The 56,375-nt window shown below is 65.6% G+C and carries 53 protein-coding genes, 2 tRNA genes, 2 rRNA genes and 1 riboswitch (2 of these 58 only partly in view); of the genes, 15 read left to right on the plus strand and 42 right to left on the minus strand.

Annotation, left to right across the window (positions count from 1 at the left end):
- The 16 genes from ACQR1B_RS13095 to ACQR1B_RS13170 all read right to left on the minus strand — a co-directional run.
- Positions 1-331, minus strand: a 23S ribosomal RNA gene (locus tag ACQR1B_RS13095); it reaches 2,528 nt to the left of the window's first position.
- A 442-nt stretch (positions 332-773) separates the two neighbouring features.
- Positions 774-849 (minus strand) — tRNA-Ala (locus ACQR1B_RS13100).
- 94 nt (positions 850-943) lie between these two features.
- Positions 944-1,020: transfer RNA gene (locus tag ACQR1B_RS13105), tRNA-Ile, on the minus strand.
- Between the two features lie 245 nt (positions 1,021-1,265).
- Positions 1,266-2,754 (minus strand): 16S ribosomal RNA (locus ACQR1B_RS13110).
- Together the 16S and 23S rRNA genes with 2 tRNA genes alongside form the textbook arrangement of a ribosomal RNA operon.
- Before the next feature lie 601 nt (positions 2,755-3,355).
- Complete coding sequence (locus ACQR1B_RS13115) at positions 3,356-5,095, minus strand: nitrilase-related carbon-nitrogen hydrolase (protein ID WP_434831699.1); 1,740 nt, start codon at positions 5,093-5,095, stop codon at positions 3,356-3,358.
- A 10-nt stretch (positions 5,096-5,105) separates the two neighbouring features.
- Positions 5,106-6,095: an acetamidase/formamidase family protein gene (locus ACQR1B_RS13120; protein WP_434831698.1), complete on the minus strand. Its 990-nt coding sequence runs from the start codon at positions 6,093-6,095 to the stop codon at positions 5,106-5,108.
- A 34-nt stretch (positions 6,096-6,129) separates the two neighbouring features.
- A complete protein-coding gene (locus ACQR1B_RS13125) occupies positions 6,130-6,846 on the minus strand; it encodes an ABC transporter ATP-binding protein (protein ID WP_434831697.1) in 717 nt (238 codons plus the stop codon).
- Positions 6,839-7,555: an ABC transporter ATP-binding protein gene (locus ACQR1B_RS13130; RefSeq protein ID WP_434831696.1), complete on the minus strand. Its 717-nt coding sequence runs from the start codon at positions 7,553-7,555 to the stop codon at positions 6,839-6,841. Before ACQR1B_RS13130 ends, ACQR1B_RS13125 begins: the two co-directional genes overlap by 8 nt.
- Positions 7,555-8,619 carry a branched-chain amino acid ABC transporter permease gene (locus tag ACQR1B_RS13135; protein ID WP_434831695.1) on the minus strand — a complete coding sequence of 355 codons (1,065 nt, stop codon included), beginning with the start codon at positions 8,617-8,619 and terminating at the stop codon, positions 7,555-7,557. The genes ACQR1B_RS13130 and ACQR1B_RS13135 overlap by 1 nt, the downstream gene beginning before the upstream one ends.
- 11 nt (positions 8,620-8,630) lie before the next feature.
- Entirely contained in the window at positions 8,631-9,503 is an 873-nt protein-coding gene (locus tag ACQR1B_RS13140; protein ID WP_434831694.1) for an ABC transporter permease subunit, read from the minus strand.
- A 94-nt stretch (positions 9,504-9,597) separates the two neighbouring features.
- Positions 9,598-10,836 carry an urea ABC transporter substrate-binding protein gene (locus tag ACQR1B_RS13145; protein WP_434831693.1) on the minus strand — a complete coding sequence of 413 codons (1,239 nt, stop codon included), beginning with the start codon at positions 10,834-10,836 and terminating at the stop codon, positions 9,598-9,600.
- A gap of 9 nt (positions 10,837-10,845) precedes the next feature.
- On the minus strand, positions 10,846-11,511 hold the full coding sequence (locus tag ACQR1B_RS13150) for an ANTAR domain-containing response regulator (RefSeq protein WP_434831692.1): 666 nt from the start codon (positions 11,509-11,511) through the stop codon (positions 10,846-10,848).
- On the minus strand, positions 11,508-12,668 hold the full coding sequence (locus ACQR1B_RS13155) for a transporter substrate-binding domain-containing protein (protein WP_434831691.1): 1,161 nt from the start codon (positions 12,666-12,668) through the stop codon (positions 11,508-11,510). Before ACQR1B_RS13155 ends, ACQR1B_RS13150 begins: the two co-directional genes overlap by 4 nt.
- A 292-nt stretch (positions 12,669-12,960) precedes the next feature.
- Complete coding sequence (locus ACQR1B_RS13160; RefSeq protein ID WP_434831690.1) at positions 12,961-13,119, minus strand: hypothetical protein; 159 nt, start codon at positions 13,117-13,119, stop codon at positions 12,961-12,963.
- A 336-nt stretch (positions 13,120-13,455) separates the two neighbouring features.
- On the minus strand, positions 13,456-13,665 hold the full coding sequence (locus tag ACQR1B_RS13165) for a PRC-barrel domain containing protein (RefSeq protein ID WP_434831689.1): 210 nt from the start codon (positions 13,663-13,665) through the stop codon (positions 13,456-13,458).
- Between the two features lie 149 nt (positions 13,666-13,814).
- Positions 13,815-15,482: a tannase/feruloyl esterase family alpha/beta hydrolase gene (locus ACQR1B_RS13170; protein WP_434831688.1), complete on the minus strand. Its 1,668-nt coding sequence runs from the start codon at positions 15,480-15,482 to the stop codon at positions 13,815-13,817.
- Positions 15,483-15,665: 183 nt separating this feature from the next.
- Here ACQR1B_RS13170 and ACQR1B_RS13175 point away from each other — a divergent pair, with 183 nt between their 5' ends.
- Complete coding sequence (locus ACQR1B_RS13175) at positions 15,666-17,024, plus strand: LLM class flavin-dependent oxidoreductase (protein ID WP_434831687.1); 1,359 nt, start codon at positions 15,666-15,668, stop codon at positions 17,022-17,024.
- Positions 17,025-17,031: 7 nt separating this feature from the next.
- Here ACQR1B_RS13175 and ACQR1B_RS13180 read toward each other — a convergent pair whose 3' ends face one another.
- Complete coding sequence (locus ACQR1B_RS13180) at positions 17,032-17,682, minus strand: aspartate/glutamate racemase family protein (protein WP_434831686.1); 651 nt, start codon at positions 17,680-17,682, stop codon at positions 17,032-17,034.
- Positions 17,683-17,825: 143 nt separating this feature from the next.
- Positions 17,826-18,488, minus strand: a complete 663-nt coding sequence (locus tag ACQR1B_RS13185; RefSeq protein WP_434831685.1) for an O-methyltransferase — start codon at positions 18,486-18,488, stop codon at positions 17,826-17,828.
- A 303-nt stretch (positions 18,489-18,791) separates the two neighbouring features.
- On the opposite strand from ACQR1B_RS13185, the gene ACQR1B_RS13190 reads away from it, so the two are divergent.
- The 7 genes from ACQR1B_RS13190 (at position 18,792) to ACQR1B_RS13220 (ending at position 25,968) form a co-directional block, all read left to right on the plus strand.
- Complete coding sequence (locus ACQR1B_RS13190) at positions 18,792-19,442, plus strand: TetR family transcriptional regulator (RefSeq protein ID WP_434831684.1); 651 nt, start codon at positions 18,792-18,794, stop codon at positions 19,440-19,442.
- Between the two features lie 1,153 nt (positions 19,443-20,595).
- Complete coding sequence (locus tag ACQR1B_RS13195; protein ID WP_434831683.1) at positions 20,596-21,597, plus strand: aliphatic sulfonate ABC transporter substrate-binding protein; 1,002 nt, start codon at positions 20,596-20,598, stop codon at positions 21,595-21,597.
- An 83-nt stretch (positions 21,598-21,680) separates the two neighbouring features.
- Complete coding sequence (locus ACQR1B_RS13200) at positions 21,681-22,298, plus strand: nitroreductase family protein (RefSeq protein WP_434831682.1); 618 nt, start codon at positions 21,681-21,683, stop codon at positions 22,296-22,298.
- Positions 22,299-22,695: 397 nt separating this feature from the next.
- A complete protein-coding gene (locus ACQR1B_RS13205) occupies positions 22,696-23,991 on the plus strand; it encodes an O-acetylhomoserine aminocarboxypropyltransferase (RefSeq protein ID WP_434831681.1) in 1,296 nt (431 codons plus the stop codon).
- A gap of 3 nt (positions 23,992-23,994) precedes the next feature.
- Positions 23,995-24,777, plus strand: coding sequence for an alpha/beta fold hydrolase (locus ACQR1B_RS13210; RefSeq protein ID WP_434831680.1), 783 nt, complete (start codon positions 23,995-23,997; stop codon positions 24,775-24,777).
- A 103-nt stretch (positions 24,778-24,880) separates the two neighbouring features.
- Positions 24,881-25,285 (plus strand): BA14K family protein, encoded by a 405-nt coding sequence (locus ACQR1B_RS13215; RefSeq protein ID WP_434831679.1) that lies wholly within the window; start codon positions 24,881-24,883, stop codon positions 25,283-25,285.
- 140 nt (positions 25,286-25,425) lie between these two features.
- A complete protein-coding gene (locus ACQR1B_RS13220) occupies positions 25,426-25,968 on the plus strand; it encodes a hypothetical protein (protein WP_434831678.1) in 543 nt (180 codons plus the stop codon).
- A 168-nt stretch (positions 25,969-26,136) separates the two neighbouring features.
- Here ACQR1B_RS13220 and ACQR1B_RS13225 read toward each other — a convergent pair whose 3' ends face one another.
- The 11 genes from ACQR1B_RS13225 to ACQR1B_RS13275 all read right to left on the minus strand — a co-directional run bounded on the left by ACQR1B_RS13225 (position 26,137) and on the right by ACQR1B_RS13275 (position 36,302).
- Positions 26,137-27,045: a flagellin gene (locus ACQR1B_RS13225; RefSeq protein WP_434831969.1), complete on the minus strand. Its 909-nt coding sequence runs from the start codon at positions 27,043-27,045 to the stop codon at positions 26,137-26,139.
- Between the two features lie 12 nt (positions 27,046-27,057).
- On the minus strand, positions 27,058-28,815 hold the full coding sequence (gene flgK, locus ACQR1B_RS13230) for a flagellar hook-associated protein FlgK (RefSeq protein WP_434831677.1): 1,758 nt from the start codon (positions 28,813-28,815) through the stop codon (positions 27,058-27,060).
- 27 nt (positions 28,816-28,842) lie between these two features.
- Positions 28,843-29,295 (minus strand): flagellar protein FlgN, encoded by a 453-nt coding sequence (locus tag ACQR1B_RS13235; RefSeq protein ID WP_434831676.1) that lies wholly within the window; start codon positions 29,293-29,295, stop codon positions 28,843-28,845.
- 16 nt (positions 29,296-29,311) lie between these two features.
- Positions 29,312-29,581 (minus strand): hypothetical protein, encoded by a 270-nt coding sequence (locus tag ACQR1B_RS13240; RefSeq protein WP_434831675.1) that lies wholly within the window; start codon positions 29,579-29,581, stop codon positions 29,312-29,314.
- A 2-nt stretch (positions 29,582-29,583) separates the two neighbouring features.
- Positions 29,584-30,822, minus strand: coding sequence for a flagellar hook protein FlgE (flgE, locus tag ACQR1B_RS13245; RefSeq protein WP_434831674.1), 1,239 nt, complete (start codon positions 30,820-30,822; stop codon positions 29,584-29,586).
- A 22-nt stretch (positions 30,823-30,844) separates the two neighbouring features.
- Complete coding sequence (locus ACQR1B_RS13250; RefSeq protein WP_434831673.1) at positions 30,845-31,507, minus strand: flagellar hook assembly protein FlgD; 663 nt, start codon at positions 31,505-31,507, stop codon at positions 30,845-30,847.
- A 439-nt stretch (positions 31,508-31,946) separates the two neighbouring features.
- Complete coding sequence (locus ACQR1B_RS13255) at positions 31,947-32,219, minus strand: hypothetical protein (RefSeq protein WP_434831672.1); 273 nt, start codon at positions 32,217-32,219, stop codon at positions 31,947-31,949.
- 232 nt (positions 32,220-32,451) lie between these two features.
- Positions 32,452-32,877 carry a flagellar export chaperone FliS gene (gene fliS / locus ACQR1B_RS13260; protein ID WP_434831671.1) on the minus strand — a complete coding sequence of 142 codons (426 nt, stop codon included), beginning with the start codon at positions 32,875-32,877 and terminating at the stop codon, positions 32,452-32,454.
- On the minus strand, positions 32,877-34,448 hold the full coding sequence (fliD, locus tag ACQR1B_RS13265) for a flagellar filament capping protein FliD (RefSeq protein WP_434831670.1): 1,572 nt from the start codon (positions 34,446-34,448) through the stop codon (positions 32,877-32,879). Before fliD ends, fliS begins: the two co-directional genes overlap by 1 nt.
- Positions 34,449-34,635: 187 nt before the next feature.
- Positions 34,636-35,460, minus strand: coding sequence for a flagellin (locus tag ACQR1B_RS13270; RefSeq protein ID WP_434831669.1), 825 nt, complete (start codon positions 35,458-35,460; stop codon positions 34,636-34,638).
- 137 nt (positions 35,461-35,597) lie between these two features.
- Positions 35,598-36,302 carry an RNA polymerase sigma factor gene (locus ACQR1B_RS13275; protein WP_434831668.1) on the minus strand — a complete coding sequence of 235 codons (705 nt, stop codon included), beginning with the start codon at positions 36,300-36,302 and terminating at the stop codon, positions 35,598-35,600.
- 903 nt (positions 36,303-37,205) lie between these two features.
- On the opposite strand from ACQR1B_RS13275, the gene ACQR1B_RS13280 reads away from it, so the two are divergent.
- Both ACQR1B_RS13280 and ACQR1B_RS13285 read left to right on the plus strand, forming a co-directional pair.
- Positions 37,206-38,534 carry a hypothetical protein gene (locus ACQR1B_RS13280; protein WP_434831667.1) on the plus strand — a complete coding sequence of 443 codons (1,329 nt, stop codon included), beginning with the start codon at positions 37,206-37,208 and terminating at the stop codon, positions 38,532-38,534.
- Between the two features lie 21 nt (positions 38,535-38,555).
- Complete coding sequence (locus ACQR1B_RS13285; RefSeq protein WP_434831666.1) at positions 38,556-39,281, plus strand: formyltransferase family protein; 726 nt, start codon at positions 38,556-38,558, stop codon at positions 39,279-39,281.
- On the opposite strand, the gene bluB is transcribed toward ACQR1B_RS13285, so the two are convergent.
- On the minus strand, positions 39,282-39,938 hold the full coding sequence (gene bluB, locus ACQR1B_RS13290; protein ID WP_434831665.1) for a 5,6-dimethylbenzimidazole synthase: 657 nt from the start codon (positions 39,936-39,938) through the stop codon (positions 39,282-39,284). It abuts the gene before it with no gap.
- Entirely contained in the window at positions 39,935-41,275 is a 1,341-nt protein-coding gene (locus ACQR1B_RS13295; RefSeq protein WP_434831664.1) for a cobyrinate a,c-diamide synthase, read from the minus strand. Before ACQR1B_RS13295 ends, bluB begins: the two co-directional genes overlap by 4 nt.
- Before the next feature lie 47 nt (positions 41,276-41,322).
- Here ACQR1B_RS13295 and ACQR1B_RS13300 point away from each other — a divergent pair, with 47 nt between their 5' ends.
- Positions 41,323-42,453: a cobalt-precorrin-5B (C(1))-methyltransferase gene (locus ACQR1B_RS13300; protein WP_434831663.1), complete on the plus strand. Its 1,131-nt coding sequence runs from the start codon at positions 41,323-41,325 to the stop codon at positions 42,451-42,453.
- Here the strand turns inward: ACQR1B_RS13300 and cobM are convergent.
- Genes cobM through cbiE form a run of 3 tightly spaced genes read right to left on the minus strand, consistent with a single transcriptional unit; the run spans position 42,423 to position 44,811 of the window.
- Positions 42,423-43,184, minus strand: coding sequence for a precorrin-4 C(11)-methyltransferase (cobM, locus tag ACQR1B_RS13305; protein ID WP_434831662.1), 762 nt, complete (start codon positions 43,182-43,184; stop codon positions 42,423-42,425). The two genes, ACQR1B_RS13300 and cobM, sit on opposite strands and share 31 nt — an antisense overlap.
- Positions 43,181-43,579 (minus strand): cobalamin biosynthesis protein, encoded by a 399-nt coding sequence (locus ACQR1B_RS13310; protein WP_434831661.1) that lies wholly within the window; start codon positions 43,577-43,579, stop codon positions 43,181-43,183. The genes cobM and ACQR1B_RS13310 overlap by 4 nt, the downstream gene beginning before the upstream one ends.
- Entirely contained in the window at positions 43,576-44,811 is a 1,236-nt protein-coding gene (gene cbiE, locus ACQR1B_RS13315; protein ID WP_434831660.1) for a precorrin-6y C5,15-methyltransferase (decarboxylating) subunit CbiE, read from the minus strand. The genes ACQR1B_RS13310 and cbiE overlap by 4 nt, the downstream gene beginning before the upstream one ends.
- A 14-nt stretch (positions 44,812-44,825) precedes the next feature.
- Here cbiE and ACQR1B_RS13320 point away from each other — a divergent pair, with 14 nt between their 5' ends.
- Entirely contained in the window at positions 44,826-45,599 is a 774-nt protein-coding gene (locus ACQR1B_RS13320; RefSeq protein ID WP_434831659.1) for a cobalt-precorrin-6A reductase, read from the plus strand.
- Here ACQR1B_RS13320 and cobJ read toward each other — a convergent pair.
- Genes cobJ through ACQR1B_RS13360 form a run of 8 tightly spaced genes read right to left on the minus strand, consistent with a single transcriptional unit; the run spans position 45,563 to position 54,504 of the window.
- Complete coding sequence (cobJ, locus tag ACQR1B_RS13325; RefSeq protein WP_434831658.1) at positions 45,563-46,330, minus strand: precorrin-3B C(17)-methyltransferase; 768 nt, start codon at positions 46,328-46,330, stop codon at positions 45,563-45,565. The two genes, ACQR1B_RS13320 and cobJ, sit on opposite strands and share 37 nt — an antisense overlap.
- Positions 46,327-47,085, minus strand: coding sequence for a precorrin-2 C(20)-methyltransferase (locus tag ACQR1B_RS13330; RefSeq protein ID WP_434831657.1), 759 nt, complete (start codon positions 47,083-47,085; stop codon positions 46,327-46,329). Before ACQR1B_RS13330 ends, cobJ begins: the two co-directional genes overlap by 4 nt.
- Positions 47,082-47,714, minus strand: a complete 633-nt coding sequence (locus tag ACQR1B_RS13335) for a precorrin-8X methylmutase (RefSeq protein WP_434831656.1) — start codon at positions 47,712-47,714, stop codon at positions 47,082-47,084. Before ACQR1B_RS13335 ends, ACQR1B_RS13330 begins: the two co-directional genes overlap by 4 nt.
- Positions 47,707-48,987, minus strand: a complete 1,281-nt coding sequence (cobG, locus tag ACQR1B_RS13340) for a precorrin-3B synthase (RefSeq protein ID WP_434831655.1) — start codon at positions 48,985-48,987, stop codon at positions 47,707-47,709. The genes ACQR1B_RS13335 and cobG overlap by 8 nt, the downstream gene beginning before the upstream one ends.
- Positions 48,984-52,406: a cobaltochelatase subunit CobN gene (cobN, locus tag ACQR1B_RS13345; RefSeq protein ID WP_434831654.1), complete on the minus strand. Its 3,423-nt coding sequence runs from the start codon at positions 52,404-52,406 to the stop codon at positions 48,984-48,986. The genes cobG and cobN overlap by 4 nt, the downstream gene beginning before the upstream one ends.
- A gap of 9 nt (positions 52,407-52,415) precedes the next feature.
- The gene (gene cobW / locus ACQR1B_RS13350) at positions 52,416-53,453 is read right to left on the minus strand and encodes a cobalamin biosynthesis protein CobW (protein WP_434831653.1); all 1,038 of its coding nucleotides are present in this window, start codon (positions 53,451-53,453) and stop codon (positions 52,416-52,418) included.
- 19 nt (positions 53,454-53,472) lie between these two features.
- Positions 53,473-53,868, minus strand: coding sequence for a DUF1636 domain-containing protein (locus ACQR1B_RS13355; protein ID WP_434831652.1), 396 nt, complete (start codon positions 53,866-53,868; stop codon positions 53,473-53,475).
- A 3-nt stretch (positions 53,869-53,871) separates the two neighbouring features.
- Complete coding sequence (locus ACQR1B_RS13360) at positions 53,872-54,504, minus strand: HupE/UreJ family protein (protein ID WP_434831651.1); 633 nt, start codon at positions 54,502-54,504, stop codon at positions 53,872-53,874.
- A 119-nt stretch (positions 54,505-54,623) separates the two neighbouring features.
- A riboswitch (cobalamin riboswitch) is annotated at positions 54,624-54,817 on the minus strand.
- A 35-nt stretch (positions 54,818-54,852) separates the two neighbouring features.
- Here ACQR1B_RS13360 and cobU point away from each other — a divergent pair.
- The 3 genes in view from cobU to ACQR1B_RS13375 are tightly spaced (at most 16 nt apart) and all read left to right on the plus strand, a layout consistent with a single transcriptional unit that may run on beyond the window.
- Positions 54,853-55,389, plus strand: coding sequence for a bifunctional adenosylcobinamide kinase/adenosylcobinamide-phosphate guanylyltransferase (gene cobU, locus ACQR1B_RS13365; RefSeq protein WP_434831650.1), 537 nt, complete (start codon positions 54,853-54,855; stop codon positions 55,387-55,389).
- Between the two features lie 16 nt (positions 55,390-55,405).
- Entirely contained in the window at positions 55,406-56,014 is a 609-nt protein-coding gene (cobO, locus tag ACQR1B_RS13370; protein ID WP_434831649.1) for a cob(I)yrinic acid a,c-diamide adenosyltransferase, read from the plus strand.
- A 16-nt stretch (positions 56,015-56,030) separates the two neighbouring features.
- Positions 56,031-56,375, plus strand: partial view of a cobyric acid synthase gene (locus tag ACQR1B_RS13375; protein WP_434831648.1) — the 5' end (the start) only. 1,182 nt of this gene lie beyond the right edge of the window; 345 of the gene's 1,527 nt are visible here — the first part of the coding sequence; it begins with the start codon at positions 56,031-56,033; its stop codon lies beyond the right edge, outside the window.

A 56,375-nucleotide genomic window follows, 5' to 3' on the forward strand; every position in this document is an offset into this window, starting at 1 on the left:
TGATGTCCTTTCCTCCAGGTACTTAGATGTTTCAGTTCCCTGGGTTCGCTTGAAACCTCCTATGGATTCAGAAGTCTCATACCTTCTCTTGATAACCGGAAATCCAAAACCTCGACGACTTTCGTCATCATGATCTTGAAGTCTCTCGGTCTCCCAATCGAACCCCAAGACCAAGGTCTTGGAGTTCCGGCTATCGAAGGTGGGTTTCCCCATTCGGAAATCCGCGGATCAAAGCTTCTTCGCAGCTCCCCACGGCTTATCGCAGCGTAGCACGTCCTTCATCGCCTCTCAGCGCCAAGGCATCCACCGAACACCCTTAAGGCACTTGATTGCTCTCATTATCAATGTCCACACACTCGGCAGAATGTTGTCAGCCACTCACCTGCCCCCGAAGGACCAGGCGTTAGTGAGCTGCAGGACACTGATTAGAAAGACCAGCTTGCTTCTTAAGATCGAACCGATGGCCGTGCGGTCAAGCGCAGCCAACAGAGTCATTTACAACAAGCAGCCCGCTTCACAGCGTTCAGCTTGCGCCGAAATGACCCGGAGATAGTGAAGGCGTCGGTGCAAAGTCGAGGTGCGGACCGCTTGCGCGGTGGCCCTCATTGCACGACCCTACTCGGATCGATCTCCTCTTCACGATGTCAGATAACACGCAGTTGCCTGAAGTCCCGGTGAGGACCAGACAATGCGAAATGTTGTCTCGCGGACGAATTTGAACACGCTAGCAGCAGCTTTCTGGCCGCGCCACGCGTAGCCCGAAGGGCGAAGCGTGGTGGAGCCTGTCGGGATCGAACCGACGACCTCATGCTTGCAAAGCACGCGCTCTCCCAGCTGAGCTAAGGCCCCATACTCGGAAAGACGAATGCAATGTAGCGCGATCGTCGAGACGATTGGCTTACCAAATGGCTTGCCAGGCAATAGCGCCGGCAGGCGCGAAGATTGGTGGGCCTGGGAAGACTTGAACTTCCGACCTCACGCTTATCAAGCGCGCGCTCTAACCAACTGAGCTACAAGCCCGTAACGCTCGAAAGGCCCGTTCGCACCGGCGCGACCGGCGCTCACGCGCCAGACCCTGCACAGCGCAAGCCCTCAGGCAGCGTGTTCGTCCGCGAAGAAAGAGAAACGAAGACGGCGAAATCCCGCCAATGGAACTCAACCCGATCTGGCGATCGTGTTGGTCCCTGATGTTTCTAAAACAGCTCGATAGCTGACCAATCCGAAGACCAGTCGATCCGAAGATCATGCTGAAGAGCCATCCTTAGAAAGGAGGTGATCCAGCCGCAGGTTCCCCTACGGCTACCTTGTTACGACTTCACCCCAGTCGCTGACCCTACCGTGGTCGGCTGCCTCCATTGCTGGTTAGCGCACCGCCTTCAGGTAAAGCCAACTCCCATGGTGTGACGGGCGGTGTGTACAAGGCCCGGGAACGTATTCACCGTGGCGTGCTGATCCACGATTACTAGCGATTCCAACTTCATGGGCTCGAGTTGCAGAGCCCAATCCGAACTGAGACGGCTTTTTGAGATTTGCGAAGGGTTGCCCCTTAGCTTCCCACTGTCACCGCCATTGTAGCACGTGTGTAGCCCAGCCCGTAAGGGCCATGAGGACTTGACGTCATCCCCACCTTCCTCGCGGCTTATCACCGGCAGTCTCCTTAGAGTGCTCAACTAAATGGTAGCAACTAAGGACGGGGGTTGCGCTCGTTGCGGGACTTAACCCAACATCTCACGACACGAGCTGACGACAGCCATGCAGCACCTGTGTTTCGGGCTCCGAAGAGAAGGTCACGTCTCTGCGACCGGTCCCAAACATGTCAAGGGCTGGTAAGGTTCTGCGCGTTGCGTCGAATTAAACCACATGCTCCACCGCTTGTGCGGGCCCCCGTCAATTCCTTTGAGTTTTAATCTTGCGACCGTACTCCCCAGGCGGAATGCTTAAAGCGTTAGCTGCGCCACTGGTGAGTAAACCCACCAACGGCTGGCATTCATCGTTTACGGCGTGGACTACCAGGGTATCTAATCCTGTTTGCTCCCCACGCTTTCGTGCCTCAGCGTCAGTATCGGGCCAGTGAGCCGCCTTCGCCACTGGTGTTCTTGCGAATATCTACGAATTTCACCTCTACACTCGCAGTTCCACTCACCTCTCCCGAACTCAAGATCTTCAGTATCAAAGGCAGTTCTGGAGTTGAGCTCCAGGATTTCACCCCTGACTTAAAGACCCGCCTACGCACCCTTTACGCCCAGTGATTCCGAGCAACGCTAGCCCCCTTCGTATTACCGCGGCTGCTGGCACGAAGTTAGCCGGGGCTTATTCTTGCGGTACCGTCATTATCTTCCCGCACAAAAGAGCTTTACAACCCTAGGGCCTTCATCACTCACGCGGCATGGCTGGATCAGGGTTGCCCCCATTGTCCAATATTCCCCACTGCTGCCTCCCGTAGGAGTTTGGGCCGTGTCTCAGTCCCAATGTGGCTGATCATCCTCTCAGACCAGCTACTGATCGTCGCCTTGGTGGGCCATTACCCCACCAACTAGCTAATCAGACGCGGGCCGATCTTTCGGCGATAAATCTTTCCCCGTAAGGGCTTATCCGGTATTAGCACAAGTTTCCCTGTGTTGTTCCGAACCAAAAGGTACGTTCCCACGCGTTACTCACCCGTCTGCCGCTGACGTATTGCTACGCCCGCTCGACTTGCATGTGTTAAGCCTGCCGCCAGCGTTCGCTCTGAGCCAGGATCAAACTCTCAAGTTGAACTTGAAGCTTTGAACCGGCTGATCACAACGTTTGACGAGGTCCCACCAATCGATCTCCACGCTTCACAGCGCGAAAACCATGGTGTTACCTTTGAAACATTGTCCGCCGAAGTCTTCTCGTCCGATCCCAGAACCAAAAGCCGAAGCTCTCAATCCCGAGACCCGCAAGGACTCCGCCGTCCACGTTTCTCTTTCTTCATCTTCACTTGTCAAACAGCCCGCACTTGTTAGTTCGCGAACTCGGTCGCTCCGAACTAATTAGTGCATCTTCTTCGGTCTCTTTCGCCGTCGAAGTCTCCGTTGCCGGGGCGCTTCAAATAGCTGATTTTTCGAGACCGTCAAGAGATTTTCTGAAGAAAAACTCAAGAGCCAGTCGGAAGAAGAAACATCAAAGAAAACAACGTTGGTCCCGGAAGTTCGGGGGCCTCAGTCATCAGTGATGTCCGGCTGGCGTGGTGGTGAGATAGTGCGACGCCGCATCCCGTGCAAGAACTTTTTGCGACGGCTGTGAAGAAATGTGGACAGCGCTGTCGCACCCCGCTCTGCGCGCCGTCGCATGCCGCATCCGTTCCATTTTGGAACGGATGGCGCGCGCAAGCTTAGAAATTGCTCGCCTTCGATTGCACCAGCGCACGATACGAGTGCGGCATGCGCATGCAGACGAGATCCTTCCGCCGGACGACGTTGGTCGGATAGACGCTGTCGGGATTGCTGGTGTCGATCTCGAGCGTCGCAATCCCCTCCCCGCGCTCGACCATCGCCTCGCGGCGCGGAAACGCAAACGTATCCGGACCGAACACGCCGCTGAGCCCGCGATCCTCATTCGCCGCGTCGCACACATTCGCGAATGCGAAGTAGGCGTTGTTCTCGCCACCGCGAACACGGAAGTGATGCCAATGATGCGCGTCGGCCCCGGTCGGGATCGGTGACGGCTGCATCACCTCCGTCCCCGCATGCGCCGCACTGAAGGTCCCCTTCACCGCCGAAGGACACACGATCAGGTCGCAGCCGCGCAATGCGAGCACCCGGCCCGCTTCCGGAAACGCCGCGTCATGGCCGATCAGGATGCCGATCCGCGCCATCGGGGTATCGACGACCGCCCATTCGTCTCCCGCCGTGGCCCAGCCGCGCTCGGCCATCGTGAGGTGCGTCTTGCGGTAGGTGGTGATTTTACCGTCAGGGGTGACCAGGACGGCTGAATTATAGATGGTGTTCCCGTCTCGTTCCGCAAGTCCGCAAACGACGGTCATCCCCTGCCCCGCTGCGAGCTCGGCGAGCCTGGCCGTGATGCGGCCCGGGATCGGCTCGGCCGTTCCGGCCGGATCGGTCAGCCCCGTTGCCGCAAGTTCCGGAAACACCACCAGCTCGGCGCCCTCGCCCTTCGCGGCCGCAGCCAACCCGGCGATGCGCTCGAGATTGGCGGCCACATCGGATGTCGGCGCGAACTGCGCCACGCTGACGCGGGAGCGTTTGCCCACCGGCCACGGCTCATGGCCGTAGAGGCCGAAGAAATCGCGCGGGTTCCAGCTATAGGTGTTGGTCAGCAGCTCCGGATAGAGCTCCGGCCGGCGCTGCGCGAACACGGGCTCGCCGAGCACGCGCCGCGCCCGCGCGGGAGCCAGATCGATGTCGGCGAACGCGACACCGTCGCCTTTGTCGATCACGGCCGGCAACGTGCCGTCGGGCGCGATGACGCAACTGCCGCCGGAGAACTGCACGGTGCGCTCCAGCCCCCAGCGGTTGCTCTCGATCACGTAGCAGGAATTCTCGAAGGCGCGGCTGATCCAGTATGGCGCCGGCGTGCGCTCGGCCAGCCAGTTCGAGATGTGGCAGATGATGTCGGCGCCACCGAGCGCCATCAGCCGCGCCGTCTCGACGAAATGGATGTCCATGCAGATCAGCAGCGCAATGCGGCCGATTGGCGTCTCGAACACCTGGTTGTGCAGGTCGCCGGCCGCGGCCCATTTCGGCTCGGAGATGTAGGGATGGGTCTTGCGGTGCCGGCCGATGACGCCGTCGGGGCCGATCAGCACCGCGCTGTTGAAGTAGATGTCGTCGTCATCGACCTCGGGCATGCCGATGACGATGAAGCAGCCGTGCCGCTTGGCCAGCGCCGCGAAGCGATGCGTGGTCGAGCCCGGCACCTTCTCGACGAAGGGCGCCACCTCCGCGCGATCGTACCAGCAATAGCCAGTCGTGCCCATCTCCGGCGTCACGATCAGCTTCGCGCCGGACGACGCGGCCTGCTCGCAGAGCTCGAGCAAGCCTGCGACGTTGCGCTCCTTCTCGCCCAATGTCGGCTCGAACTGGACGGTGGCGACCTTGACCTTCGACGACATCGCTTCGCTCTCAGACCAGGAACTGCTTCTTGATGGAGGCGCCGAGCGTGTATTTCGGATCGACCATGTTGCCGAGCCGGACGCGGCCGGCCTGCGTCAGCAGCATGTAGGCGTCGATCTCCTCGAAACCGTAGTCGGCCGCCATCCAGCGGCACAGCTCCCGATAGGCGATGCGTGCCGCGTCCTCCATCGGCCTGGCAGAGCCGATGGTCATGATGAAGTCCTTCGTTTCCAGCCGTGGCCAGGCGATGTGCCAGCCCTTGATAAGGTCGACCTGCACGGTCGTGACCGTCGGATGCTCGATCGCGACGCCGCACAGTTCGCCGTCGCCCTGCGCCGCATGGCAGTCGCCGAGATAGAGCAGCGCGCCCTTGGTGTTCACAGGTAGATAGATGACTGCGCCGGTGCCGACATCGGGCAGATCCATGTTGCCGCCGTAATAGTCGGGGACCAGCGAGGAGATCGCCTCGATCTCCGGCGAGGTGCCGATGGTGCCGATGAACGGCTCATAGGGCAGCGTGATCTTGTCGTTCCAGACGGTGCCCTTTTCCGCGGTGATCTCCAGCTTCTTGACGCGCTCCGGCAGCGCCGGATTGAGCAGCGCCGTGTTTCCCGTTCCGACCAGCCCGCCGAACTCCGGCATGATCACCGTGGTGCCGCGCGGCTGCGGTCCCCGCGGCACGATGCTCTCGATATAGACCGCGAGCGTGTCGCCCTTCTCGGCGCCGTTGACGTAGATCGGCCCGTTCTGCGGATTGAGGAACGGGAAGTTCAGGATCTTCGACGGGCTGTCGGTCTCGTGCTTGATCGCGCCCTCGAAGGCGTCGTGCGTCTCGGCGGACACGACCGCGCCGGGATCAATGGTCAGAACGGGACCGACATAAGGGCCGTAGACATAGTGATACTTGCCCTGGTCCTTCTCGGTGATGACATGGTGCGCGCCGCGCACACCCTTTGCCACGCCCTTGCGGGCCATGATCGACTCCGACTGCCAGGCCATGCTCGTTCTCCTTGTGCTCGTTGTTGACGTTTCTTCAGACTGCGAGGTGGCGGCGCATCTCGGTGGCGTCGTCCAGCTCCTCGCGCGCGAGGCTCGCCGTGATGCGGCCCTTGTCCATGACGTAGCAGCGCTGCGCTATGGCGCGGATCATGTCGAGATTCTGCTCGACCAGGATGATGGTGACGCCGGTCCGGCGGTTGAGCTCGACCATGTTGCGGGCGATGTCCTGCACGATGTTGGGCTGGATGCCTTCCGAAGGTTCGTCGAGCAGGATCAGATGCGGATCTGCGATCAGCACGCGGCCGATCGCGAGCTGCTGTTGCTGGCCGCCGGACATGGTGCCCGCGCGCTGGCTCCAGCGCTCCCTTAGGATCGGGAATGCGCCGACGACGCGCTGCCGCCCCTCCTCCGGGATACCGCCGCCCTTGATCGCAGCTCCAACTGCGATGTTCTCGCCGACCGTCAGCCGCGGAAACACGTCGCGGCCCTGCGGCACATAGCCCATGCCGAGCCGGGCGCGCTTGTGCGCCGGCAGATGCTCCACCGCCTCGCCGCGATAGACGATCGAGCCACTCATGGCCGGCACCAGCCCGATCAGGCTCTTCATCAGGGTCGACTTGCCGACGCCGTTGCGGCCGATCACCGCGACGATCTCGCCTTCGCGCACCTCGATCTCCAGTCCTTGCAGCACCGGCTTGCCGCCATAGCCGGCGCGCAGCCCGACGGTGGTGAGGATCACTTCCTTACGCATGCGCCTGCCCCAGATAGATCGCCGCGACGCGCTCGTCGGCCACGATCTCGTCGATCGAGCCTTGCGCGAACACCTGGCCGAGATGCAGCACGGTGACGCGCTGCGCGACCTGGCGCACGAACGCCATGTCGTGCTCGATCGCGAGCACGGTCATGCCGGCTGCGTTCAGCCGCCGCACCATCTCGCCGGTCGTGTGGGTCTCCTCCGGCGACATGCCGGCGGTCGGCTCGTCGAGCAGCAGCAGCCGCGGCTTCAGCGCGATCGCCATGCCGATCTCGAGCCACTGCTTCTGGCCGTGGCTGAGATTGCCCGCCATCTGCGCCTGCTCGGCTTCGAGATTGAGGAAGGCCAGCAGCCTGTCGATCTCCTTGGCGAGCGAGACGCCGCTGAGCCGGCTCTGCAGCGCGATCTCGAGGTTCTGCCGCACCGAGAGGCCCTTGAACACGCCAGGCACCTGGAACTTGACCGAGAGCCCGCGGCGGATGCGGGCGAAGGATTTCAGCGCGGTGATGTCCTCGCCGGCAAAGCTGATCTGGCCGCTGCTCGGATGATGCTCGCCGAGGATCAGGCGGAACAAGGTGCTTTTTCCCGCGCCATTGGGCCCGATCAGGCAGTGGATCTCGTCTTGCTCCAGCACGAGATTGACGGAATTCGTCACGTGCAGGCCGCCGAAATGCTTGTCGAGGTCGCGGAGCTGCAGCAGCGCCATCACGCCGCCTCCTGCTTGCGCCGGGTCACGAGCTTCGTGATCCAGTTGATCACACCGAGCACAAGCCCGTTGGGCGCGATCAGCACCGTCGCCACCAGCAGCACGCCCATGAACACTAGCGCGTACTGGCTGCCGTAGATCGTCAGCGCCTGGAAGCCGGAGAGCACCACCAAGGTGCCGATGATGGTTGCCGTGAGATCGCTGCGGCCGCCGACGGCGACCCAGATCAGCGGCAGCGACGCCGCCGTCATGCCCATGCTGGACGGCGTGATGTACTGGCCCCACACCGTGTAGAGCACGCCAGAGAGGCCGGCGAGCGCAGCGCCAATCACGAATGTGATGAGCTGGTATTTCCGGATGTCGTAGCCCAGCATCTCCGCGCGCTCGGGGTTCTCCCGGATGGCGACGATGACGTTGCCGAACGCGGAGTTCATCAGGATGCGCAAGCCGAGATAGACCAGCACGAGCATCGCGAGCACGACGTAATAGAGCCCGACATCGGCAAACAGCACGATCGGGCCGCCGAACCAGGGAATCGTTAGCGGCGGCATCGCGCTCATGCCATTGAAGCCGTTCAGCCGGGCGGCGCCGATGCGCCATTCCGGGCCGGCGGTCTGGGCCATGAAGCGCTCGAGCATCAGGGTCACGGCGAGCGTGACGATGCCGAGGAAGACGCCGGCGATACGGCCGAAGAACATGAAATAGCCGAGCAGCGCCGCCACCAGCGCGGCCATGCCGACGGCGAGCAAGAGCGCGATCCAGGTGAAGCCGTAGGACGCGCCGAAATTGATCGTCAGGATGCCGTAGCCGTAGCCGGCGATGCCGAAGAACGCGGTCTGGCCGAACGACAGCGAGCCGCCGTAGCCCCAGATCAGGCTGAGGCTGAGCGCGATGAACACCCAGACGAAGAAATAGACGGTGTTGCCGACGGTGTAGCCGTCGCTGAACAGCGGATAGGCCAGCGCGCCCGCGAGCACGAGCGCGAATAGCGCCCAGAACGCCGGGCCGCGACCGAGCGTCTGCGGGCCTTCGAGCCGGCGAAACAGGGAGAGAAATCCGGTCATCGCGGCGCTCCTCAGGTCCGCTCGCGCAGCACGAAGCCGGAGATGCCCTTCGGCAGCACCCGGACCACGATGATCACGGCGATCAACAGGCCGATCTGGCCGAACAGCTGGCCCTGCCAAGACGTCATGCCCGATTTCACGATGGCGAGGATGCCGCCGGCCGGCGCGGTGCCGAGGAACACGTCGGCGCCGCCGATCACCACGGTGACGAAGGCCTCCATGATGAAGGTCGCCCCCATGGTCGGCACCAGGGTCATGGTCGGTGCATAGAGCCCACCGGCGAGGCCGGCGAGCCCTGCGCCGCAGGCGAAGGTCAGGCTGTAGATCAGGCGGGTGTCGACGCCGAGCGCGGCGGCCATGTGCGGCACCTGGATGGTGGCGCGCGCGAGCACGCCGAACCGCGTCCAGTTGAACAGCGCATACAATGCGCCGAGCACGGCGAGCGCGGCTGCGAACAGCACGATGCGGTAGGTCGAATAGGAATAGGCGCCGACCTGGAAGCTGCCGAACGGCGTGCCGACGCCGGCCATGGTCGATCCGACCAGGATCAAGGTGCCCTGCGTCGCGATCAGGCTGAGGCCCCAGGTGGCGACGATGGTGTCGAGCGGCCGCTCATAGAGATGCCGGATCACCAGCAGCTCGACGAGGACTCCGACCAGGGCGGAGGCCAAGGTGCCGCAGAGAATGCCGAGTGGCAGCGGCAGGCCGGCATGCACGGTCGCCGCGGTCACATAGGCGCCGCACATGATGAACTCACCATGGGCGAGATTGATCACGCCCATCATGCCGAAGATCACCGCAAGCCCGCAGGCCGACAGCACCAGGAAGGCGAATGCGTCACCGAACTGGTAGAGCGCAGAGAATGCGAGGGTTGCGATGTCCATGGGTCCGTCGGGTCTGACTGGAAAGCGATTGCGCGCGCAAACGAAAAACATCGTTGCCCCGGCGTGAGGGGACGCCGGGGCAACGGCCCGCCGATCAGGGCTTCGGCGGCGGATTCGACGGCGTGTACTGCGCCATCGGATCCTTCTTGGTCAGGTCGCAGCCGGCGTCACCGAGCCAATACGGCTTGATGTCCTCCCAGACCTTCGGGAACGTGATCGAATGATCGGCGCCGACCTTGGCGAGGTAGATCGTGTGCGACATGTGCTGGCTCTTGGGGTCAATGCAGACCTTGCCTTCCGGCGCATCCATGCAGACGTCGCCCATCGCGATCACCTTGCGGATCTCGTCGCGGTTGGTCGATTTCGCCCGCTCCACCATCTGCTTGTAGAGATAGAGCGCGAGATAGGAGTTCTCGGCCTCTTGGTTCACATAGGGCTCGCTGGGGAACTTGGCCTTGAACTTGGCGGTGAACTCCTTGCTCTTCGGACTGTCGATCTCCTCGATGTAGTTGGTGGTGACGTACATGTCCTTGAGGCTCGGCGGCTTGAAGCGCTTGTGCTCATAGCCCTGGCCGACGTTGACCGAGGACGCCATCGGCAGGTTGACGTTGGCGGACGCCGCCTGCTCGTAATACGAGGCCTGCGCGGTGCCGACCAGCAGGGTCACGACGAAGTCGGGCTTGGCCTTCTGGATGTTCTGGATGCTCTGCGAGAACTGCGACACGCCGAGCGGGATGAACTCCTCGCCGGCCATCTCGCCGCCGTTCTCCTTGACGATCTTGCGCACCCACTCCGCCGAGATCTGGCCGAAATTGTAGTCGGCGGCGAGCGTGTAGACCTTCTTGCCGTAGGCCTGCATCATGTAAGGGATCAGCGTCGAGAACTGCTGCTCGGGGACGGCGCCCGTGACCACCATGTGGCCGTCGCAGACGCCGCCTTCATACTGGTTGTTGTAGAAGGCGAAGCCGTTGAACTGATCTACGATCGGGCGGTAGGCCTCGCGCGAGGCCGAGGAGAAGCCGGCGAACACGGCGTCGACCTTGTCCCGCTGCAGCACGCGGCGCATGAATTCCTGATAGCGCGTGTTGTCGGACTGGGTGTCGTAGGTCACGAGTTCGAGCGGCCGGCCCATGATGCCGCCGGCCTTGTTGATCTCCTCGGCCGCGAGCTGGATGGCGTGGACCTTGCCGATGGTCGCCGCGGCGAAGTCGCCGGACTGGTCCTCCAGGACGCCGAGCTTGATCGGCGCTTCGGCGGCATATGCGCCTGACGCGAAGACAAGCGTCCCCGAGAGGGCCGCGGCGCGCAGCCCCCGCAATACAGATCTGGTCATGTGATGCTCCTACATCGCTTGCTTGTTGCCGCCTTGCAGCGTGATGCCGCTCGTGCGTTCCGGCGTATCGGGCGGCCTCGCCCGTCTCCTCAGGAACTCCTCGCAATAGAGCTCCAGGCTCTGCCGCGCCCGCATGCTGTCGCGGCGGAGCGCGGAATAGGCATCGTCGTCGTTGAGACCGGTCTCCTGCATCAGGGTGACGACCGCGCGGATGACGGCGCGGCGGCCGCGCCGGCGGCTCTCCAGGTCCTGCAGCTTCTCGTACATCTCGGTGCGCAGCAGGAACTGGTTGATGCCGAGAAACAGCGCCGTGTAGACGGCGCCGCCATGCACGGGCTTGCGCAGGAACGAGGTGGCGCCGAGATTGACCAGCGCCTTCAGCCGGCTCGGCGCTTCGACACCGACGAGGCCGATCACCGGCACCGGCGGCAGTTTCGAGGCCGGGTTGACCTCGATGGCCACGGCGCCTTCGAGATCGCCGTCGACGAACAGGATGTCCCGCTCCGGTTGCAGGTTAGCGACGTCGATCTGCGCGCGGCCGTCGACAATCTCGGGGTATTCGCAGGCGACGCCGAGCTTGGCGAGCGTCGTCTCCAACGTGGTCTCCCACCCTGCCCGCCGCGTGATCACCAGCGCGCGGCCGCCCTTGAAGTTCTGCAGCAGTCGGAAGGTCATGACTTCACCATTCGGAGCAGCGGAGGACGCATCGCCGTCGCGAAGCGCGGCGACGACTGCACGAGATAGGGATCGGGCGCGATCGGCTGGCGCGCTTCCAGCAGCAGTTCGAACTGGCCATCGGCCAAGGAGCGGCCGATGCGCGGCGTCAGCCAGGCGTGATAGGTCTGCGGATCGATCCGCACCTCGCCCTGCGGCGCCAGCAGCCGCTGGTTGGCCACGGCGCAGCGCACCAGCCGCGACTCGTCGCTGCCCGCCTGTGCCAGAGCGGCAGCCAGCAATTTGACGGCGATGTAGGAGGCCTCGGCATCGGCCGAGACCACCGGGCCGCCGGGACACGCGGCCCCATAGGCCTGCATGAACGCTGCATTCTCGGCCGTGTTGAGCGACGAGAAATACACGCTCGACGACAGGTGGCCGTCGACCGCTTCGGTGCCGATCTCCTGCAGCTCGGGCTCCGACAGCGTGCAGCTGGCGACCGGAATCTGCTTCGCCTGGTCGATCCCGGCCGCACTGCAGGCGGCGCGAAAGGCGCGGAAGAACGCGTAGGCGCTGGTGCCGATCAGGTTGTTGAAGACGAAGTCGGGGCGCTGCTCGATAATGGCGGCGATCACCTGGTCGAACTCGGTATCCCCGACCGACAGATAGCGCTCGGCCAGCACGCTGCCGCCGCGCGCGCTCAGCGCCTCGCGGAAGATGCGGTTGTTCTCCCAGGCCCAGATGTAGTTCGAGCCGACGCAGAAGGCGCGCTTGCCGACGCGCGAGGCGAGATAGTCGACCAAAGGCAGCACGTGCTGGTTCGGCGCCGCGCCGGTGTAGATCACGTTGTCCGAGCTCTCGAAGCCCTCGTAGTGCGACGGGTACCAGAGCAGCCCGTCGAACTTCTCGAAACAGGGAATGACCTCCTTGCGGCTCGACGAGGTGTAGCAGCCGACCACCTGGCGGATGCCGGAGCTCAGCAGCTCGCGCGCCAGCGCGCGATATTGCGCGAGATCGCCGGCCGGATTGACCACCACCGGCTCGAGCGCGATCGGGCCATCGCCTGAATTGATCTCGCTAAGCGCGAGCTGCGCGCCGTTCAGCATCGAACGCGCGACGACGCTGTACGAGCCCGTCGTCGAGAACATCACCCCGATGCGAAACGTCGTCCGCGTCATTCTGCGTCCCAAAACAAAAAAGCGCCCGCCGGCCGTGAAGCCGAGGGCGCCCTCGCCACCAACCAAACACGCTTCGATCAGCGCGGTGTTGGAAATGGTTTGATCGTATCGCGTCAACGGGCCGCTTTGCCCAACGCATGGACAATACGGTCCCTTAGAACACCTCACCTGTCAAGCGCGTTGTTGCAGCGATGGCTGCACCAATTCGTGCCCCCGTGCAGCAAAATGATGCAAGCAACAACCGCCGGAGAGGCTGCGCGTCGAATACCCGACGGTGCACGAACAAAGACGCTCAGCGCGAGCGTGGCGCCTGCTGGCGGACCGGACTTCTCAGCGCCTGATCGAGATCGGCGATCGCTTCGGCTTCACGCGCGCGGCGCAGATGCTCGGCCTGTTCGAGGCCGGGCGGCAAGCGCTCCGCCGTCTCGCGCGCCTTGCGTGCCATCTGCATGAGACGCTCGCTCAAGGACAGAGCCTGCTTGACGCGCCGACGCCGTTTTTTCTGATCTTCCAGTTCCATGCAAACTCATTTTCGGTTTTGTTTTATGGACTACTCAACTATAGATTATATACCATACTCATGCATCGACATAGGTGAATCGGAAAGCGCGAGACGTGGCCGTTTCCGCATTGGCAAGCCGCCGGCAGGCCACACGGTCGAATGTTAGCCGCGGCGCGGCGCCCGTTCCGTATCAGATGATACGGAGGGGGATCACGAAGTCGGCCGGAGCCGAAGCAGGACAGATTCGTCCACTGGCATGGGCCGAGCACGCCGGCAGCGGCGGCCTCAGGCTTGCGCGAACTTGATGGTCGAGACCGGCCAGCGTCCTTCGTGGCCGCTGAGCTCGATGCGCAACCCGTGGAACTCGTCGAGATGGAGCCGCGCCACCGTACCGGCCTTCCCGTCGCTCAATGCCACCGCCTTTCCGATCAGTTCTGCCTGCGCCTGTTCGAATTCACGCAGGATGCAGAACGCTCGCGACTTGACGGCAACCATGAAGACCCGTGGAAGTGACCGAGACAACGCAACGCGCGGCCACGAACGCAACCGCTGCCCATCAGATCGGCATGCGACAGACCCGCGTCAACCGCTCATCAAGCGATCGTGCATACAATCTCAGCGCAGCCTGTCACCCTCACCGCGGCTCAGCGGCACTCGAAACTCGCCGCGTCCTCGACGCTGCCGCTGCCCTTGTAGGTCACGACCTTCGGGAACGCGCACAGATCCCGCGTGCGGCCGGGCCATGGCACGTCGGGCGCACGGCGCGCGGTGGCGCGGATCCTCTCCGGCGCCGCGGCCGTGCCCTCGACCCAAGCGTCGAGCGCGCTCAGCAGGTCGAACTGATCGGTCGCAGGTCCGCCGCCGCAATGATTCATGCCGGGAACGAGGAACAGCCGCGTGAAACCGTCGGCGTCGGCGCCGTACTTCGTCTTGAGCTGATCGACGTAATCGATGGTGTCGAGCGCCGAGAAGATCGGATCGGCACCACCATGATAGAACAGCATCTTGCCGCCCTTGGCCTTGAAGGCGTCGAGATCGGTCGAGGTCGCCGCCTCATATTCCATGCCGGCGTCGAAGCCGCCGGCGCCCTTCATCACCTTCTGCGGGTCGCGGTCGAGATCGAAATTGCGCACCCAGGCGACGAGGTCCTCGGGCGTCTCCGGCGGGCTCATGAAGTCGTAGGCGACACCGCCGGGAATGAGCGTGAGGTTGCGTGCGTTGGGCGGGCTCGATTTCGGCGTACCGAGCTTCCAGGCCCGCCAGCCCGGCGCGGCAAGGCCCGGATCGTAGGGCCAGCGCGCATAGATCAGCTGGCCCATGGAATTGCGGCTGCCATCGAACATCGATCGAACAGCCTTCAGCTTGGGAGCGGACAGGCATTGCGAACTCTGCCCGTCCTTGCAGGCGAGCACGGCGGGATCGAAGCGGCACGCCATCACGTCCTGCACCATGCCGTCCTTGGCGCCATCGGCGCCATCGCAGGCCGCGTTGACGGCCTCGGCGACCGTCTTGAGATCATCGTCGGTCAGCGCGCTGCCGACATCCGGCTTGCCGTCTGCGCCGGGCGGCGCGATCGCCAGCAGCGCCTGCTCCTGTGCGATCACGTCGATGCCGGCGAGCGGCACGCGATAGGCCGGCGCGCCGGCGATGACGCCGTCGAACAGCTCGGGAAAGCGCTGCGTCACCGCCATCGCCTGGCGGCCGCCATTGGAGCAGCCGGCAAAATAGGAGCGGCGCGGCGCGTTGCCGTACAGCTTCTCGGTCGCGGCCTTGGCCGCGGCCGCCACCGGCGGAATCGAGCTGTAGCCCTTGTCGCGCCGCGCCTGCGGATCGAGGCCGAACAGATAGGGCCCGAGCGGCCCGGGCTCTTCGAGATGGCCGGAATCGGTCGAGGCCGCGGCGTAGCCGTTGGAGAGCGCGTTCGGCGGCGTGACGCCGGTCAACAGCCCGAGCGCCGGGCGCAGCACACCATCGACGCCGCCACCGCCCTGGAACACGAACTTGCCATTCCACGTGGCGGGCAATCGCAGCTCGTAGCCGATCGCGTAAGGCTTGCCGTCGATGCCGGTGCGCTCGTTGATCTTGCCGCGGATCAGGCAATGGTCCGGCGCCGGGCTCGTCACGCCTGCGGGCGCCGGAGGCGCCAGCTGCACGCCGCCCGCGGCGACGAATTCCGCCGTGACGATGCGGCCGCTGCCGGAGAATCCTTGCGCCAGCGCGGCGCAGCTCGCCTTGAAATCCTCGGCATGGACGGAGGCCACAGCCGACGACGTCAATACCAGCGCAGCCAGCGTCGTGATCCGGATCGCCATCAATCTCGTCCTCCCACATCCGGGTCAAGGCCCGCCCTGCGCCGTCGTTGCTGCGCGGCGCGTTGGATCGCGCCCGACCATAGCCAAGCCTGCGCACGCCGCAAGCGGCCGTGTGCAGGCGCGCGATTGAAAACGTCAGCGGAAGCGTGCCATCTGGTGACACGACAAATGCGAGGGACCATCATGGCTGCGGACATCCGGTTGAATGCGTTTGCGATGAACTGCGTCGGGCACCAGTCGCCCGGCCTGTGGCGGCATCCGCGCGACCGCTCTTCCGACTACAACCGCCTGCCCTATTGGCTCGACCTCGCCAAGACCCTGGAGCGCGGCCGCTTCGACGGCCTGTTCCTCGCCGACGTGCTCGGCGTCTACGACGTCTATGGCGGCAATCCCGACGCCGCGCTGCGCCATGCGATCCAGGTGCCGGTGAACGATCCGATGATGCTGGTCTCGGCCATGGCAGCGGTGACGGAGCATCTCGGCTTCGGCGTGACCTGCACGCTGTCCTACGAGCCGCCCTACCCGTTCGCGCGCCGGATGTCGACGCTCGACCATCTGACGCAGGGCCGCATCGGCTGGAACATCGTCACCGGCTATCTCGACAGCGCCGCGCGCGGCATGGGCAAGGAGCGCCAGACCGCGCATGACGACCGCTACGACGTCGCCGACGAGTACATGGAGGTGGTCTACAAATTGTGGGAAGGCAGCTGGGAGGACGACGCCGTCAAGCGCGATCGCGCCAGCGGCGTGTTCACCGATCCGGCGAAAGTCCACCGCGTCGGCCATCACGGCGACAACTATCAGCTCGACGCCATCCATCTGTGCGAGCCGTCACCGCAGCGGACGCCGGTGCTCTATCAAGCCGGCACCTCGCCGCGCGGCCGCGTGTTCGCCGGCCGTCACGCCGAATGCGTGTTCATGTCCGGCCCGTCGGCCAAGATCATCGCGCCGCGCGTCGCCGCGATCCGCCAGGCCGCCGCGGAAGCCGGCCGCGCGGGCAGCGACATCGTCATCTTCAGCATCGCCACCGTCGTGCTCGGCGAGACCGACGCGGAGGCCGAGGCAAAATTTGCCGACTATCGCCGCTATATCGACCACGAGGCCTCGCTGACGCTGATGTCGGGCTGGACCGGCGTCGACTTCTCGACCTACGACCTCGACCAGCAGGTCCGCCACGTGCTCAACGATGCCGGCCGCAGCGCGATGGACAACGTCACCCGCGCCGATCCCGACCGGGTCTGGACCGTGCGCGAGGTCGCCGAGCATGTCGGCATCGGCGGTATCGGCCCGGTGTTCATAGGCTCGCCCGCGAAAGTCGCCGATCTCATCGAAAGCTGGATCGAGCAGACCGGCGTCGACGGCCTCAATCTCGCCTTTGCGCTGTCGCCGGAGAGCTTTGCCGATGTCGCCGACATGCTGGTGCCGGAGCTGACAGCGCGCGGCCGCTACAAGAAGACGTATCAACCTGGAACGTTGCGCGAAAAAATGTTCGGCCGCGCCCGGCTCGCGGCGCCGCATCCGGCGGCGGGCTATCGGCCGTAGCGCGCGCTCAGGCCGGCAATCGCTGCAGCAGCTGCGCCACTGCCGCCGCGATCGGCTTGATGATCGGCACCGCGAATTCCGGCTGCAGCCGATCGGCGGCCTGCGCCAGCGGCCCGCCGCCGATGATCACGGCCTCGGCGCCGTCCTGATCGATGCAGGCGCGCGCCGCCTCTGTGAGCGCCTCGACGAGCCGCGCGGGGTCGGCAGCGAGCGCGGCGGGATCGCCATCGGTCAAGCGCGTGCCGGTGAACTGCGCGGAGAGCCCGAGCGCGCCCGCAAGACGCGCGATGCTCGCCACCAGCGCCGGCGTCACGGTGGCGACGCCGAAGCGCCGCCCGCCCTGCCCGGCCTCGCGCATCGACGCCTCGCCGATTCCGATCACCGGCAGTGGCACGAGGCGACGCAGCTCGGCCGCGCCGGGATCGCCGAACGCAGCGACGATGATGCCATCGCAGTCGTCGCGATGGGCCCGGCCGATGTCGACCACTTCCGCCACCGATGCCGCCAGAGCCTGCGCGTCGACGATCATGGCCGGCGCGCGCGTGGCGGTCGCACCGGCCACCTCCGCCCGTCCGGCACAGCAGGCGGCCGCGATCGACACCATCATCGCCGTCGTGGCCGCCGAGCTGTTGGGATTGATCAGGAGAATGCGAGGCATGGGGCGCGGTTGCTGACGTTGACGGGAGTCCCGTCGTGAACAATTGCCGCCCGAACGTCAACTCCGGACTCATTCGCGCGTGCGCGCGGATTGATGCCCCCGCCGCGCGACCTCTGCGGCCGCCTTGTCCGCGACCGCCGACGTCATCCGATCCGCATCGACAGTTCGACCTCCGCACCGAATGGCACCGACAGATAGCCGTGATCTGGCGAACGGACATGAGCGAGATAGTCGGGGCTGTGATCGGCATTGTCGGCGACGATGAACGCGCCGGCGCTGAGCCGGCTCTCCAGCAGCGCGAGAACGTCGGCATAGAGCGGCTTGGCGCCGTCGAGCAGCACGAGGTCGATCGTATCAGGCAGATCGTTGCTCAGGGTCTGCAGCGCGTCGCCCTGGCGGATCTCGACGAGATCGGCGAGCCCACCCTCCTCCAGATTGCGACGAGCGCGCGCGATCTTCGACGGCTCGAACTCCGTCGTGATGAGCCGGCCACCGCCATTGTCGCGCAGCGCCGCGGCCAGGAACAAGGTCGAGATTCCGAACGACGTCCCGAACTCGACGATGCTGCGCGCTTCGAAGCTGCGCGCCAGCATGTAGAGCAGCATGCCGGTCTCGCGCGAGACGGGAAGCGGAAAATCCTTCAATTGCGTGTAGAGCTCGACATGGCCGGACCTGCTGCGCATCAGCTCCTCGCCCCGCTCGGCCATGCCGGCGAAGACAGGGCTCGTCTCCGGTCGCAGCAGCGCCGCCTCGGCAAGCAGGCGATCGAGCAGCGGGGCCAGCGGCTGGGTGGTCAGGGTGGTCATTGAGATGTCTCCGTCTCGAGGGTAGGGCTATCGCATTTGACGATCGCAGTCTTACGCTCGTCTCTCTCGACATCGTCATGGCCGGGCCTGTCCCGGCCATCCACGTCGTTCGACATGCTTGGGAAGACATGGATGCCCGGGACGAGCCCGGGCATGACGGAGTAAACTAGCGAGCAAAATTGTTCGTCGCGACAGCCTGGGATTTCCATCTGCGATAGCCGTGATCTTGGAGGTAGGTCGTTTGCGTCCCGTTCAAAATACGAATAATCATTCGCATTCGCTATTCGCATTTCGGAACGTCCCATGGCCCCGCGCCGAAAAGCCTCGATTTCCGCACGAAAACAGCCCCAGCAGGCGCGCTCGGCCGACCTCGTCGCGGCCATTCTGCAGGCCGCTGTTCAGGTTCTGACGAAAGAGGGCGCGCAGCGCTTCACCACCGCAAGCGTCGCCGAGAAGGCCGGCGTCAGCGTCGGCTCGCTCTATCAGTATTTCCCCAACAAGGCGGCGATCCTGTTCCGGCTGCAGAGCGACGAGTGGCGGCAGACGACGGATCTGCTGCGCGGCATCCTGGAGGATGCGAGCCGTCCGCCGCTGGTGCGGCTGCGCGCGCTGGTCCACGCCTTCCTGCAATCGGAATGCGACGAGGCCGCGATACGGGGCGCGCTCGACGATGCCGCCCCGCTCTATCGCGACGCGCCGGAGGCCCGGCAGGCGAAGGCGGCCGGGCATCGCGCCGTGCTGGCCTTCATGCGCGAGACGCTGCCCAACGCCTCCGATGCCGAGCGAAGCCGCGTCGCCGACCTGGTCAAGACGACGCTCAGCCAGGTCGGCAAGCATTTCTCGGAGACACCACGCAGCCGCGCCGAGATATCGGCCTATGCCGACGCGATGGCCGACATGTTCTGCGCCTATCTCACCGCCGCGAACAAGCCGCACAGGCGTAAGGCCGGGTAGTCCTGCAGCCGGGGCGTCTCCGATCAACGGCCTCTATGGAGACTCCGTCATGCGCGGGCTTGTCTCCCGCATCCGCGATTCTTCCTCGTGAAGCTGGGAACCTCTGCACAGAGTTCGACGGATTCGCACGCAAATTGGCGAAGTGGCGCGAATGAGCTCAGACTCCATGCTCCAAGCCAAATGCCCGGATCCCGACATGTCAATTATTCTGATTCCGCCGCGAGGACGGTGGCCGTTGCTGCGCCCTCGCCCCTTGTGGGAGAGGGCATGCATGAGCGAGCAGCGAACTCGGTTGGGTGAGGGGTATGTTTCCGCGAACCGCGCTCGTGGAGGGAGACCCCTCACCCGACCGAGTCGGCTGAGCTTTCATACATGCCCTCTCCCACAAGGGGCCCACAAGGGGCGAGGGCACTGTATTGCGCAGCCGTGCGGAGGCGCCGAAAGAAGACAGGCGGCGCCTGCATGCGCGAAAAGGCGAAATTCGCCCGCTATCTCAAGCTGATTTGTCCTGTCCAGTCCTCCAGCGAAAAATATCCTAGTTTCTTTTTTAACGAAATCATGATCTTATCTCCCCATCCCGCCCGATCGAGAGGGGCGTTTCGCGAACGTCACGGAGCGTTGGTGCGGGATGCGATGGCCGGTTCTCGTTGCAGTGTGCGTCACGCATGCGGACGAACGACGGGAGCCGGACGGCGAAGTCGCGTGGTCCTGATACTCCGACGCTAGTATCACGCGCTGATGCGCAAGCATCATGCGCAACGGTGGCCAGAAAGCCCGGCGCACCGGGGAGAGCGCGTATAAGCCGTAAGCCCATTGCGCAGGGAAGGCCGGATGTCTGGCTGATCCTGTGGTAACCGCCGCGTGCTTCCTTTTTTGCACGCGGGCCATGGGTATCAGTCGATGCCCGGCCTTCCCTGTGCCCTCTCTTGAAAGGAGGGACGAACGGCAGACACATCTCGGACGCTCCATGCGCCGCGAGGGTGCGGTCGGCTGCCTCGTCGAATACCCTCGGCAGGAAGACGGATTTTCTCGCGGAACGGCCGAATGCAGAACTTTCCTCTCCATCCCGATCGATCTGCAAAATTGCGCAGCGCATCCGATCCTGCGAATGATCCGTTCAGGCTTGCAGGCATCGGCTTTCAGGAGATTTCGCATGACATCATCTTTCACCGGCCCGGCGCGCGGATCGCGCCCCCTGAGACTGGCCCGCCGCAGCGTGATGGCGATGGCCGTCGCCCTGTTCGGCGCCCTCGCCCCGTCGCGCGCCGACGCCGCCGAGACCCTGCGCATCGGCTATCAGAAATCCTCCACCCTGATCGCCCTGCTCAAGACCAATGGCGAGCTGGAAAAGGCGCTGGCGCCGCTCGACATCAAGGTGTCCTGGCACGAATTCTCCAGCGGCCTGCCGCTGCTCGAAGCCATCAACATCGGCAGCCTCGATTTCGGCGCCGATGTCGCCGACACCGTGCCGGTGTTCGCGCAGGCCGCGGGCGCCAAGCTTGCCTATGTCGCCGAGGAAGCCGCCTCGCCCTCCGCGCAGGCGATCCTGGTTTCGACCGCCTCGCCGATCAAGACGCTCGCCGAGCTCAAAGGCAGGAAGATCGCGGTGACCAAGGGCGCCGGCAGCCATTATTTGCTGCTCGCGGCGCTCGCCAAGGCGGGGCTGACCTTCAAGGACATCACTCCGGCCTATCTGCCGCCGGCCGACGGCCGCACCGCCTTCGTCAGCAACAATGTCGAGGCCTGGGTGGCGTGGGATCCCTTCCTGACCAGCACGATCCGGCAGTCGGGCGCGCGCGTGCTCGCCGACGGCAGCGACGGGCTCGCCAGTTACAAGCGCTATTACCTCGCCTCCGCCGACTATGCCGCCAAGCGGAGCGATGTCCTCAACGTCATCTATGGCAAGTTGGTCGAAACCGGCAAATGGGTGAAGGCCAATCCCGCGGCAGCGGCCGGCCAGCTCGCGGGCCTCTGGGGCATCGACGCCGCCACCGTGGAAGAGGCCAACAGCCACCGCTCCTACCAGGTCGGCGCCGTCACGTCGGGCGGCCTGTCGGAGCAGCAGAAGATCGCGGACGCTTTCCTGGCGGAGCGCGTGCTGCCGGCGAAGGTGGACACATCTGCGTTGGCGATCTGGACTCCGAAAGCGCCTTGAGCCAGAGAAGGAACCGAGGATTGTGCTCTGCAGCGAAGCCGGGCACGAGGCCCGATGACGCGCCTGAACGTAAGGAGACCCCCGTGACGACCCATCTTGTCCCGCCGACCGACCGCACCACCGAACATCCGGCGCACCGCATCTTCGTCGACCGCTGGTCGCCGCGCGGCTTTGCCGATGAAGCACTTCCGGAGGCCGAGCTCCTGACCTTCATCGAGGCGGCGCGCTGGGCGCCCTCCTCCTACAATTCGCAGCCCTGGCGCTTCCTCTACGCGCTGCGCGGATCGAGCGAGTTCGACACCTTCCTGGCCCCGCTGGTCGAGTTCAACCGCGGCTGGGCGCAGCACGCCGCCGCCATCGTCTACGTGCTGTCGAAGAAGACCTTCATCCCGGCCGGCAAGACCGAGCCGGCGCCGACGCGCACGCATTCCTTCGATGCCGGCGCCGCCTGGGCCAACTTCGCCAACCAGGCCGCGATCTCCGGCTGGGCCACCCACGGCATGAGCGGCTTCGACGTCGCCGCCGCGCAGACCGCACTCGGCGTGCCCGATGATTTCGCGGTCGAGATCGCAATCGCGGTGGGACGCAAAGGCGACGGCGAGAAGCTGCCTGCGATGCTGAAGGAGCGTGAGAAGCCGAGCCCGCGCCTCGCGGTCGCGGAGATCGCCGCGTCAGGCCTGTTCCCGAAGAGCTTCGGCTGACGACCTCGGGGCGGCGTTCACGCGCCGCCCCTGACCGACTGTCGAGGTGCAGGGATCGGTGTGCGCGGCCATCCTTCGAGACGCCCGCCTCCGGCGGGCTCCTCAGGATGAGGCCGGAATGCGTGGCAGCACGTTTGAACTCGAAGTGGCTGCTGATGCGGCGACGCTCTCAACCCTCTCCATGAACACGCCTCTCGGCGTGTTCATGGTCCGGTGTGCAGTGCCGCCGTCGGCTTTTGCCCCTCATGGTGAGGAGCGCCGCGCCCCTGAGTTGCCCAAGGCGGAGCCGAATTGCTGCGGGCGCGGCGCGTCTCGAACCATGAGGCCACCGCCCCTGACGCCCGATGAAATCTATGGCAGAAAGCAGGATCAACGTCAGACAAGAGCCGAGCCCCGCATGCCGCCGCCGAAACCGCCTGCCTTCGAGACCCTGAGCCTGCATGCAGGCCAGCATCCGGATCCCGCGACCGGCGCTCGCGCGGTGCCGATCTATCAGACCACGTCCTACGTGTTCGACGACACCGAGCACGCCGCCGCGTTGTTCAACCTCGAACGCGCCGGCCACATCTACACCCGCATCTCCAACCCGACGACCGCGGTGCTCGAAGAGCGGCTCGCCGCGCTCGAAGGCGGCGTCGGCGCGGTCTGCACGGCGAGCGGCCAGGCGGCGCTGCATCTGGCAATCGCCACATTGCTCAATGCCGGCGACCACATCGTCGCCTCGTCCTCGCTCTATGGCGGCACCATCAACCTGCTCGCCCACACCTTGCCCCGCTTCGGCATCACCACGAGCTTCGTCAAGCCGCGCGACCATGACGGCTTCCGCGCCGCGATCAAGCCGAACACACGGCTCGTGATCGGCGAGACGCTCGGCAATCCCGGCCTCGAAGTGCTGGATATCCCGAAAGTCTCCGCCATCGCGCATGCGGCAGGCATCCCGCTCCTGATCGACAACACCTTCGCCACGCCCTATCTCAGCCAGCCGATCACGCAGGGCGCCGACATCGTGATGCATTCGGCCACCAAATGGCTCGGCGGCCACGGCATCGCGATCGGCGGCGCCATCATCGATGGCGGCCGGTTCGACTGGCGCGCCTCCGGCAAATTCCCGCAGCTGACCGAGCCCTATGCCGGCTATCACGGCATCGTCTTCGACGAACAGTTCGGTACCGCCGCTTTCATCATGCGCGCGCGCACCGAAGGCCTGCGCGATTTCGGCGCCTGCCTGTCGCCGACCAACGCCTTCCATTTGCTGCAGGGCGTCGAGACCTTGCACCTGCGGATGGAGCGCCATGTTGCAAACACCAGCGCGGTGCTGGCGGCGCTGACCGCGAACAAGGCGGTCGACTGGGTGCTGCATCCCACGCTCGAATCGCATCCGGACCATGCGCTGGCGAAGGAGCTGCTGCCGCGCGGCGCCGGCTCGATCATCTCGTTCGGCATCAAGGGCGGCCGTCCGGCGGGACGCAGGTTCATCGAGAGCCTGAAGCTGATCAGCCATCTCGCCAATGTCGGCGACGCCAAGACGCTGGTGATCCATCCGGCCTCGACCACGCATCAGCAGATGGATGCTGCCCAGCTCGCCGCCGCCGGGATCGGCGAAGAACTGATCCGGCTCTCGGTCGGCATCGAGGCCGCCTCCGACATCATCGATGATCTCGGACAGGCGCTGCGCGCCTCGCAGAAGGTGTGAGCGATGCAGCTGTCGATCAACGATCGTGACGTCTTCGCCGCCACCGGCGGCCGCGACTTCGATTCGTCTCTCCCCGCCATCGTCTTCGTGCATGGCGCGGGCTTTGACCATTCGGTCTGGGCGCTGCACAGCCGCTGGTTCGCGCATCACGGCTTTGCGGTGTTGGCGCCCGACCTGCCGGGCCATGGCCGCTCGGCCGGACCTGCGCTGCCGACCATCGCCGCGATGGCCGACTGGACCATCGCGCTTTTGCAGGCCGCGAAGGCAAAGCCCGCGCATCTGATCGGTCATTCGATGGGCTCGCTGATCGCGCTCGACGCTGCCGCGCGGCATCCCGATCGCGTATCCGCGCTCAGCCTGATCGGCACCGCGGCGACGATGACTGTCGGGCCGGATCTCCTGAAGGCGGCGGAAACCAACGATCACGCCGCGATCGACATGGTGTCGATCTGGGGCCTCGGCTTTGCCGCCGAGCTCGGCGGCAGCCGTGCGCCGGGCCTGTGGATGCATGGCGGCGCGCAGGCGACGCTGAAGCGCTGCGCGCCCGGCGTGCTGTTCAACGATCTCGCCGCCTGCAACAACTATCAGGACGCGCTGGCGTCTGCTGGCAGCATCCAGGTGCCGACCAAACTGATCCTCGGCGAGAAGGACTTGATGACGCCGGTGAAGTCCGGAAAGGCGCTCGCCGCTGCGATCCCGCAATCGCGCACGATCGTGCTGCCGGGCGCGGGTCACACGATGATGGCGGAGTGTCCCGACGCGCTGCTCGATGCGCTGATCGCGTAGTCGATCTGCGAGGCCGCGACCTTGTGCCGCCCGCAACGACGGGGAACGTGGTGCAAGCCCGGACCGTTGCTCCCGCGCCAACAAACAGCACAGGAGCACGCGGATGAATCTGCGCAAACTTTTGACGGTCGCGACCATCGGCACAATGTCGCTCGCGGCAGCCACGCCCCTGGCCGCAGCGCCGCTGCTGGCGACGCAGGCCGCCGTCGGCGCGCAAGCCGGAACCGAGCTGCAACAGGTCCAGTACCGCCACGGTCCCCGCGGCTATTACGGCCACCGCCACGGTTATCATGGTCACCGCTACGGTCCGCATCACGGCCGCCACTACGGTGCGGGCGCAGCCGCCCTCGGCGGCCTCGCGGCCGGCGCGATCATCGGCGGCGCAATCGCCAACAGCCGCGCCGAGGCCGCCAATGCGCAGGCCTATTGCGCCCAGCGCTTTCGGTCTTACGACCCGGGCTCCGGAACCTATCTCGGCAATGACGGCCGCCGCCACGCCTGCCCATAGTCGCGACCAGGCCGGTGCCAGCCGGCACCGGCCGTCGTCTGAAAGACATGAGCGCGACAATCGGTCCTCGGAACCATTGCAACGAAGCGTGCCGAGGCCCGTTGACGAAGCCTCAATCCCAACCGGAGACCATCATCATCATGGGACATTTCAAAGCCGCCGCCACCCTCGCGATTGCGGGGGTGATATCGTTGTCATCGCTGCAATGGGCAAGCGCGGCGCCGCTGACAGCGCTGTCGGCGTCAGCGAAGCCTGCCGCTGAAGACCAACACACGGTTCAGGTCCGGTATGGCGGTTGGCACGGCGGCTGGGGCGGCGGAGCCGCGATCGGCGCGGGTCTTCTGGCCGGCGCGGTGATCGGATCGGCCATTGCAGCGCCCGGCTATTACGGCGGCTACAGAGCCTATCCGTCCTACTACGGCGGCTATGGCTATGCCGGTTCACCCTACTATGGCTACGGTGGCTATTACCCGGTCGCCACCTACCGGCCGTATTATGGCGGCTATGGCTACGGTTATGCGCCGCGCCGCGTCTATCGCAGCTATGGCTATATCGGCCCCCGCCCCTGGCGGCACAGCTATGGCTACTATCGCGGTCCCGGCTGGCGCGGTGGCCATGGTTGGCATGGCAATCATTTCGGGCATCGGCACGGCCATGGTGTGATCCGGGCGCGTCACTGGTAGCTCCGCGTCCAGCCAGCCGCGTCGGCTGGCCCCACATTGCATTAAAAAGCGGGCGCAAGCGGCAAAACCTCTTGCGCCTGCGTCGCGTCGGCACCAGATCGATTCTGAATTACTCACGGCCGCACGACGATGCCTCGAGCATTTTCCTTGCTGAGAGCGCACTGACCGCTATCGCAGATAGCTCGCGAGGTTGAGGCTCTGGATCTTGGAAATGGCCGTGTAGGACGCGGTGAGTTGCGCCTGGTAGGTCGACAGCTGGGCGGTGACGGCCGCGACGTCCACGCTGGTCAGGTCGGTGGCGAGACTCTCGGCATAGCTCTTGTATTCTGTCTGCTGCGACTTCGCGCTCTCGATCCGCGAAGCGGCATTGGAGATCTTGGCCTGCACCGTGGCGACATCGTCCACGGCCGCGTCGGCGACCGCCAGGGCAGACGTGATGTCGCTCCCCGACAGCGTCGAACTGTTGGCGACGTATTTCAGGACGCGCATCACCTTCTCGAAGGCGGAGTCGTCCGCCGTCACGCCGTAAGTGACGGATTGAGCGTCGGACACCCGGACCGAGGCGAGTTCGCTATCACCTCGATAGTAGCTGGTGTCGACCGTGGTCAGCGATCCCGCCCCGGTCGCAAAGGTCGAGGTGTCCACCGCTGCGGTCGACGTCCGCGCCCCGCCGAACAGATATTGCCCATCATATTGCGTGTTCAGAACACCGGCCATCTGCTGCAGCAATTGCTGCGCGGAGCTGATGGCGGATGCAGTTGCCGTGCTGCTGCTGGAACTCGCTGCGCTCAGGGCGGAGCGCAACGAGGTCACGATGTCGGAGACCTGCCCGACCGCCGAATACATGACCTGCACCTTGCTGTCCGCCAAGGTCGCCGCATCGATATAGGATTGCGACCGCGTGACCGAAACCTGCAGATTGACCACGTGCTGGGTGTCGGCGCCATAGTCGGCGAGATAGCCGGATTTCAGCCCCGAGGCTTCCTGCACCTGGAGAGTCGCCATCGTGGCCTGCGTCCGCAGCGAGCTCGTGATCATCTGGTCCGAATTCGCGAAGGTCGCGATGCGCATCATGATTCCGGCTCCGGGCTAGTTCGACTGCACAGCGCTGAGCAGCGACGAGAACATGCTGTTGACGACAGAGATCAGCTGCGAGGCGGCTGCGTATTTGTTCTGCAGCGAGCTCACCCGTGCCGTTTCCTCATCGATATTGACGCCCGATTGCGACGACAGCGAGTTGGCATAGGTCGACTGGGCGGTGGATTTCGCGGTGTAGGCGCTCGAGGCCTGCGAGGCCTTGCTGGCGACGTTGGCGACGATCGAGGCGGCATAGTTGGCGAACGACCCGGTCGTCGCGCTCAGGCCTCCGGCCGACGCGAAGCTCGTCGAACCGGTCAGCTTGGTATAAAGCGCGTTGATCACCGTCGCCGAGCCGGACGTCAGCACCTGGCTGCCGGCCGTCAAGGTCGACGAGCCGTCGAGCGTCCCGGTCGGCAGACCGGAAGCGCCGCTGAGAATGCTGCTGTTGACGGCGAAGTCGGCGGCGCTCGTTCCCGTGACGAGATCATTCATGCCGAAATAATCGGAGAAGCCGCTGCCGCCGACGGAGCTGGTCATGTCGTTGATCGCGATGCCGTTCGACGACGACGTCGCGCTGATCGACAGATGTCCGCTGGAATCGATCGCCGCGGACACTCCGGAGATGCCGTTGAGCGCGGTGACCAGGTCGCCCACGGTGGCGTAGGACGACAGATCGAGATCCTGGTACGAGACGAGATTGCCGCTCTGGTCCGCCACTGCGATCCGGACCGTGCCCGACGCCGACAGCGCCGTCGTGCCGCTGACGCTGGTTGTTCCCGTCAGGCTGGTCGGCGGCGGTACCGCCGACGCGCCATTCGTGACCTCGTTGAGGGCCGATTTCAGTTGCGAGGCCAACTGATCGAGCTGGGCCTGGGTCGCCGGCAGCGTGTCGTCGCGCAGCGTGATCAGCGAGCCGATCTTGCCGGACGTGATCTGGGACGTCACGTCCACGCCGTCGACCATGATGCCGCTGAAGCCGCCCGACGCATAGCTGGTCGACGACGAAACGTTCGCCGAAGCGGTGTAGCTGATAGTATGGGCAGAGCTGTCGACCAGCGCCCTGCCCGACGAGGTGTAGACTTGAAGGTCCCCGTTCGACGCCGTGTAGTAGCTGACGTTCATGTAGGAGGACAGATCCTGCAACGCCGTATTGCGCTGGTCCTCGAGGTCGGCGGTCGACTGGCCGGCGGCGGCCATCTTGCGGATTTCGACGTTGAGGTCCGCGATCTGCTGCAGATCGTCGTTCACGCTCTTGACCGACGACGCGATGTCCTTGTCGGCGTTGCCGCGCAACGTCTGCACCCCGCTGGAGGTGCTGCGCAGCTGGCTCGCAAAATCGTCGAGCGCGCTGACGGCGGCCGATTGCAGCGAGACGCTGCCGGGCGAGCTCGCCAACGAGGACAGCGCCGACTCCAGCGACGCCAGCGAGTTGGCCAGCGACGTTCCGGTGGTCGAAGTGCCGGAGGTCGAGGCGCTGCCGAACAACTGCTGCAGCTGCGTCAGGTAGCTGTTCGTGGTGTCGGCAGCGCCAAGCTCGGAATTGGCGCCGATCAAGGACTTCAGCAGCAGCTTGTCGACATTGCTCGAAATGCCGGTGATCGAGACCCCGGTGCCGACCCCGCCCGTGACGTTAGTGACCTGGTTGGCCGACTTCCGGGTGTAGCCTGCCGTATCGGCGTTCGAGATGTTCGACGACGCCACGCTGATCTGCAACTCAGTGGCGGAGATGCCGCTGAAGGCAACCAGCCGTGCTATATCGAGCGACATCGACCTACTCCCGCTGCTGGCTGGCCATCACGCCTGGACATTGGTTCCACAAGAGGTCGCAGGCGCGTTACGGCGCCCGCTGGCCCCATAGGGCGAAGCGCTGGCGATCTGCTCGCGGATTGCCTGCATGACGGCTTCGATGCGGCGGTTGCTCGCCTCGATCGCCGCCCGCAGGCGCACCAGGTTCTCGTCCATTGCACTGCGCAGATTGAGAATGTGCTCCATCAGTTGCTCGCGCAGGACGCGGTCTCGCACGTCGAGGCTCGCCGTCCGCCGGGCGCATTCGGCAACACGCTGCTCGAACATGCCGGCCAGCCGGTTCTTGTCGTCGAGCTGTTTGGAGCGCGAGGCCGGCAGGCCCTTGGCAAGCTCTGCATTTTCCTCCGACACCACTCCGATCAGTTCGTCGATGAGGGCGATCAAGGTACGCACCTCTTCCTCGCTTGCGGGCCGCTGCTCGGCCTGGATGACGTGTTTCATGCTGTCGCTCCCAATTTCAATGTTCACGCGGCGGTCGACGGCTCGTCTGCGCGACTTTCGCGTAGGTGTTCAACGCGGTCACGCGGACGGCCGCCACCTTGAACTCCTCGTCGAGCAACGCGCATTCTCGCAGGAGCTTGCGTCGGACCGTTTCGATGTCGTCCATCAGGGCCAAGAGCTGCGCGCGATCGTCCTTGCCGGCAGCCGCGGCGCGCAGCTTCAGCCGCCGCAGCTTCTTCAACAGCGCCTCACCCTCGCCCAGCCGATCGTTCTTCAGGTCGGCCATGTTCATCTCATCGACGAGATCAGAGTGTCGTACATCTTGTTCACCGCCGAGATCACCTGCGAGGCAGCCGAATACGCCTGCTGAGCCGAGATCATGTTGCTGAACTGTCCGGTGGTATCGGTCGTGCTGGACTCCAACTCGCTGCCGTAAATAGTTCCCGCGCCATTCTCGCCCGACGCCTGCAGCGTCGCATTGCCAGACGTCGCCGTGGCCGTGTACATGCCCCCGCTATGCGCCACGAGACCGTTCGGATCGGCGAAAGTGGCCACCGCGAGCTTGTAGATCGGAACCGTCTGGCCGTTGGAATAGGTCGCCTCGACGAGCCCGTTCTTGCCGACCGAAATGCTGCTCAGCGTGCCGAACGACACTCCGTCGGAATTGGCGCTGAAATTGGAAACGCTCGGTGTCGTGCTGCCCGATGCCTTCTGGGTCAGACCATCGGTACCGCCGCCGGTGGTGCCGAAGCTGAGCGCGATCGAGCTGGCCGCCGCGCCATTGTTCCAGGTGATGCCGAGATTGGTCGAGGAGACCGTGTTGAGCGAGCCGTCCGAGTTGAAATTGATCGTGTAGGTGCCGCTGGTCACCGTGCCGTCGGTGCTCGTGGCCGGCGCGAAATCGGCCGTCCACTCGTTCGCCGTCGCGCCCTTGGTCCAGTTGACGTTGAGCGTGTGCGCCTGCCCGAGCGAATCGTACACCGTCATCGAGCTGCTGAACGTGTCGCCGCTGGCCGCGTCGGCCGGCAGGTTGGCGGCAAGCGACGTCTCGGTGGTCGCCCCGCCATTGGTCAGGGCAATTTTGGTGTTCACCGGCTCGAGACCGTTGCCGACCACGTTGCCGCTCGCATCGGTCCGCCAGCCCTCGAGGTAATAGCCGTTGTTCTCGAGGTAGCCGGCATTGTCCGTCGTGAACGCGCCATTGCGCGTATAGAAGATCTCGCCTCCCGCCGAGGTCGAGTTGGTGGTGACGAAGAAACCCGAGCCCTGGATTGCGACGTCAGTCGCGTTGGTCGTGGCCGACAACAGCCCCTGCTGGGTGATGTTGGAGCGGCCGGACACCGACACGCCGCCGGAGGAATAGGCCTTCGAGCTGCTCGATGCCGTCACCAGCTGCTCGAACAGTCCGGACGTGGTCTTGTATCCGGTCGTATCGGCGTTGGAGATGTTGTCGCTGATCATGGCAAGCGACGAGCTCTGCGCGTTGAGCGCCGAGATGGCCGATGACAGGGCTCCAGAAAGACTCATGATTTTACTCCGAATGCTGCGGTCAGGAGGTGACGCCGATGATGTTGCTGGCGCTGACCGGCACGCCACCGACGGTGAGCGAGGGCGTGCTGGTCGAGGTGTCGATTCCGGTCACGACCCCGGTGATCGTCGTGTAGTTGAGAACCGAATTTCCGGCCGAGTCCGTCGCAGTGACGGAGATCGTGTACTGACCGCCGTCGGTGAGCTGATTGCCGCTCGAATCCTTGCCGTCCCAGGTGATCGAATTGGAGCCGCTATTGCCGGTGCCGGTGCCGGTCCAGACCGTGCTCCCGGAGGAGTCCTTGATCGAGATCGAGACGTTCGAGGCGGCCGATGAAAGCGAATAGCCGAACGTCGCCGAACCGTTGGACAGAACGGCGGTGTCGGTCTTGGCTTCGACCGTGTGGCCGATGTAGTTGACGGAGTTCAGCGTCACCAGGCTCGAGAACGAGCCGGCAAGTGACGTCATGCTGCTATTGAGCGACTGCTGCGAGGTGTAGTTGGCATACGACGTCATCTGGTTGACGAAGTCGGTCACGCTCGTCGCGTTGAGCGGATCCTGGTTCTGCAGCTCGCTCACCAGGAGCTTGAGAAAATCGGTCGAACTCAGCGTCGTGCGCGAGTCACTGGAGGACGAGGTCGATGAAGTGGTTGTGGTCGAGGAACTCGTCGCGGAAACGGTCATGGCAGAACTCCGGCTCTCACCGCAGACGGCGGCGGGACACAGCACGACCGCGGGGTCGTGAAGGCGTTTGCAGATCAAACGGCCGGCGCGCCGAATCCAGGCGCACAATTAGTTGGGCGAATTAGTTGATCCTACGGCAGAATTTGCCGCCGCGCCGTTAGGCAGAGGCGGCAAAAATCGCCTGGTGGAAGTTGCGGCGCCTGCTCGACGGGCGCGGACGTCACCACCGGTTGGTAGGACGCAACCGGACTGGTCATTGGGGATGATGCAGCCGGCTTACAGCGGCTCGGAGCGCACGTCGCCGCAGATCGGTCGACGCGCTTCAGCGGCCGCAGCTTCTGAGCACGACAGCCTCATGCCGCACACGTGATCAACTTTGGGGGAAGGGTGCGGCGGCGCGCTGGTTCCAGCGTGCCACCGAAACTCAGCCGGGTAGCCGTCAGCCGGGCCGGCGCGCATCCGCCGAGCCGGCGGCGGCCTCTTCCGGCGTCAATCGGTCGGCCGCGGCCAGAATCCGGGCGGCAAGGCCCGCGGGTGCACGAACCGGCGGCGCCGACAGCGCCTGCCGAACCAGGCGAGCCTCCGACAGCAATCTGTCGGCGTCAGGGGAGGATGCGAGCAGATCAGCCGCTGCCTGACGTTGCTCGACGGGCCACTGGGAGATGTTCTCTCCCAGCCGGTCGATCAGATCCTCGAATTCCCTGACGTCCATCGTCCGCCCGATCCAGCGTTCCGCGGACCGTCATAAAGCATTCAAGCCACGAACGAAATTGATATCGGCCCGTTGTGACGTCCGACCGCCGTCCAGGGCCCCAAAACCCGTAAATTCCGGGAGCCATGTGCCCGCAGGGATGCACCGGATACCGCAGGTCGAGCCAATGCGGTCCGTTTCCCATCGTTTCCGTACATTTCCAAGATGCGGAAGCGGGGTGATTCGCCGATAGCTACCGTCGGCTGCCCGAATCACCGGCCAATCGCGCCACCCGTGTGGCCGCGTCGGCGGCATCCCACGCGTCGCGCAACTCGAGCAGACTGTTGGTGATCCGCTGAAAATTCTCGCGCATGTGGGGCCGGCCGTAGGAACGCAGCGCCGCCACGATCAGGGCGTTGTAGGTCGTGAACAACTGATCGGCGACCACCCCGCCGCGGATCGGATCGAGGTGCAGGCTCAACCCGCGCAGGATGGCAGTGGCCCGGGTCAGATGCGCATGCCCCTCCTCGAAGCGGCGCGCCTCCTGCGCCTGCAGCGATTTCTGCAGATAGCTCACGGCTCCGTTGAGCAGCATGACGACCGCACGCAGTGGGGGAACCGCCACCGCCGCGCCGCGATAAGCCTGATTTGCGATGTGGGCCATTGAACTCTGGGTCATCAGTTACTCGAATTCGAATTGAGAAGGGCCTTGAGATAATCCAGCATGTTGTTGGCGCTCTCGATGGCGGCCTGGTATTTGGCGTATTGCGCCGTCAGCTGGGTCTTGAAGGTCGCGGCAGCGCTTTCGATGTCGTTGACCTTGGCCTGCATCGTCTCGTCCTGAGACGTCAGACTGTCGATCATCGTCTGCAGCGATCCGGTGCTTGACGAAGCGTTCTTCGCGATCTGGTAGATCTGGGTCGCAAGACCCTGCGTCGAAGTCACCGTGATCGATTGCGAGGTCGATCCGGTATAGGTGAACGCCATGCCCGCATAGATCGTGCCGGAATTGCCAACGATGGTGTTGCCACTGATGGTGAACAGCGAGCTGTCGCCGCCGACTGAGGCCGCCGTCAGGCTGCCCGACGAATCCACGGTCAGGTCCAGGGTGAAGGATTGTGGCGACGTTCCGGTGTTGACGACGCTAAGCTGGCTGGACGACGTCTTGGTCTGGGCCGAGAGCAGTGCCGTCACGCCGCTCAGATTGGTGCTGAGAATCGTCGACAGCGTCCCCGTATCGAGTTCGAGCTCATTCTTCTCGTTGAACGACAGGCCGATATCCGCCATCGTCAGCCCGCCGACGGAAGTTCCAAGCACGGCCTGGAGCGAATTCATGATGTCACGCATGGTGCCGTCGCCGAACAGCACCGAGCTGGACGAAGCCGTGCCGTCGGAGTTGGTCGTCTGCTGCGTGAGCACGGCGTCGCGAAAGGCGTTGTAGTTGGTGACGAAGGTCTGCAGCGCCGATGCAATCTGGCTCGTGTCGGTACCGATGTCGATGGTCAGCGTCGTACCGGACGGCGTCGCCTGCAAGAGATTGAAAGTGACACCGCTGAGAACGTCGGTGACGTCGTTGGTGTTGCGGCTTAGGCTGATCCCATCGAGCGTGAAGATCGCCGGCTGCGCGGTCTGCAGCACCGTGGCGAACGCGCCCGAGCTGTCGGTCATCCCGAGCTTGTTGAGGATGTCGTCGCCAGATGAGCTGGAATAGGTGATGTCGGCCGCGTCCTGCGTCCCCGTCAGCACCAGTTGATAGGACCCGCTCGACACCTGCACGATCGAGGCCTCGACATTCGTCGTAGAGGTCTGGGCGTTGATCGTGTCGACGACGTCTTGCAGCGACATGTCGCTGGTGATCGTGATGTCGGACGTGCTTCCGCCGGACAGCCCGAGCGAGAACGTGCCGGAATAGCCGAGCGCAGTGGTCTGGCTCGACTGCGCCGTTCCCGTCACCTTGTGCGCGGTAGCGATCTGGCTGATCGTCAGCGTGTGGCTTCCGGTCGCCGCACCGTTGTTCACCGACATCGACAAAGCGGACGAGGCGCTGACGTCGCCCGTCGCACTGATCGTGGCCGCCCGCGTCGCAAAGACGTTGGTCGCGAGCGAGTTCACCATCGATGTTGCTAGTGACGACAATCCGGACGAAAGCGTCTCCAGCGCCGTCTGCAGCGTCTCGTAGGCCGTGATCTTGGCCTCGTTGGCCGTGATCTTGGTGGAGATCTGAGTCGCCTGGGTGAGCTTGGCATTCACCGCCGCGTTGATCAGCGCCGTCCAATCAATCGAGCTCGTCGTGCTCGTCCCCGACGTCGTGAGCGAACTGGTCGAAGACGATGACGACGTACTGCTCGTGCTCGAGGTTGTGCTGCTCACGGTCATTCGTCGTCATCCTCCGACTAAAGAGCCGGACCGGCACGGCGCCGGTCCGGCGGATCAGGTCTCAGCCCAGCAGCTTCAGGAGGTACTGCGGAATCTGGTTCGCGGCGGCTTCGGCCGACACCGCGGCCTGCATCTTCACCTGGGCCGAGGACAGCTTCGCCTGCTCCGAGGCGATATCCACGTCCTTGATCGCCGAATTCGCGGACTGCAGGTTCTGTGTCTGGGTCGAGATCGAGTCGGACGAGAAGTTGAAGCGCGACTCCTGCGCGCCGATGTCGGCGCGGGTCTTCGACACCGTGTCGATTGCCGTATCCAGGGCAGCCAGGGCCGTGGTCGCACCGGTGTCGGTGCTGACGTCGAGCGCGGAAACCGCGAGTGCAGTCGAGGTGAGGCTGTCCAGCTTGATGTTGATCGTATCGCTGGCGGACGAGCCGACCATGACCGCCACACCGGTCGTGAAGGTGCTGGTGCCGTCGAGCAGGCTCTGGCCGCTATAGCGGGTGCCCTTCGCGATCGAGTCGATTTGGCTGATCAGCTGCGAGAATTCCGACTGGATGTAGGTGCGGCTGGTGCCGACAGTCGTGCCCGACGCCGACTGCGTGGCCAACGACTTCATGCGCGCCAGGATGTCGCTGATGTTGGAGGCGCCGCCGTCGGCGGTCTGCAGGATCGACGTCGCCTGCGCGGTGTTGGTCGCTGCCTGCTGCAGCGTGGTGACGTCCGAGGAAATCCGGGTCGAGATCGCGAGGCCGGCGGCGTCGTCGGAGGCCGAGGTGATGCGCGAACCGCTGGCCAGCTTGGCGAGCGAGCTCGTTTCCTGGTTGGAGTTGATGTTCAGGTAACGGACGGCGGAGTTGGCGGCGATGTTGGTTGAAATCGAGGGCACGGTGAGGACTCCTGAGTGATCGGCAAAACACGCCGCATCGTGGAAGGACTGACGGTGCGGATCAGCCCCGTCTGATCGATCAAACGGGAATACCCTCGGGAACCGGGCGGGATTTCTCTTGCGCGGGAATTTTATGGTTAGCAATCGGTAAAGGCGCCGCGGATGTCGCGCTCGTGCCGGCGCAACATGTCGCGCAGCTGCTGACGCCCGCGCTTCAACAGCGACTCCACCGCGGCCACCGTCGTGTCCATCACGTCGGCGATCTCGCCGTTACTCATGTTCTCATGGTAGGACAGGATCACGGCGATACGCTGCTGTTCCGGGAGACGCTGCATCGCCGCCTCGAGAAGGTCGCTCACCTCGGCACGCTCGATCACGCTCACCGCATCCGGCTTGCCGTCAGCGACCTCGGGAACGACGTCGACGTTCTCGGTTCGCGGCTTGCGGCGAAGATCGATGCAGCGGTTGCTGACGACGCGATAGAGCCACGTGGAAAACTTCGCGCGACCGTGTTGCCAGCGCCCGCGATGGGTCCACACCTTCAACATCGTGTCCTGCACGACGTCCTCCGCGTCGGCGGCATTCCCGACGATGCGCAACGCAATGGCATAGGCGCGGTCGATGTGACGTTCGACCAGGAGACGGAATGCGAGCTCCTCTCCCGTAGCCAGCCGGTCGAGCAGATCCTTGTCCTCGTCGAAGATGGCGGCCTGCTCCGCGGCGGGCTCGCACTCCGGAACGGTCGCAACCGACTCGCTCCACGGCACCGTCGCAACATCCGGCGCCGGCTCACTCGAAGACACGCCATCGGCGGGTGCCCAGACGTCCAGCGCGTAGCTCATTTCCGAATCTCCACCCCGCAACGCCGAATGCGCAACTCGCATGCAGCTTCCGATCGTTGAACGCCATAGCCGAACCATCCAGGCGGATTATTTTCGTTATTTTTCAAACGCTTAGATGGAATGTTTTGCCTAGGGCCAGGCAAATTCTGCCGCACGCAGGCAGCGCGCTGGGCGATGGCGGAGCAAGAAAAGCCGCTGGTCGGCATGGCAGGGATTCATTCCGGAAGACGAATTCAGCAGAAAACACAATTGCAACGCTTACTGACACCACCCGAAGTTCACACCGCACGCAGAGACGACGAGCGGGTTGTGTGTACGCTGGAATTCCCGCAAGGCGCTCATGCACCCGGCATTTTTTTCCGAATCACATCGACGAAATTATCCCATTTTTCGCCGCTGTCAGTTGCTGCTGATGCAGATTCTGAATCTCGCGACGATTTTTTACGACATCGCGCGCCTGATCTCGCGATCTCGTACGTTGTAGTTACTAGCTACGGTGAATTTGAAGCGGTTGACGCGCAACGCGTTGAACGCTGCGATCGCGCGCGCGTGTTACTAAATGTTACAGATTGGTGTCGTATCCGCGCCGCGGCTGCTCATCGCAGTTGGCGGCCTCATGCGAACGATTCCGATCGTTGTGCTGATTTGCGGCGCAATCGAACGTTTCACCGTCAATCGAGGCCATGCATCGGAAGACATGACCTGAGTCATGCGCCAGATGGCGCGACGTTGATCTCTCTGCTCCGGCGTCCGGCTAAGCGCTCTGTAACATTCGGAAACGAAACGCGCGTTTTCCGTGTCGATGATCGAAACCACACGCGTCGCCACAGAGCCACGACGACCGCTTGATCGGTGCGCCTGATTGGCTGCCGTGGTCCGTTCTAATGTGCAGGAGGACCCGGTATGACGCGACGAGACCCGAACGCCATCGATGATGATCCGATGCATGCCTTGCATGCGCACGGCGTGAGGCTCGGCACGCAGCAGGGACGCCGTCTGCAATGGCTGTCACGGGCGTTCGGGCCGCTGGTGCCATGGAACGATTGCTCCGCCCCCGGCGGCGGACGCACCGTCGTCGTCATCGATCCGCCGACGGGCGCAGGCGCCGAGTTGCTGTACGGCGCGCTGACGTCGCGTGACGCGGTCGTGATTCCGTTTGGCGAAAATCCCGGCTTCGATTTCCTGAAGTCGAAGCTGACCGCGTTCGGCTCCGTCGGAGCAACCGCCGACGGCCCGCACGAGCTGTGGTGGGGAGGACTCGACTGGCGCCTGCCCGACGATTCGCCCATCACCGGCACGGTGCGTATCGTGTCCTGTCATCCCAAGACCGTGGGTGACTTGCACATCTATCATCTCCGACGTTCGCTCGAACGGCTCGGGCTCGCCTTCGACATCGAAGCGATCGATGTCCGTGACCGTCTGACCGCCGCCGACAAGGCCGACTTCGTCGCGCGGATGTGGCGGCGTTACAGCGAGCCCGTGTTATACGTCGAGACCGACGTGATGTTTCAGGCGCGTCCGGATCTTCCGCTTCTGACCGGCTGCGATTTTGCGGCCCACATGTGGAACGACTGGGAGATGTCGGCGCGCACACTGTATTTCGGTCGGTCCATGGCGGCTGAGACGATGCTGACGGCCTGGCAGCAGATTGCTTCGTCATATCCGGATGTGTGGGACGGCTATCTGATCGATCAGACCTGGAGCACGGTGACATCCCAGATCGCGCTCGATACGGTCTGGCTGCCCCGCTCCTACCACGCCGTCGCGGGTGAAGCCGGAATACGGAACGCGACGATCGTCCACAACCTGAAGCCTTCGGCCGCCGATCTCGGCCCCGATCCCGGGTTTGCCGCGATGGTCCGCTCCCCGAGGCGTGCCGGCCGCACCGGCGCCATGGAGTCGCAGCTGATCGTCAGCGCCGCGACGAACTCCGACAAGGCTGTCACCGTCATCCTGCGCGATGTCGAGGGCAGCAGCGCGCGTGAGACGGCGGCCAGCATCCAGGCGCTGACGAGCGCATTCAGCGACGACAATGGCGGCTTCTCCCGCCTCGAGCTCTCGCTATGCCCTTGGCAGCAGGATGTGCGTATCGCCAGGGAAGCTGGCTTTCTCGCCGACAACAAGGTGATCGAGGTCGCGCCCGGGCAGGAGCTGGCTCCCAGCCTGTTTCGCGAACTTGCGGCTGCGGACGCACCGCGGCAGCCGCTCAACATCGATGCCTCCGGGCGCTGAGCTCAACTTGGGATTTGCACCATGCTCGACACGATCATCCTCCTGACCGGCAGCCGCGATCAGCACCTTGCCCTGACCGAGCTTCTCAAGGCGCACAATCCGGCGCTGTCGTTCCGCTGCGCCGTCAGCCTGGAAGAGTTGCAAGCGGTCGAGCGCAACGTGCTCGCCAGTTCGCGCCTACTCGCCTTCACCACCGGCGTGATCGTACCTGCCGATATGCTTCAGGCGCTCGGTCACGGCGCCTACAATTTCCACCCGGCGCCGCCCGACTATCCGGGCTGGGCGCCGGCCCATTTCGCGATGTACGAGGGAGCCGCGCGCTTCGGTGCCACCGCGCATGTGATGGAAGCTCGCGTCGACTGCGGCGCGATCGTCGGTGTCGAGACGTTCGACATCCCGGCAGGCGTCGATGTCCGCGGCCTCGAGCAGATGACGTTCGTTCGCCTCGCCTATCTGTTCTGGCGGATGTCACGCGATCTCGCCTGCCACAACGGCCCGCTTCCGACGCTCCCGATCAGCTGGAGCGGCACCAAGAGCACGAAGCGGATGTATGCCGAGATGTGCGACATGCCCGCCGACATCGAGCCTGCGGAGATGCAGCGCCGCATTCGCTCCTTCCGGGACGACTTCCGCGGCATTCCGCTCACGGTGACTTTGCACGGCATGCGGTTTCAGCTGGCCGGCGCGGCATGGCCCTGCGCCGAGCCGGTCACCGTGGAAGCGCCGGCGCTCGCGATGGCGTCCTGATCAACGCCGCAGCGGCTTGATCACGGCCTGGTCGAGCCGCGTTTCCCAGCCATGCCGCTCCAGTTCGGGATCGTCATGCTCCTCCTGCGGCCAGCCGATGCAGAGATAAGCGATCAGCGTCCACCCGGATGGCAGTTCGAGCTCCCGGCAGGCGGCGGCGGGATCGAGGATCGAGACCCAGCCGACGCCCAATCCTTCCGCGCGCGCCGCGAGCCAGAACGTCTGGATCGCCGCCACGACCGAGTAGCGCAGCGTTTCCGGCATCGTGACGCGGCCGAGACGATGGCCTGTCGCCGCGTCCTCGTCGGCGCAGACGGCGAGATGCACGGGCGCCCGGGTGAGTCCCTCCAGCTTCAGTCCGGCATAGAGCGCCCGACGCTCGCCGTCATAGCCGGCAAGCGCGGCATGGTTGGTTCGCTTGAAATTCTCGGCGATCGCCGCGCGGCGCTCGGCGCTCTCGACGAGCGCGAAACGCCAGGGCTGGCAGAAGCCGACGGATGGCGCATGGATTGCGAGCGCCAACAGCTCGTCGATCAGTTCCGGGCGAACCGGCTCGTCACGGAAACGACGCACGTCGCGACGCCAGCGCACCAGTTCGGCAAAGCGCTGCCGGAAGGCGGCGTCGAACTGCGGAGGGCGAGGCTTTTGATCGCTCATGCGCCTTCGCCGCTCAGGACGTGCAGGAACGATCCGGTGACCGATCCGCGCCGGGCGCCGCGCTCGGCGATGGCATGACCGGAGGCGTCGCGGCAGTCGATCAGCGGATCGTCGGCCTCGCTCACGATCGTCGCATAGTGGAACTCATGACCATGGACGCGGTCACCCTTCCGGCCGAGGCTGCCATCGGCCAGCAGCGTCGCATGGCGATAGCCGAGGTGCAGACGGCGCTTGGCGAACGATGTTTCCAGCGCCAGCAATCCGGCCATCGCGTGGCCCTCGCCCTGGGCATCCTCGAGTCCGCTGCCCAGCACCATGTAGCCGCCGCACTCGCCATGGATCGGGATGCCGCGCGCAGCCATCGTGCGCAGGCCGTCGAGAAACACCTGCGCGGAGGCTAACCGACCCGCATGGAGTTCCGGATAGCCGCCCGGCAGCCACACCGCGCCGGCCGCAGGGTCTGGCGCCTCATCGTGCAACGGCGAGAACGGCACGATGTCGGCGCCCTCGGCGCGCCAGTGCCGCAGCAGATGCGGATAACTGAATGAGAATGCGGCGTCTGACGCCAGCGCGACGCGCTGCGCCGGCGGCCTGATGCCGAAGTGGGATGCCTGCGCAACAGGTGCGGCGGAACGCATCGGACGCGCGCATGCAAGGACCGCATCCAGATCGACGGACGCAGAGATGCAGCCAGCAAGGTGGTCGAGATGGGTCTCGATCGCCGTGATCTCCTGCGCCTGGACCAGGCCAAGATGCCGCTCCGGCAATGTCAGTTGCGCGTCGCGTCCCAGCGCGCCGAGCACACCGATGCCAATGCTCGCAAACGCGGGCTCGATCAGCGCGCGGTGCCGCGCGCTCGCGACGCGATTGAGGATCACGCCGGCGATGGGGACATCGTCGCGAAACCGCGCGCAGCCGAGCGCGACGGCCGCGGCCGTTTCGGTCTGCCCGCTGACATCGAGCACGAGCACGACCGGCCAACCGAGGAGGCTCGCAAGATCCGCGGCCGAGCCCCTGCCCGCGCGCCCCGGCTGCGGCGCGCCGTCGAACAGGCCCATCACGCCCTCGACGATCGCGACATCGGCATCGGCGGCCACGTCGGAGACGAGCCCCATGAGTTGCGGCGCCGACATCGCCCAGCCATCGAGATTGTAGCTCGTCCGTCGGGCCGCGACCGTGTGAAAGGCGAGATCGATGTAGTCGGGGCCGCATTTGAACGGCTGCACGACCGTGCCGCGCCGCGCAAGCGCGCGCAGCAGCCCGAGCGTGACCGTGGTCTTGCCGGCGCCGGACCGCGGCGCGGCGATGATGAGGCCTCTTGGCACTGCCGCGGTCATGGCCGGAGCACCGCCGTGGCACGACAAAATGTGCTATGCGATCGGGCATGATGGAACCTGCGGATCCGCCGAACCGACCGCTGAAACGTGGCTGGACCACCGGCAGCTGCGCGACGGCCGCTGCGCGCGCGGCCTATGAGCTGCTGATCACCGGCAACTGTCCCGCCATGGTCGAGATCGCCCTGCCCGGCGGACGCCGCGTCAGCTTCGCGGTGGCGATGCACGAGGCCGGCGATGCGAGCGCGAGCGCTGGTGTTGTGAAGGATGCCGGCGACGATCCCGACGTGACGCATGGCGCGCTGATCAGCGCCACGGTGCGACGCGCAGCCGAGGGCTCCGGCATCGCGTTTCGCGCAGGCCCCGGCGTCGGCACGATCACGCGGCCGGGATTGCCGCTGCCGCCGGGCGAGCCCGCGATCAATCCGGTGCCACGCGAGATGATCACCGCGGCGATCAACGAGGCCGCAGCGGCTCTCGGCGCGACGCGCGACGTGATCATCGAGATCTCCATTCCAGGCGGAGAGGAGCTCGCAAAGAAGACATTGAATCCGCGGCTCGGCATCGTCGGCGGCCTGTCGATCCTCGGCACCACCGGCGTCGTCGTGCCGTTCAGCTGCGCGGCCTGGATCCACTCGATCTACCGCGGCATCGATGTCGCCCGCGCCTCCGGCCTGCCGCACATCGCAGGTGCTACGGGAAGCACGTCGGAGAAAGCGGTCCAACAGCTCTACGGCCTGCCGGATGCGGCGCTGATCGACATGGGCGATTTCGCCGGCGGCATGCTGAAATATCTGCGCCGGCATCCGGTCGCGCGCGTCACCGTGGCCGGCGGCTTCGCCAAGATGACCAAGCTCGGCCAGGGCCTGCTCGACCTGCATTCTCGCGCCGGCGAGGTCGATCTCGGTTGGCTCGCGGACACTCTGCAACATGCAGGCGCGCCGGACGCGCTGGTCACGACCGCCCGCAATGCCAACACTGCCCTGCAGGTGCTGCAAGAGGCTGAGCGGTGCAACTTTCCGGCCGGCGACGCGGTCGCGGGGGCCGCGTGGCAGACAGCACACCGCGCGCTCGGCAATGACGCAATGGCACTCGACATCGCCGTGTTCGATCGCGACGGACATCTGGTGGGACAATGCCCGGCGCCGGCTCATTCGCCCCTCCCGCGAAAACGCCGCTGATAGTCCGCGTCGTACAACGCGCTGTTGCGGAAATCCTCGGAGCCGAGGGCACGGCCGACCAGGATCAGCGCGGTGCGCTCCATTGCATCGACCGCAACCTGATCGACGATGGTCGCGAGCGTGCCGGTCACGATGCGCTGCTCCGGCCAGCTCGCGCGATAGACGACCGCGACTGGACAATCCTCGCCATAGTGCGGGCGCAGCTCATCGACGACCTTGTCGAGCACATGGATCGACAGATGGATCGCGAGCGTAGCCTGCGACTGCGCGAACAGCGACAGTTGCTCCGTCTCGGGCATGGCCGAGGCACGGCCGGAGGTGCGCGTCAGCACCACCGACTGCGCGAGCCCGGGAAGCGTAAGTTCGCGCCCGAGCGCGGCCGCAGCAGCAGAGAACGACGGCACGCCCGGCGTGACCGTGTAGGCGATCTTCAATTCATCGAGGCGCCGCAGCTGCTCACCGAGCGCGCTCCAGATCGAGAGATCGCCGGAATGCAGTCGCGCCACATCCTCACCGGCGGCCGTGGCCCGCGCCATCTCCGCGATGATGTCGTCAAGCGACAGCGGCGCCGTGTCGATGATACGCGCGCCCGGCGGGCAATGATCGAGCAGCGCTTTCGGGACCAGCGAGCCCGCATAGAGACAGACCGGACAGCGCGCGATCAGGTCGCGGCCGCGCAGGGTGATCAGGTCCGGCGCGCCAGGGCCGGCGCCGATGAAATGCACCGTCATGGCGCAAGCTCCACAGCGCCCTCGCCTTGCGCCAGAGCACAGGTCGCGCTCGCGTTCGCCACGCGTGGCAGGATCAGCCGCGCGTAGCGACCGGCGGCCGCGAGCGCCGCGGTCTCGGCCACCGAGGGGACGCCCTTGAGGCGTTGCACGCGATCGCTCCGCGTCAGCGCGAGATCGGCGACCGCGTTGAGATCATCCACGGATAGGCCGAGCAGCGGCCGACCGAGCCGTTGCGCAGCAGCGATCACACCCGGCTCCTGCAGCTTGTCTGCCGCCGTCGCGATGACGGCGATATCGGTGATCGCCAATCGCGTTGTGGTCAACGCCTGCGCGATGACCGCGTCGATGTCGGCGGCACTGGTCTCGCGGCGGCAGCCGATCCCGAGCGCGATCATGGCTTGGCCACCCGCCACTGCGTGACCGCCATCGCGGGCCGCCAGCCATGCATGCGGCCGACCGGCTCCACGCGCGAGACGGCGATGCGCACCAACTCGCCGCCATGCTTGTCGAACAGCTCGATCAGCCGCGCTTCGCCTTCGAGCGACACCACATTGGCGACGAGGCGACCGCCCGGCTTCAGCTTCGACCACACCACCTCGAACACGCCCTGCTCCGAAATGCCGCCACCGATGAAAGCGACGTCAGGCGGTTCGAGATCAGCGAGGACCGAAGGTGCGCGTCCCAACACCAGCTTCAAATCGGGTGCTCCGAGCGCGAGCGCGTTGCGCATGGCGCGGTCGGCGCGATCCTGCCGCGCCTCGATCCCGATCGCGCGCAGCGAGCCGTGACGCAGCAGCCATTCGATCGCGACCGAGCCCGATCCCAGTCCGACGTCCCACAGCAGCTCACCCGGTCTCGGCGCCAGTGCGGACAACGTCACGGCCCGTACGTCGCGCTTGGTCATCTGGCCGTCGTGCTCGAACAGATCGTCGGCAAGGCCCGATGTCAGCGGAATCACCAGTGCATCCGGCTCCGCGACCACCTCGAGCGCGATCGTCGTCAGCGGATGGATATCCGACAATTCGAACGCATCGGCCGTTACGCTGCGCACCCGCTCCTGCGGACCGCCGATCGCTTCCAGCACCGTCAGGCGCGAGCGCCCCATGCGGCGTGACGTCAACAACGCTGCGAGCTTTGCGGCGGTCGATCCATCCCAGGCCAGCGCGAGGATGCGCGCGCCCGGCGCGAGATGACGGATGATGCCTTCGAGGGCACGGCCATGCAGCGTCACCTGCGCGACGTCCTGCAGCGGCCAGCCCAGCCGCGCCGCTGCGAGACTGAAGGCCGATGGCTGCGGAACGCATAGCATCTCGGCGACGTCGAAGCGTTGCATCAGCTGCTTGCCGACACCGTAGTTGAAGGGATCGCCGCTCGCGAGCACGACAACCGGCTCGCCCCTGTGCGCCGCGATCTGCTCGAACGCCTGATGCAGCGGGCTCGGCCAGGCCAGCCGCTCGCCTTCGACGAGCGATGCTGCCAGTTCGAGATGGCGAGCACCGCCAGCGACGAGGGCGGCCTGCGCAATGAGCCGGCGCGCAGGCGCCGAAAGGCCGTCGACGCCGTCCTCGCCGATCCCGACGATGGACAGCCAGCGCGTCGCGTTGCAAGTTGCGCCCGGACTCACCATGGACCCTGCCCCGCATGCGCATTCTCATTCTCGGCGGGACGACCGAGGCTTCGGAGCTGGCCCGGCTGCTCGCCGGTGATGATCGCTTCGAGCCTATGCTCTCGCTCGCCGGCCGCACCGTCTCGCCCAAGCCGCAGCCGCTGCCGACACGCATCGGTGGTTTCGGCGGCATCGCAGGACTGGAAGCGTGGCTGCGGGATCATGCGGTCGACGCTGTCATCGACGCGACCCATCCCTATGCCGACCAGATGTCGCGGCATGCCGTTGCGGCGTGTCAGACCCTGGCGCTGCCGCTGGCCTCGATCCGGCGCGCGGCATGGCTGCGCCGGGATGGAGATCGCTGGATCGAGGTCAGCAGCGCGGAGGCCGGGGCTGCTGCGCTCGGTGCCACGGCTGCGCGCGTGTTTCTCAGTCTGGGCCGGCTGGAGCTCGCCGCCTTTGCCGCAGCTCCGCAGCATCACTACATCGCCCGCACGATCGATCCGCCCGGCGACATCGCGCTGCCGCCCGACATCCGCTTCGTGTTCGATCGCGGACCGTTCGATGAGGCCAAGGAAGCGGCCTTTCTCGCGCAGGAGCGCATCGGCTTCGTCGTGTCGAAGAACTCCGGCGGAGCAGCCACCTATCCGAAAATCGCCGCCGCGCGGCGGCTGAACATTCCGGTCGTGATGATCGCCCGGCCCGACAAGCCGCATGGCGTGGCGCTCGACAGCGCGGACGCCGCGATGCTCTGGCTGGAAGCGCTGCTTGCTCATCGGCCGCCCTCGACTTCACGACGCAGCGTGTAGACGAACGGCGCTTTGCCGTCGCGGGCGATCAGACGCGTCGCCGCCGATCCGATCAGGACCAGCGTGCGCATGTCGGCCCTGGCGGGATCGGCCTCGCCCAGCGTCGTGATGATCTGCGTCGCCTCATCGCTGCCCGCAGCGCGTACCATCACGACCACGGTCGAGGCCGGCTTGATCTGCCGCAGCAGCGCGAAGGCCTCGCCGAGCTGATGCGGCCGCGCCTTGGAGATCGGATTGTAAAGCGCGATGACGAAGTCGGCGCCGGCGGCGGCTTCCAAGCGACGACGGATCGTCGTCCAGCTCTTGAGATTGTCGGACAGCGAGATCGCGCAGAAATCGCCGCCCAGCGGCGCGCCGACCTCGGCCGCGGCCGCCAGCATGGCTGTGACGCCCGGCTCGACGCGGATGTCGAGGTCGCGCCATGCTGCGGGCCCCGACTCCACCGCCTCGAACACGGCGGCGGCCATCGCGAACACGCCGGGATCGCCGCCGGACACGACGGCAACGCGCTTGCCGTCACCTGCAAGCGCCAGCGCATGGCGCGCCCGATCGAGCTCGACGCGGTTGTCGCTGGCATGGCGGATCTGACCTGGACGGTTCGTCGTCACCCTGTCGAGATAGGGGCCGTAGCCGATAAGATCGGTCGCAGCCGCGACCGCGGCCGAGGCGGCCGGCGTCATCAGTTCGGACCGGCCCGGGCCGACACCGACGATGGTGAGCGTGCCGCTCACAGCCGGCGTCCCTGACCGGGGATCAGGATCATCGAGAAATACGGGCCGCGGTCCAGCTCCACCTCGGCCAGGGGCGTGACGCGTTGTGCCTCCATCGTTCCCCGCTCGACATAGATGGCGCGCGCGAGCAATCCGGCCTGCGCAATCGCGCGCTTCACCTTGGTCAGGTTGCGCCCGACCTTCATGATCACGGCGGCCTCGCAGCGCGTCAGCCGGTCGGCGAGAATGTCCTCGTCCAAGGTGCCCGGCAGCACCGAGAGGATGTCGTCGCCCCAAGTGATCGGAACATTGGCCTTGGTCCAGCAGCCGGACATGCCGGTCACGCCAGGCACGACCTCGACCTGATGGTCGCATTCCAGCCGCCGCCACATGTGCATGAACGAGCCATAGAAGAATGGATCGCCCTCCGACAGCAGGCCGACCGATCGGCCCGCGGAAAGATGCGCCGCGATGCTGTCGGCGGCGCGGCGATAGAAGTCGCCGATCTGCGCCTGGTAGGTGGGATCGGCAACTGGCGCTTCCTCGGTGATCGGATATTCGAGCCGCAGTTCGTGGCGCCCGGCTGACATCAACGGCGTCACGATCCGACGCGCATGGCCCTCCATGCCGCGCTTGGCAAAGAACGCGACCACATCGACGGACAGAATGAGTCCTGCGGCGCGCAGCGTCAGATAGCGGACGTCACCCGGCCCGACGCCGATGCCGTAGAGCGTGCCGGCATGGGCAGAGCCTGCGATGGTGTCGAGCGGGCTCATTCGACGTCGCTCGCGATGGCGTTCACGGCGGCGACCGCCATGGCGCTGCCGCCCTTGCGGCCCCGCACGATCAGGTACGGCACGCGGCCATCGACCGCGAGCGCCTCCTTGGATTCGCGCGCGCCGACGAACCCCACCGCAGTGCCGATCACCGCGGCCGGGCGCGGCGCGCCCTGATCGAGCATGTCGAGCAGATGAAACAGCGAGGTCGGCGCGTTGCCGATCGCCACCAGTGCGCCGGCGAGATGCGGCCGCCACAGTTCGAGCGCAGCGGCGGACCGCGTCGTGCCGAGCTGCGCGGCGAGCGCCGGCACTCCGACATCGTCGAGCGTGCAGATGATCTCGTTCTTGGCCGGCAACCGCGCCCGCGTAATGCCCTGGGCCACCATCTTGGCATCGCACAGGATCGGCGCGCCGCGATCGAGTGCGGCCCTGGCCTCCACGGCAAGACGCTCGGACATCTCGATGTCGGAGGTGATCTCGACCATGCCGCAGGCATGGATGATGCGCACCGCGATCTTCTCTTCGAGGCCGTGGAAGCGCGACAGATCGGCCTCGGCGCGGATGGTCGCGAACGAGCGGCGATAGATCTCCGCGCCGTCCTTGATGTAGTCGCGCAGTTCAGACATGGACGGACTCTCTCGTTTCGAACAGACCATTGCCTGTCGCATCGAGGCTTGACGGATCGAGCATGCCGCGGGACTCGCTCTTGACCGTACCGTTGCGGACGATCCGATAGAGCTCGCCGTCGCCGACGAGCACGACGTCGGCCGGCGCCGAGCGCGCGCACCCCTTGGCGCAGCCGGAGACATGCAGCGTGCCTGTGAATGCCGTGCGCGCCATCGCACCGGCCAGCGCGCGAGCGTGCTCGCGTGTCGCAAGCTCGGTCGACGCACAGCAGCCGACGCCCGAGCAGGCATCGATGCGCATCAGCGCATCCGCGTCGTCGACGATCAGGCCGAGCCCGGCCGCATCGGCGACGAGAGCCTCTGCGATGCTGCGGTCCGCTGCGACATAGAGCGTGCGCCATGGCGACAGGCGCACGTCGGACATGCCGTATCCCGCGAGGAGATCCGCCAGTTGCGCCAGCGTTCGACTCTCGATACGGCCGAACGGCGCGCCGAGACCGACGGCACAGCTCAGGTCGGTCAGCGGAATGACACCGAGACGGCACGGCGATACGTCACCCGAAGCCATCTCATCCTCGTCCGAGACATCGAGCCCGAGCTCAGCCGTGACGGCGGCGATCTCATGCGATGACAACGCCGCGGCACGTCGCGCGGAGCCATGCGTCAGGACGAGGCGCGCGAGTTGCGCCGCTGCGGACGGGGCATCGGCCATCGCGGTCGTCCCGAGCCACAGCAAGCCATCGGCACGCGAAACGCCGATGGCAACGCGCGATTCATTTGTCCGGCCACACGCCTGCAGATGAACATCCACCGCAAGACCTGCCAGCGGCAGTTTGCCGCCGCCGTCGAGTGCGAAGCCGAATTTGGCGGGCAGCGCCTGCAGCGCGTGATCCGCCGCCAGCAAATTTTCCAGCTCGGCTGCCATGGGACGCATGTCCGCGATCTCGGCCGGATCGAGGCCGGCCAGCGGATTGATCACGATGTTGCGGATCGCTTCCAGCTCGGCGCTGTCGTCGAGCAGTTCGAGCGCGGCCATCACCTCCCACAACGGCACCAGGGTCTCAGGCGAGACACCGCGGATCTGCAGATTGGCGCGGCGGGTGAGATCGATCTGGCCGTTGCCGTAGCGCCGAGCCGCCTCGGCAAGCTCGCGCAGGGCCGTCACCGACAGCGTGCCGCCATGCGGCCGAACGCGGACGATGAGCCCGTCGCCGCTCGGCATCGGCCGGCGCGCACCGGGGCACCAGCCCTTGATCTCAACAGCGACAGTCACGAGACATTCTCCCTCTGCGTCAAGTGTGCACGGGCGAACGCCAACTCGTCAGCCACCGCATTCCGCCGCGGCACCCAGAGTTGCCGGCGCAGCGCATCCTCGAAACGCGATACAATGGCAGCGACCGCCGCCGGATTGCGCGCGATCATGTCGCCCAACACGGCCTCGTCGCGCAGCAGCGCGCCATGCGCCAGATCAAACAGATGCTCGGGAACGACGTCCGACGTCGCGGCGAAGGCATAGAGCGCGTCGACACCCTGCGCGATCTCGGCGACGCCGCGGTGGCCATGGGCCAACATGCCTGCGATCCAGCGCGGATTGGTGAGACGGCCGCGGACCACGCGGGCAATCTCCTCACTGAAGGTCCGCGCCGTCGGCGCTTCGGGACGGCTGGTGTCGAGATGCAGCAGCGCGGGCGTGACGCCCAGCGACGCGGCAGCAGACGCAAAGCCCCCGGCGAAATCGGCGACCTCCTCGCCATCGAGCAGATCACGCTCGCGATCGTCCTGCGGATGCACCAGCGCATCGGTGCTGCGGACACGGGCACGGAACGTCTCGGAGGCAGAGACGCCGTCATGCGCACCACCGAAACTATAGCCGGTGCTGTCGAGATAGGCCTCGCCGAGCTCCGACCGGCTCTCCCAGGCCATATCGAGCGCGAGGTCGGCGGCCACGGCACCGTAGCTGCCGGGCGCGCCGCCGAACACGCGCGCGAGGCTCTCGCCGCGCCGCCGTGCCGCGGCCAGCGGATTGTCGGCATCGTCCTCGTCGAGCGAGGCCACCTTCTGCACGGCGAGATCGAACAGCGCGATCTGGGCTTCGAACAGATCGCGGAACAGGCCCGAGATTCGCAATGTCGCGTCGATGCGGGGCCGGTCGAGCCTCGCCAGCGGCAGCACGTCGACGCCGGTGACACGGTTCGAATTGAGATCCCAGCGCGGACGCACGCCGAGATAGGCCAGCGCCTGGGCGAGGTCATCGCCGCCGGTGCGCAGCGACGCGGAGGCCCAGAGATCGAGCATCAGCGAGCGCGGATAGTCGCCATGATCCTGCAGATAGCGCCGGATCACCTCGTCGGCGGCGCGCACGCCGACCAGCGCGGCCGTTCGCGTCGGGATCGCCCGCGGATCGATCGCGGTCAGATTGCGCCCGGTGGGCAGCACGTCGAGCCGACCACGGCTCGGCGCACCGGCAGGGCCTGCAGCCACACGCCGGCCATCGAGGGCCGCGCGCAAGGCATTGCGCTCGGCGGCGGCGCTCGCCTCGATCCGCGCTTCGATGTCAGCACGATCGAGCGTGCCGCCCGCCTGCGCTGCGACTGCCATGATCGCATCGGTGAGCAGGCCGATCGCGGCCGTCTCCGGCGCCTGGCCGAACACGTGCAGGCGATCGCGCACCGTCAGCTCCTTGATGTCGCAGAGCTGCGCATCGAGCTGTGCGATCGCCTCGCGTCCGCTCGTCGTGCGCGCCAGTCCGCAATCGGCGGCGAGGCCGCTCTGCCAGGCGCGGGCGATGATCTCGTCTTCCAGCAGTTTCAGGCGGCGCTTGTCGAGACCATCGGCCTCGGCATATTCCTCGACCAGGCCTTCCAGTTCCAGCAGCGGGCCATGCAGACCGGCCTGCGACAGCGGCGGCGTCAGATGCCCGAGCGTGACCGCCGCAAGCCGGCGCTTGGCCTGCATCGCCTCGCCGGGATTGTTGACGATGAACGGATAGATCACAGGCACTGGCCCGAGCACGGCTTCCGGCCAGCAGCCGTTCGACAGCGCCAGCGCCTTGCCCGGCAGCCATTCCAAGGTGCCATGGGCGCCGAGATGAATCAGCGCATCGATCTGCTCGGTCTCGCGCAGATGCGCATAGAGCGCGACATAGGCATGCCGCGGCGGCACGCTCGTATCGTGATAGCCGGACTTGCGATCGGCGCGGCTGCCGCGATCGGGCTGCAACAGGATCGAGAGTTTGCCTGCGCGCAGCACGGGAAAGCGGAACGCGCCGTCGCGAAACGCCGGATCGGTCTTCGCCTCCCCCCAATTGTCGAGCAAGGCGCGCTGCAGATCGTCCGGCAACAGCGCCAGCGCACGTTGATAGTTGGCGAGCGGCACGATGAGCTCATCGGCCTCATCGCGCAGCAACGCTTCGACCACTTCAGCAGTTGGAGGCGCAGCGCCGACATCGTAGCCCGCCTCGGCCAACATCACGGCAATGGCGGCCACGCTCGCGCTGGTGTCGAGGCCGACCGCGTAGCCGCGGCGGCCGCCACGCGCGGGATAATCCGACAGCATCAGCGCGACACGGCGCGACGCGGCCGGCAGCCGCCGCAGCCGCTCCCACGCTCCGGCGAGCTGCGCGACGACGTCGATGCGATCGTCCTGCGGCACGTAGCGCACCGCGCCAAACTGCAGGCGCTCATCGACGGGCATCTCGCCCTTGAAGGCGATGGGACGCGCGAGCAGCCGGCCATCGAGCTCGGGGAGCACAACATTCATGGCGAGGTCGGTCGGCGACAATCCGCGCGACGACGACACCCACGCCGCTTCCGTGCTCTGCGCCTGGATGATCTGCAGAACCGGCGCCTCGGCTGTGTCGAGCACGGTCGTACCGTCCTCACGCAGTGCCGAGAATGCGGTGGCGTTCAGGATGATCGCGGGACGCCGCTGCCGGATCAATCGCGCCAGCGCATCGGCGATGCTGGAATCCTTCAGGCTGGTCACCGCAACGGCCACGGCCGCCAGCCCCTCGCGCTCCAGCCTCCGCATCAGCGCCGCAATGGCCGCGGTATCTGCGGCGAGCAGGCTGGCGCGATAGAACACGATCAGCGCGGATTGGCGCGCATCGTCACGATGGCAGAGAGCATCGATGGCGACCGCGCCACCATCCGGCACGAAGCCGACGATCGAGCCGATGGCGCCCGGCTCGGCAAAATGCACGTCGCGCCCGAGCAGCGTGGCGAGATAGCGCACCGCCTCGCGCGCATTGCCGACACCGCCCTCATGCAGATAGCCATACAGCCGCGAGGTTGCGTCCTGCGGCAACGTCGAGAGCTCGTCGAGCCGTTCGTCGGCGCGATCATCGCCCGGCAACGCTGCGAACATGATCTTGCGGCTGCGGCAGACGGCTGCGATGCGCTCGATCCCGTAACGCCAATAGTCGAGTCCGCCGAGGCAGCGCACGACGACGGCACGCGCGCCGACGATGACATTGTCGATATAGAGATCGACCGACATCGGATGCTTCAGCCGTTTCAGGCTGGCGAGGCGCAGGCTCGGCAGCTCGGCCGAGGACGCCGTCCAGGCCTCGGCCAGCGCCGACAGGTCGCTATCCGAGAACGACAGCACGACGATGTCCGCCGGCGACTGCGCGAGATCCACGGCCTGTTCGAGGTCGTCGAGATCCGCGCCGGATGTCGCCAGGAGGTGCATGGCCCTCGCCTAGCCCACGATCAGGCTTTGGATCGCAGCCGCATCGAGGCCGCGCTCGCCGATGATCACCAATCGTCCCTGCCGCGATTCGCCTGACTGCCACGGACGCTCAAACTGGTGCTGGATGCGGTTGCCGACGGCCTGCACCAGCAGGCGCAGCGGCTTGCCGGCCACTTCCACGAATCCCTTCACCCGCAGGACGTCGTGAGCGTCCACGGCGGCCGCGATGCGGTCGACCAGCGCGTCCGGCGAGGCCTGCGGCGGCACGTCGAGCACGAAGCTCTCGAAATCATCGTGATCGTGCTCGCCTTCGTTGTCGTGATGCGACGGACGCGCGGCAAGATCGGCTTCCGCTGCGGCGCCGAGCCCGAGCAGGACGGAGGCCGACAGCCGGCCGTGCTCGGTCGCGATCACCTTGACGGCGCGCTGCACCTTCGCCGCGATCTCGACAGCGACGTCCTTGCGCTGCTCCTCGCTCATCAGGTCGCTCTTGTTCATGACGACGAGGTCGGCGCACAGCAGCTGATCCTCGTAGACCTCTTCGAGCGGATTGTCGTGATCGAGCGAATTGTCCGCAGCGCGCTGCGCGGCAAGCGCCGCGGGATCATCGGCGAAGCGGCCGGCCACCACCGCCGGGCCATCGACCACCGCGACGACGCCGTCCACGGTGACACGCGTCGCAATCTCCGGCCAGTTGAAGGCCTGCACCAGCGGCTTCGGCAAAGCGAGACCCGAGGTCTCGATCACGATATGCTCGGGCGGATCCTTCTGGTCCAGGAGGCTCTTGAGCGCGGGCACGAAATCGTCGGCGACCGTACAGCAAAGGCAGCCGTTGGAGAGCTCGACGATGCGATCCTCCGGACAATCCGGCACGCCGCAGCCTTTCAGGATGTCGCCGTCGATGCCGACATCGCCGAACTCGTTGACGATGATCGCGAGCCGGCGGCCATTCGCGGTCTCGATCAGGTTACGCACCAGCGTGGTCTTCCCGGCTCCGAGGAAACCGGTGACGATGGTGCAAGGCGTCTTGGCGAACGACTTCGTCATGGCGATACGCTCTCTCGTTTCAGCGCGGCATTGACAGCGCGGGCACGCGCGCAACGGTGTTCTTGCGGATGTATTCGGGACGCTCGCGCCACGCCGGCAGGCCGGCGTCATGGCGCTGATGCAGCTGCGCGAACGCCAGCACATCCTGAACATGCAGGTCCGGATCGAGCGCGCCGAGCACATAGGTCCATTTGCCCGGCGCCGTCACCGCAACCGTGCAGGCACGATTGCAGTTGGACAGGCACTCGACACCGACCACGGCAATTCCAGCGCGGTGTTCGGCCGGCATGGTTTCGATGGCCGCGAGCAGACGGGCTCCCGCCCGCGGCTGATCAGGTGACACGCCCTCGGTCACCTGCGCACGGCAGGTGACACAGACGAACAGCGTCGTCTCAGCAAGCTCCGATGCGGTCATCAATCAGCCGATCATTCCGGCGGCCGTCGCCGCAGCGACGCCGCCCACCAGCACGATGGCAGCACCCGCGAGCCGCAGCGCCAGCGGCGCAACCGCATCGGCCTTCGCCGACAACATTTTCGTTCCGAAGAACGCAACCGCAGCAATGACGGTCTGGATCACGAGCAGGCCGGCGAAATAGGCACCGAGGGGCGCAGTCTCGGCGCCGACGATCGATTCACCGAGCGCGTAGCCGTGCACGAGGCCTGTCAGCGCAAACAGTGCAGCGACCGGCAGCACACCAAAGCGGCCGCGCATCACCACCACGAGGCCGACCACGGCGGTGGACAGACCGACCAGCAGCTCGGCGGCCGGAATGTTCGCCTTCGCCACGTGAAGTCCGACGCCGGCGATCATCGCCGTGGTGAACGCCAGCACCGGCGCAAAACCACGGCCGAGCAGCGCAGCAACGATGCCGGCGCCGACGATAGCCGCCAGATGATCGAGCCCGATGACGGGGTGACCGAGTCCGGACAGCAGGCCCTGAGCGAAGGTCTGCGGCACCTTGCCGTCCATCATGTGATGCGCGAAGGCAGGCTGGGCAGCGAGCAGAACGAAGCTCGCGAGCACGAAAGTCGTGGTGCGGGTGAATTTCATAGCCGTCTCCGTCGCTTGCCGGCTCCCCAGAGGACCGGACGATGCGCTGCATCCGACGGCATCCCGCCCATCCCGGCGGGATCAGAACCAGCATCGCGACTCCCCGCGCGACGGGTCGGCCAACAGCAATGTCGACGGCAGGTCTCCTGGCTCTCGGGTCGCTGCGTGAGACCACCTTCCCGGTTTCCCAGTGGTGTCTTGGCCTCACACTCGCCGATTACAGTTGCGGGGGCAGCCTCGGCCTTGGGTTCAAGAACCCGCACCGTGTTCCCTAAATCTCTCCTTTCGGAGAACCGTCATCTGTTAGATACGGGTCGCACCAGAGCCCGTCAATCGGAATCGTCCCCCATGGTCCCCGCCGTCCCGCCCGCCGCCCTGCCGCGCCTGACCCTGGTGCTTGGCGGCGCGCGCTCGGGCAAGAGCCGCCAGGCCGAGGCGCGGGTCACGGCCCAATCGCCGCCCTGGATCTATGTTGCGACCGCCCAGGCGTTCGATGACGAGATGACCGGGCGCATCGCGCAGCACAAGGCACGCCGCGCAGACGGATGGCAGACGCTGGAGGCCCCGCTCGATCTCGCCGCTCTCGTCCGCGCGCAGGCCGATTCGACCACGCCGATGCTGATCGATTGCCTGACGCTGTGGCTCAGCAATGTGATGCTCGCCGAGCTGAACGTTTCGGCCGCATGTGCCGATCTGCTCGACGCGCTCACGGCTGCGCGTGGGCCCATCGTCACCGTCTCCAACGAGGTCGGGCTTGGCATCGTGCCCGACAACGCGCTGGCGCGCGCCTTTCGCGATGCGCAGGGGCGGCTGAACCAGGACGTCGCGGCCCTGGCGGATCGCGTGATCCTCATGGCCGCCGGCCTGCCACTGACCTTGAAATGATGGAAGGAACCTGTCGATGACCGAGAGCCCCGACGACGCGCGCCACAAGGCGAAGATGGAGAACCGCAAGGCGGTTCAGGATGCCGAGGTCGCCTCGAAGACCGTCGAGAAGGGCCTCCTGATCGTCCACACCGGCAAGGGCAAGGGAAAATCGACCGCCGCCTGGGGCCTGATGCTGCGCGCGCTCGGCCGCGGCTTTCGCATCGGCGTCGTGCAGTTCGGCAAGGGCGCCTGGGAAACCGGCGAGCGCAAGGCGATCGCCGCCTTCGGCGATCAGGTGTCGTGGCATACGCTCGGCGAGGGTTTTACCTGGGAGACGCAGGATCGCGCGCGCGACGTCGCCGCCGCGGAGAAGGCCTGGGCCAAGGCGAAGGAGCTGATGGCCGATCCGTCGATCCGGCTGCTGATCCTCGACGAGCTCAACATCGCGCTGCGCTATGATCACCTTGATATCGCCGACGTCGTCGCCACACTCGCAGGGCGACGTCCCGATCTGCACGTGGTCGTGACCGGCCGCAACGCCAAGCCGGAACTGATCGAGGCAGCCGATCTCGTCACCGAGATGAACCTCGTCAAGCACCACTTCGCGGCCGGGGTGAAGGCGCAGGAAGGCATCGAGTACTAGGCCCGGATATTTCGACATGCCCGCGCGCGCCATCATGTTCCAGGGCACCGGCTCCGACGTCGGCAAGTCGCTGATCGTCGCGGGGCTGGCACGCGCGCTGACCTTGCGCGGCCTGAAGGTGGCGCCGTTCAAGCCGCAAAACATGTCGAACAATGCCGCCGTCACGGCCGACGGCGGCGAGATCGGCCGCGCGCAGGCGCTGCAGGCCCGCGCGGCGCGGCGGCCGATGACCGTGCACATGAATCCGGTGCTGCTGAAACCGCAGAGCGAGATCGGCTCCCAGGTCGTGGTGCAGGGCCGCGTCATCGGCAACGCCAAGGCCTCCGCCTATCAGGCGATGAAGCCGCAATTGATGACCGCC

It is taken from the genome of Bradyrhizobium oligotrophicum (assembly GCF_051168495.1).
Taxonomy (GTDB): Bacteria; Pseudomonadota; Alphaproteobacteria; order Rhizobiales; family Xanthobacteraceae; genus Bradyrhizobium; species Bradyrhizobium oligotrophicum_A.

Bases quoted from the DNA above. Each gene is read 5' to 3' on its own strand.
- ACQR1B_RS13150 (WP_434831692.1), bottom strand. From the start codon at position 11,511: ATGACCTTCCGACTGCTGCAGAACTTCAAGGGCGGCCGCGCGCTGGTG.
- ACQR1B_RS13185 (WP_434831685.1), bottom strand. From the start codon at position 18,488: ATGACCACCCTGACCACCCAGCCGCTGGCCCCGCTGCTCGATCGCCTG.
- ACQR1B_RS13295 (WP_434831664.1), bottom strand. From the start codon at position 41,275: ATGACCGCGGCAGTGCCAAGAGGCCTCATCATCGCCGCGCCGCGGTCC.
- cobU (WP_434831650.1), top strand. From the start codon at position 54,853: ATGGTCCCCGCCGTCCCGCCCGCCGCCCTGCCGCGCCTGACCCTGGTG.
- ACQR1B_RS13280 (WP_434831667.1), top strand. From the start codon at position 37,206: ATGACGCGACGAGACCCGAACGCCATCGATGATGATCCGATGCATGCC.
- ACQR1B_RS13190 (WP_434831684.1), top strand. From the start codon at position 18,792: ATGGCCCCGCGCCGAAAAGCCTCGATTTCCGCACGAAAACAGCCCCAG.
- ACQR1B_RS13220 (WP_434831678.1), top strand. From the start codon at position 25,426: ATGGGACATTTCAAAGCCGCCGCCACCCTCGCGATTGCGGGGGTGATA.
- ACQR1B_RS13170 (WP_434831688.1), bottom strand. From the start codon at position 15,482: ATGGCGATCCGGATCACGACGCTGGCTGCGCTGGTATTGACGTCGTCG.
- ACQR1B_RS13195 (WP_434831683.1), top strand. From the start codon at position 20,596: ATGACATCATCTTTCACCGGCCCGGCGCGCGGATCGCGCCCCCTGAGA.
- ACQR1B_RS13275 (WP_434831668.1), bottom strand. From the start codon at position 36,302: ATGAGCTACGCGCTGGACGTCTGGGCACCCGCCGATGGCGTGTCTTCG.
- flgE (WP_434831674.1), bottom strand. From the start codon at position 30,822: ATGAGTCTTTCTGGAGCCCTGTCATCGGCCATCTCGGCGCTCAACGCG.
- ACQR1B_RS13125 (WP_434831697.1), bottom strand. From the start codon at position 6,846: ATGCGTAAGGAAGTGATCCTCACCACCGTCGGGCTGCGCGCCGGCTAT.
- ACQR1B_RS13130 (WP_434831696.1), bottom strand. From the start codon at position 7,555: ATGGCGCTGCTGCAGCTCCGCGACCTCGACAAGCATTTCGGCGGCCTG.
- ACQR1B_RS13330 (WP_434831657.1), bottom strand. From the start codon at position 47,085: ATGAGCCCGCTCGACACCATCGCAGGCTCTGCCCATGCCGGCACGCTC.
- ACQR1B_RS13360 (WP_434831651.1), bottom strand. From the start codon at position 54,504: ATGAAATTCACCCGCACCACGACTTTCGTGCTCGCGAGCTTCGTTCTG.
- ACQR1B_RS13180 (WP_434831686.1), bottom strand. From the start codon at position 17,682: ATGCCTCGCATTCTCCTGATCAATCCCAACAGCTCGGCGGCCACGACG.
- ACQR1B_RS13285 (WP_434831666.1), top strand. From the start codon at position 38,556: ATGCTCGACACGATCATCCTCCTGACCGGCAGCCGCGATCAGCACCTT.
- cbiE (WP_434831660.1), bottom strand. From the start codon at position 44,811: ATGGTGAGTCCGGGCGCAACTTGCAACGCGACGCGCTGGCTGTCCATC.
- ACQR1B_RS13235 (WP_434831676.1), bottom strand. From the start codon at position 29,295: ATGAAACACGTCATCCAGGCCGAGCAGCGGCCCGCAAGCGAGGAAGAG.
- ACQR1B_RS13165 (WP_434831689.1), bottom strand. From the start codon at position 13,665: ATGGTTGCCGTCAAGTCGCGAGCGTTCTGCATCCTGCGTGAATTCGAA.
- ACQR1B_RS13160 (WP_434831690.1), bottom strand. From the start codon at position 13,119: ATGCAGATGGCACGCAAGGCGCGCGAGACGGCGGAGCGCTTGCCGCCC.
- ACQR1B_RS13320 (WP_434831659.1), top strand. From the start codon at position 44,826: ATGCGCATTCTCATTCTCGGCGGGACGACCGAGGCTTCGGAGCTGGCC.
- ACQR1B_RS13335 (WP_434831656.1), bottom strand. From the start codon at position 47,714: ATGTCTGAACTGCGCGACTACATCAAGGACGGCGCGGAGATCTATCGC.
- ACQR1B_RS13135 (WP_434831695.1), bottom strand. From the start codon at position 8,619: ATGACCGGATTTCTCTCCCTGTTTCGCCGGCTCGAAGGCCCGCAGACG.
- cobM (WP_434831662.1), bottom strand. From the start codon at position 43,184: ATGACGGTGCATTTCATCGGCGCCGGCCCTGGCGCGCCGGACCTGATC.
- ACQR1B_RS13175 (WP_434831687.1), top strand. From the start codon at position 15,666: ATGGCTGCGGACATCCGGTTGAATGCGTTTGCGATGAACTGCGTCGGG.
- ACQR1B_RS13155 (WP_434831691.1), bottom strand. From the start codon at position 12,668: ATGACGCGGACGACGTTTCGCATCGGGGTGATGTTCTCGACGACGGGC.
- ACQR1B_RS13115 (WP_434831699.1), bottom strand. From the start codon at position 5,095: ATGTCGTCGAAGGTCAAGGTCGCCACCGTCCAGTTCGAGCCGACATTG.
- ACQR1B_RS13205 (WP_434831681.1), top strand. From the start codon at position 22,696: ATGCCGCCGCCGAAACCGCCTGCCTTCGAGACCCTGAGCCTGCATGCA.
- cobW (WP_434831653.1), bottom strand. From the start codon at position 53,453: ATGACGAAGTCGTTCGCCAAGACGCCTTGCACCATCGTCACCGGTTTC.
- ACQR1B_RS13140 (WP_434831694.1), bottom strand. From the start codon at position 9,503: ATGGACATCGCAACCCTCGCATTCTCTGCGCTCTACCAGTTCGGTGAC.
- ACQR1B_RS13120 (WP_434831698.1), bottom strand. From the start codon at position 6,095: ATGGCCTGGCAGTCGGAGTCGATCATGGCCCGCAAGGGCGTGGCAAAG.
- ACQR1B_RS13250 (WP_434831673.1), bottom strand. From the start codon at position 31,507: ATGACCGTTTCCGCGACGAGTTCCTCGACCACAACCACTTCATCGACC.
- fliS (WP_434831671.1), bottom strand. From the start codon at position 32,877: ATGACCCAGAGTTCAATGGCCCACATCGCAAATCAGGCTTATCGCGGC.
- ACQR1B_RS13215 (WP_434831679.1), top strand. From the start codon at position 24,881: ATGAATCTGCGCAAACTTTTGACGGTCGCGACCATCGGCACAATGTCG.
- ACQR1B_RS13240 (WP_434831675.1), bottom strand. From the start codon at position 29,581: ATGGCCGACCTGAAGAACGATCGGCTGGGCGAGGGTGAGGCGCTGTTG.
- ACQR1B_RS13145 (WP_434831693.1), bottom strand. From the start codon at position 10,836: ATGACCAGATCTGTATTGCGGGGGCTGCGCGCCGCGGCCCTCTCGGGG.
- bluB (WP_434831665.1), bottom strand. From the start codon at position 39,938: ATGAGCGATCAAAAGCCTCGCCCTCCGCAGTTCGACGCCGCCTTCCGG.
- flgK (WP_434831677.1), bottom strand. From the start codon at position 28,815: ATGTCGCTCGATATAGCACGGCTGGTTGCCTTCAGCGGCATCTCCGCC.
- ACQR1B_RS13300 (WP_434831663.1), top strand. From the start codon at position 41,323: ATGATGGAACCTGCGGATCCGCCGAACCGACCGCTGAAACGTGGCTGG.
- cobN (WP_434831654.1), bottom strand. From the start codon at position 52,406: ATGCACCTCCTGGCGACATCCGGCGCGGATCTCGACGACCTCGAACAG.
- cobO (WP_434831649.1), top strand. From the start codon at position 55,406: ATGACCGAGAGCCCCGACGACGCGCGCCACAAGGCGAAGATGGAGAAC.
- ACQR1B_RS13255 (WP_434831672.1), bottom strand. From the start codon at position 32,219: ATGGACGTCAGGGAATTCGAGGATCTGATCGACCGGCTGGGAGAGAAC.
- ACQR1B_RS13210 (WP_434831680.1), top strand. From the start codon at position 23,995: ATGCAGCTGTCGATCAACGATCGTGACGTCTTCGCCGCCACCGGCGGC.
- ACQR1B_RS13355 (WP_434831652.1), bottom strand. From the start codon at position 53,868: ATGACCGCATCGGAGCTTGCTGAGACGACGCTGTTCGTCTGTGTCACC.
- ACQR1B_RS13310 (WP_434831661.1), bottom strand. From the start codon at position 43,579: ATGATCGCGCTCGGGATCGGCTGCCGCCGCGAGACCAGTGCCGCCGAC.